56 protein-coding genes (1 of these 56 running past the window's edge) are annotated in these 55,919 nt (G+C 61.0%); 26 read left to right on the forward strand and 30 right to left on the reverse strand.

The annotated features are described in order from the left end of the window. The first annotated feature begins 202 nt into the window (after positions 1–202). Positions 203–568, forward strand: coding sequence for a DUF2155 domain-containing protein (locus AAFO90_RS05370; protein WP_065273488.1), 366 nt, complete (start codon positions 203–205; stop codon positions 566–568). Here AAFO90_RS05370 and aat read toward each other — a convergent pair. From aat to AAFO90_RS05390, 4 genes are all read right to left on the reverse strand, one after another. Continuing rightward, the gene (aat, locus tag AAFO90_RS05375) at positions 532–1,164 is read right to left on the reverse strand and encodes a leucyl/phenylalanyl-tRNA--protein transferase (protein WP_347508770.1); all 633 of its coding nucleotides are present in this window, start codon (positions 1,162–1,164) and stop codon (positions 532–534) included. The genes AAFO90_RS05370 and aat overlap by 37 nt on opposite strands. A gap of 122 nt (positions 1,165–1,286) precedes the next feature. Beyond that, positions 1,287–2,636 carry an acetyl-CoA carboxylase biotin carboxylase subunit gene (gene accC / locus AAFO90_RS05380; RefSeq protein WP_347508771.1) on the reverse strand — a complete coding sequence of 450 codons (1,350 nt, stop codon included), beginning with the start codon at positions 2,634–2,636 and terminating at the stop codon, positions 1,287–1,289. Between the two features lie 9 nt (positions 2,637–2,645). Continuing rightward, the gene (gene accB, locus AAFO90_RS05385) at positions 2,646–3,140 is read right to left on the reverse strand and encodes an acetyl-CoA carboxylase biotin carboxyl carrier protein (RefSeq protein ID WP_347508772.1); all 495 of its coding nucleotides are present in this window, start codon (positions 3,138–3,140) and stop codon (positions 2,646–2,648) included. 202 nt (positions 3,141–3,342) lie between these two features. Continuing rightward, positions 3,343–3,879, reverse strand: a complete 537-nt coding sequence (locus tag AAFO90_RS05390; RefSeq protein WP_347508773.1) for a LuxR C-terminal-related transcriptional regulator — start codon at positions 3,877–3,879, stop codon at positions 3,343–3,345. A gap of 99 nt (positions 3,880–3,978) precedes the next feature. Here AAFO90_RS05390 and AAFO90_RS05395 point away from each other — a divergent pair, with 99 nt between their 5' ends. Together AAFO90_RS05395 and AAFO90_RS05400 are read left to right on the forward strand one after the other, a co-directional pair. Then, positions 3,979–5,487 (forward strand): AMP-binding protein, encoded by a 1,509-nt coding sequence (locus tag AAFO90_RS05395; protein ID WP_347508774.1) that lies wholly within the window; start codon positions 3,979–3,981, stop codon positions 5,485–5,487. Then, complete coding sequence (locus AAFO90_RS05400) at positions 5,484–6,287, forward strand: 3-hydroxybutyrate dehydrogenase (protein ID WP_347508775.1); 804 nt, start codon at positions 5,484–5,486, stop codon at positions 6,285–6,287. Before AAFO90_RS05395 ends, AAFO90_RS05400 begins: the two co-directional genes overlap by 4 nt. Before the next feature lie 31 nt (positions 6,288–6,318). Here AAFO90_RS05400 and AAFO90_RS05405 read toward each other — a convergent pair whose 3' ends face one another. From AAFO90_RS05405 to AAFO90_RS05440, 8 genes are all read right to left on the reverse strand, one after another. Next, the gene (locus tag AAFO90_RS05405; RefSeq protein WP_274837208.1) at positions 6,319–6,855 is read right to left on the reverse strand and encodes a helix-turn-helix transcriptional regulator; all 537 of its coding nucleotides are present in this window, start codon (positions 6,853–6,855) and stop codon (positions 6,319–6,321) included. Further along, a complete protein-coding gene (locus AAFO90_RS05410) occupies positions 6,852–7,394 on the reverse strand; it encodes a cytochrome b/b6 domain-containing protein (RefSeq protein ID WP_065270549.1) in 543 nt (180 codons plus the stop codon). Before AAFO90_RS05410 ends, AAFO90_RS05405 begins: the two co-directional genes overlap by 4 nt. A 78-nt stretch (positions 7,395–7,472) precedes the next feature. Beyond that, entirely contained in the window at positions 7,473–7,733 is a 261-nt protein-coding gene (locus AAFO90_RS05415) for a PepSY domain-containing protein (RefSeq protein WP_065270548.1), read from the reverse strand. 258 nt (positions 7,734–7,991) lie between these two features. Further along, positions 7,992–8,747 carry an ABC transporter ATP-binding protein gene (locus AAFO90_RS05420; RefSeq protein WP_274837207.1) on the reverse strand — a complete coding sequence of 252 codons (756 nt, stop codon included), beginning with the start codon at positions 8,745–8,747 and terminating at the stop codon, positions 7,992–7,994. 12 nt (positions 8,748–8,759) lie between these two features. After that, complete coding sequence (locus AAFO90_RS05425; protein ID WP_347508776.1) at positions 8,760–9,515, reverse strand: ABC transporter ATP-binding protein; 756 nt, start codon at positions 9,513–9,515, stop codon at positions 8,760–8,762. A gap of 13 nt (positions 9,516–9,528) precedes the next feature. After that, complete coding sequence (locus AAFO90_RS05430) at positions 9,529–10,731, reverse strand: branched-chain amino acid ABC transporter permease (RefSeq protein ID WP_065270545.1); 1,203 nt, start codon at positions 10,729–10,731, stop codon at positions 9,529–9,531. A gap of 4 nt (positions 10,732–10,735) precedes the next feature. Then, the gene (locus AAFO90_RS05435) at positions 10,736–11,758 is read right to left on the reverse strand and encodes a branched-chain amino acid ABC transporter permease (RefSeq protein ID WP_065270544.1); all 1,023 of its coding nucleotides are present in this window, start codon (positions 11,756–11,758) and stop codon (positions 10,736–10,738) included. A gap of 159 nt (positions 11,759–11,917) precedes the next feature. Continuing rightward, the gene (locus AAFO90_RS05440; RefSeq protein WP_065270543.1) at positions 11,918–13,264 is read right to left on the reverse strand and encodes a substrate-binding protein; all 1,347 of its coding nucleotides are present in this window, start codon (positions 13,262–13,264) and stop codon (positions 11,918–11,920) included. A gap of 234 nt (positions 13,265–13,498) precedes the next feature. On the opposite strand from AAFO90_RS05440, the gene AAFO90_RS05445 reads away from it, so the two are divergent. From AAFO90_RS05445 to AAFO90_RS05465, 5 genes are all read left to right on the forward strand, one after another. Further along, positions 13,499–14,797: a short-chain fatty acyl-CoA regulator family protein gene (locus AAFO90_RS05445; protein WP_347508777.1), complete on the forward strand. Its 1,299-nt coding sequence runs from the start codon at positions 13,499–13,501 to the stop codon at positions 14,795–14,797. Between the two features lie 96 nt (positions 14,798–14,893). Beyond that, complete coding sequence (locus AAFO90_RS05450; RefSeq protein ID WP_065270541.1) at positions 14,894–15,274, forward strand: response regulator; 381 nt, start codon at positions 14,894–14,896, stop codon at positions 15,272–15,274. Positions 15,275–15,341: 67 nt separating this feature from the next. Then, positions 15,342–15,734 carry a hypothetical protein gene (locus AAFO90_RS05455; protein ID WP_347508778.1) on the forward strand — a complete coding sequence of 131 codons (393 nt, stop codon included), beginning with the start codon at positions 15,342–15,344 and terminating at the stop codon, positions 15,732–15,734. Further along, on the forward strand, positions 15,734–18,415 hold the full coding sequence (locus AAFO90_RS05460) for a sensor histidine kinase (RefSeq protein ID WP_347508779.1): 2,682 nt from the start codon (positions 15,734–15,736) through the stop codon (positions 18,413–18,415). The genes AAFO90_RS05455 and AAFO90_RS05460 overlap by 1 nt, the downstream gene beginning before the upstream one ends. 80 nt (positions 18,416–18,495) lie before the next feature. Beyond that, positions 18,496–19,821: a FliM/FliN family flagellar motor C-terminal domain-containing protein gene (locus tag AAFO90_RS05465; protein WP_347508780.1), complete on the forward strand. Its 1,326-nt coding sequence runs from the start codon at positions 18,496–18,498 to the stop codon at positions 19,819–19,821. Positions 19,822–20,105: 284 nt separating this feature from the next. On the opposite strand, the gene AAFO90_RS05470 is transcribed toward AAFO90_RS05465, so the two are convergent. From AAFO90_RS05470 to AAFO90_RS05485, 4 genes are all read right to left on the reverse strand, one after another. Then, complete coding sequence (locus AAFO90_RS05470; RefSeq protein ID WP_274833420.1) at positions 20,106–20,531, reverse strand: TIGR01244 family sulfur transferase; 426 nt, start codon at positions 20,529–20,531, stop codon at positions 20,106–20,108. Positions 20,532–20,541: 10 nt separating this feature from the next. Then, a complete protein-coding gene (locus tag AAFO90_RS05475; RefSeq protein WP_065270536.1) occupies positions 20,542–20,973 on the reverse strand; it encodes a DUF6691 family protein in 432 nt (143 codons plus the stop codon). Beyond that, a complete protein-coding gene (locus AAFO90_RS05480; protein ID WP_065270535.1) occupies positions 20,973–21,401 on the reverse strand; it encodes a YeeE/YedE thiosulfate transporter family protein in 429 nt (142 codons plus the stop codon). Before AAFO90_RS05480 ends, AAFO90_RS05475 begins: the two co-directional genes overlap by 1 nt. A 110-nt stretch (positions 21,402–21,511) precedes the next feature. Next, on the reverse strand, positions 21,512–22,375 hold the full coding sequence (locus AAFO90_RS05485) for an MBL fold metallo-hydrolase (protein ID WP_274833421.1): 864 nt from the start codon (positions 22,373–22,375) through the stop codon (positions 21,512–21,514). A gap of 327 nt (positions 22,376–22,702) precedes the next feature. Here AAFO90_RS05485 and AAFO90_RS05490 point away from each other — a divergent pair, with 327 nt between their 5' ends. Beyond that, entirely contained in the window at positions 22,703–22,918 is a 216-nt protein-coding gene (locus AAFO90_RS05490; RefSeq protein WP_274829045.1) for a hypothetical protein, read from the forward strand. Positions 22,919–23,059: 141 nt separating this feature from the next. Here AAFO90_RS05490 and AAFO90_RS05495 read toward each other — a convergent pair whose 3' ends face one another. Then, the gene (locus AAFO90_RS05495) at positions 23,060–23,278 is read right to left on the reverse strand and encodes a hypothetical protein (protein ID WP_065270532.1); all 219 of its coding nucleotides are present in this window, start codon (positions 23,276–23,278) and stop codon (positions 23,060–23,062) included. Between the two features lie 214 nt (positions 23,279–23,492). Here AAFO90_RS05495 and AAFO90_RS05500 point away from each other — a divergent pair, with 214 nt between their 5' ends. The 5 genes from AAFO90_RS05500 to preA all read left to right on the forward strand — a co-directional run bounded on the left by AAFO90_RS05500 (position 23,493) and on the right by preA (position 27,982). Beyond that, positions 23,493–23,756 carry a DUF2312 domain-containing protein gene (locus AAFO90_RS05500; RefSeq protein WP_065270531.1) on the forward strand — a complete coding sequence of 88 codons (264 nt, stop codon included), beginning with the start codon at positions 23,493–23,495 and terminating at the stop codon, positions 23,754–23,756. A 213-nt stretch (positions 23,757–23,969) separates the two neighbouring features. Then, entirely contained in the window at positions 23,970–24,368 is a 399-nt protein-coding gene (locus AAFO90_RS05505) for a RidA family protein (RefSeq protein WP_347508782.1), read from the forward strand. A gap of 120 nt (positions 24,369–24,488) precedes the next feature. Then, positions 24,489–25,133 (forward strand): cupin domain-containing protein, encoded by a 645-nt coding sequence (locus tag AAFO90_RS05510; protein ID WP_347508783.1) that lies wholly within the window; start codon positions 24,489–24,491, stop codon positions 25,131–25,133. 152 nt (positions 25,134–25,285) lie between these two features. Then, positions 25,286–26,620, forward strand: a complete 1,335-nt coding sequence (locus tag AAFO90_RS05515) for an NAD(P)-dependent oxidoreductase (protein ID WP_065270528.1) — start codon at positions 25,286–25,288, stop codon at positions 26,618–26,620. Between the two features lie 57 nt (positions 26,621–26,677). Continuing rightward, the gene (preA, locus tag AAFO90_RS05520; RefSeq protein ID WP_274829050.1) at positions 26,678–27,982 is read left to right on the forward strand and encodes an NAD-dependent dihydropyrimidine dehydrogenase subunit PreA; all 1,305 of its coding nucleotides are present in this window, start codon (positions 26,678–26,680) and stop codon (positions 27,980–27,982) included. Positions 27,983–28,069: 87 nt separating this feature from the next. Here the strand turns inward: preA and AAFO90_RS05525 are convergent, their stop codons facing one another. Beyond that, the gene (locus AAFO90_RS05525; RefSeq protein WP_347508784.1) at positions 28,070–28,684 is read right to left on the reverse strand and encodes a TetR family transcriptional regulator C-terminal domain-containing protein; all 615 of its coding nucleotides are present in this window, start codon (positions 28,682–28,684) and stop codon (positions 28,070–28,072) included. Between the two features lie 256 nt (positions 28,685–28,940). Here AAFO90_RS05525 and AAFO90_RS05530 point away from each other — a divergent pair, with 256 nt between their 5' ends. The 7 genes from AAFO90_RS05530 (at position 28,941) to AAFO90_RS05560 (ending at position 35,941) form a co-directional block, all read left to right on the forward strand. Then, positions 28,941–30,191, forward strand: a complete 1,251-nt coding sequence (locus AAFO90_RS05530) for a Zn-dependent hydrolase (protein ID WP_347508785.1) — start codon at positions 28,941–28,943, stop codon at positions 30,189–30,191. A gap of 57 nt (positions 30,192–30,248) precedes the next feature. Further along, the gene (locus tag AAFO90_RS05535) at positions 30,249–30,569 is read left to right on the forward strand and encodes a hypothetical protein (RefSeq protein ID WP_347508786.1); all 321 of its coding nucleotides are present in this window, start codon (positions 30,249–30,251) and stop codon (positions 30,567–30,569) included. 38 nt (positions 30,570–30,607) lie between these two features. Continuing rightward, complete coding sequence (hydA, locus tag AAFO90_RS05540) at positions 30,608–32,062, forward strand: dihydropyrimidinase (RefSeq protein WP_347508787.1); 1,455 nt, start codon at positions 30,608–30,610, stop codon at positions 32,060–32,062. A 68-nt stretch (positions 32,063–32,130) separates the two neighbouring features. Continuing rightward, on the forward strand, positions 32,131–32,943 hold the full coding sequence (locus tag AAFO90_RS05545) for an ABC transporter ATP-binding protein (RefSeq protein WP_347508788.1): 813 nt from the start codon (positions 32,131–32,133) through the stop codon (positions 32,941–32,943). Between the two features lie 33 nt (positions 32,944–32,976). Next, positions 32,977–33,894 carry an ABC transporter permease gene (locus tag AAFO90_RS05550; protein ID WP_347508789.1) on the forward strand — a complete coding sequence of 306 codons (918 nt, stop codon included), beginning with the start codon at positions 32,977–32,979 and terminating at the stop codon, positions 33,892–33,894. Beyond that, on the forward strand, positions 33,891–34,736 hold the full coding sequence (locus AAFO90_RS05555; protein WP_274829054.1) for an ABC transporter permease: 846 nt from the start codon (positions 33,891–33,893) through the stop codon (positions 34,734–34,736). The genes AAFO90_RS05550 and AAFO90_RS05555 overlap by 4 nt, the downstream gene beginning before the upstream one ends. A 218-nt stretch (positions 34,737–34,954) precedes the next feature. Further along, the gene (locus tag AAFO90_RS05560; protein ID WP_065270519.1) at positions 34,955–35,941 is read left to right on the forward strand and encodes an ABC transporter substrate-binding protein; all 987 of its coding nucleotides are present in this window, start codon (positions 34,955–34,957) and stop codon (positions 35,939–35,941) included. Positions 35,942–36,038: 97 nt separating this feature from the next. Here the strand turns inward: AAFO90_RS05560 and AAFO90_RS05565 are convergent, their stop codons facing one another. The 8 genes from AAFO90_RS05565 to acs all read right to left on the reverse strand — a co-directional run bounded on the left by AAFO90_RS05565 (position 36,039) and on the right by acs (position 45,437). Further along, positions 36,039–36,539: a flavin reductase family protein gene (locus AAFO90_RS05565; RefSeq protein ID WP_347508790.1), complete on the reverse strand. Its 501-nt coding sequence runs from the start codon at positions 36,537–36,539 to the stop codon at positions 36,039–36,041. Positions 36,540–36,554: 15 nt separating this feature from the next. Further along, positions 36,555–38,009, reverse strand: a complete 1,455-nt coding sequence (locus AAFO90_RS05570; protein WP_347508791.1) for a 3'-5' exonuclease — start codon at positions 38,007–38,009, stop codon at positions 36,555–36,557. Beyond that, positions 38,009–38,524 carry a hypothetical protein gene (locus tag AAFO90_RS05575; protein WP_347508792.1) on the reverse strand — a complete coding sequence of 172 codons (516 nt, stop codon included), beginning with the start codon at positions 38,522–38,524 and terminating at the stop codon, positions 38,009–38,011. Before AAFO90_RS05575 ends, AAFO90_RS05570 begins: the two co-directional genes overlap by 1 nt. A 25-nt stretch (positions 38,525–38,549) precedes the next feature. Beyond that, positions 38,550–40,373: a DUF294 nucleotidyltransferase-like domain-containing protein gene (locus tag AAFO90_RS05580; protein WP_347508793.1), complete on the reverse strand. Its 1,824-nt coding sequence runs from the start codon at positions 40,371–40,373 to the stop codon at positions 38,550–38,552. Between the two features lie 128 nt (positions 40,374–40,501). Further along, positions 40,502–42,283 carry a sodium:solute symporter family protein gene (locus AAFO90_RS05585; RefSeq protein WP_274839090.1) on the reverse strand — a complete coding sequence of 594 codons (1,782 nt, stop codon included), beginning with the start codon at positions 42,281–42,283 and terminating at the stop codon, positions 40,502–40,504. 2 nt (positions 42,284–42,285) lie between these two features. Then, positions 42,286–42,570, reverse strand: a complete 285-nt coding sequence (locus tag AAFO90_RS05590; protein WP_065270513.1) for a DUF4212 domain-containing protein — start codon at positions 42,568–42,570, stop codon at positions 42,286–42,288. 217 nt (positions 42,571–42,787) lie between these two features. Further along, a complete protein-coding gene (locus AAFO90_RS05595) occupies positions 42,788–43,471 on the reverse strand; it encodes an adenylate kinase (protein ID WP_347508794.1) in 684 nt (227 codons plus the stop codon). Positions 43,472–43,475: 4 nt separating this feature from the next. Next, on the reverse strand, positions 43,476–45,437 hold the full coding sequence (gene acs, locus AAFO90_RS05600; protein WP_274866348.1) for an acetate--CoA ligase: 1,962 nt from the start codon (positions 45,435–45,437) through the stop codon (positions 43,476–43,478). A gap of 501 nt (positions 45,438–45,938) precedes the next feature. Between acs and AAFO90_RS05605 the strand changes: the two genes are divergently transcribed. From AAFO90_RS05605 to AAFO90_RS05620, 4 genes are all read left to right on the forward strand, one after another. Beyond that, a complete protein-coding gene (locus tag AAFO90_RS05605) occupies positions 45,939–46,955 on the forward strand; it encodes a C4-dicarboxylate TRAP transporter substrate-binding protein (RefSeq protein WP_065270510.1) in 1,017 nt (338 codons plus the stop codon). Between the two features lie 81 nt (positions 46,956–47,036). After that, positions 47,037–47,708 (forward strand): TRAP transporter small permease, encoded by a 672-nt coding sequence (locus AAFO90_RS05610; RefSeq protein ID WP_274833432.1) that lies wholly within the window; start codon positions 47,037–47,039, stop codon positions 47,706–47,708. Positions 47,709–47,717: 9 nt separating this feature from the next. After that, positions 47,718–49,118, forward strand: coding sequence for a TRAP transporter large permease (locus AAFO90_RS05615; protein ID WP_065270508.1), 1,401 nt, complete (start codon positions 47,718–47,720; stop codon positions 49,116–49,118). Between the two features lie 412 nt (positions 49,119–49,530). Then, positions 49,531–51,024, forward strand: coding sequence for a globin-coupled sensor protein (locus AAFO90_RS05620; RefSeq protein ID WP_347508795.1), 1,494 nt, complete (start codon positions 49,531–49,533; stop codon positions 51,022–51,024). A gap of 126 nt (positions 51,025–51,150) precedes the next feature. On the opposite strand, the gene AAFO90_RS05625 is transcribed toward AAFO90_RS05620, so the two are convergent. Genes AAFO90_RS05625 through AAFO90_RS05640 form a run of 4 tightly spaced genes read right to left on the reverse strand, consistent with a single transcriptional unit; the run spans position 51,151 to position 55,563 of the window. Next, the gene (locus tag AAFO90_RS05625) at positions 51,151–52,530 is read right to left on the reverse strand and encodes an MFS transporter (RefSeq protein WP_347508796.1); all 1,380 of its coding nucleotides are present in this window, start codon (positions 52,528–52,530) and stop codon (positions 51,151–51,153) included. Continuing rightward, positions 52,527–53,672, reverse strand: coding sequence for an ABC transporter permease (locus tag AAFO90_RS05630; RefSeq protein ID WP_065270505.1), 1,146 nt, complete (start codon positions 53,670–53,672; stop codon positions 52,527–52,529). Before AAFO90_RS05630 ends, AAFO90_RS05625 begins: the two co-directional genes overlap by 4 nt. Then, a complete protein-coding gene (locus AAFO90_RS05635) occupies positions 53,669–54,607 on the reverse strand; it encodes an ABC transporter ATP-binding protein (RefSeq protein WP_347508797.1) in 939 nt (312 codons plus the stop codon). The genes AAFO90_RS05630 and AAFO90_RS05635 overlap by 4 nt, the downstream gene beginning before the upstream one ends. After that, positions 54,604–55,563: an HlyD family efflux transporter periplasmic adaptor subunit gene (locus tag AAFO90_RS05640; RefSeq protein ID WP_347508798.1), complete on the reverse strand. Its 960-nt coding sequence runs from the start codon at positions 55,561–55,563 to the stop codon at positions 54,604–54,606. Before AAFO90_RS05640 ends, AAFO90_RS05635 begins: the two co-directional genes overlap by 4 nt. A 218-nt stretch (positions 55,564–55,781) precedes the next feature. Here AAFO90_RS05640 and AAFO90_RS05645 point away from each other — a divergent pair, with 218 nt between their 5' ends. Further along, on the forward strand, positions 55,782–55,919 hold the beginning of the coding sequence (locus AAFO90_RS05645) for a universal stress protein (RefSeq protein WP_347508799.1). Its footprint extends 738 nt past the window's final position; 138 of the gene's 876 nt are visible here — the first part of the coding sequence; it begins with the start codon at positions 55,782–55,784; its stop codon lies off the right edge, out of view.

Genomic DNA, 55,919 nt, shown 5'->3' on the forward strand with positions numbered 1-55,919 from the left:
CGCCTGCGATGTCGTAGTCTTCTTCATGGTGTTGCTTTCCTTTCGGTTTGATCACCCCGAGCCTACGGCTCAGGGAAAGCAACGCCACCCTTCAGGCAAACTTCAACATCAACCGGGACATCCCCTCGCGGCCCGGCTGCGGACTGTCAGATCGGCGCTGCTTTGGGGCTGCGCGGTTTGTGCCGGGTTCGGCCTGACCGCGATGGACGCCGCGGCGCAGGCGGTGATTACGCAGGAGCTGTCAGAACAGGATCAGGCGGCACAAGAACAGGCCGCATCGGGCTCTGCTGCCGTTTTGCGCGGCCTTGATAAGGTCAACGGGCGCACGGTGGATGCCGAGATCCCCGTCGGTGGCAGCGCAGAAATCCTGGGCCTGATCGTGACTTTGGGCGAATGCCGTTATCCTGCTGACAACCCGACCGGCGATGCCTATGCCTTCCTCACCGTGCGCAGCCCGGCCAATGGCGAAGTCTTCTTTGAAGGCTGGATGATCGCCTCAAGCCCGGCGCTGAACGCACTGGATCACAACCGCTATGACGTCTGGGTCATCCGCTGCAAAAGCGAGTGAGGCGTCGGTGTCTGCGGGCGGGTGAAATCGCCACTCCCTTCCATGGCGTCGCGTAATTGCCGCCGATAGGCCGCACGGCTGATCTCGATCGCGCCGAGTGAGGCCAGATGATCGGTCAGGAACTGAGTGTCGCACAGAACAAATCCGCCTTGCCGCAGCCGGTCCACCAGGTATGCCAGCGCCACCTTTGATGCATCCCGTTGGCGCGAGAACATGCTTTCGCCAAAGAACGCCGCGCCGAGCGACACCCCATAGACGCCTCCAACCAGTTCATCGCCATGCCGCACCTCAAGGGAATGCGCATGGCCGATCCGGTGCAGATCCATGTAACGGTCGAAAATCTCGCCGTTGATCCAAGTATCCGGGCGGTCGGCGCAGCCCGCGACCACACCAGCGAAATCGCGGTTGATGGTGATCGAAAAGCCGCCGTTGCGGATGCGCTTGGCCAGCGAGCGGGAGATGTGAAACCCATCCAGAGGCAGGATACCGCGCCGTTTCGGATCAACCCAGAAGATCTCCGGATCGTCGCGGTGTTCTGACATGGGGAAGACGCCAACGGAATAGGCATGCAGCAAGAGTTCGGGCGTAAGGCTCATGCGGGTGCCCCCGGGGGCTTTGGTGGCTTCGGTCGTCTTGGTGGCCTTTTCCTTATTGGCAGGCCCTCAGGCGACAGGGCGGGCATTGACGCGCCCCGTCGCGATCATTTGCAGCCCGGCCCTTAGGCGGGCAGGTTTTCTTCCAGCCAGTGCTCCAGCCAGTGGATGTCATAATCCCCGGCCAGAACGTCACGCTCCTGCAGCAGGGCGTGGAACAGCGGAACGGTGGTGTCGATGCCATCGACGATCAGCTCACCCAGCGCGCGGCTGAGACGCGCCAGCGCCTCGGGCCGGTCGCGGCCGTGCACGATCAGTTTCCCGATCAGGCTGTCGTAATAGGGCGGGATCGAATAGCCGTCATAGAGCGCCGAATCCATCCGCACACCGAGACCACCGGGCGCGTGGAACGCGGTGATCTTGCCGGGGCAGGGGGTGAAGTTCGGCAGTTTCTCAGCGTTGATCCGCACTTCGATGGCATGGCCATTGATCTGCAGATCGTCCTGACCAAAGGACAACGGCTGACCCGAGGCAACGCGGATCTGTTCGCGCACCAGATCGACACCGAAAATACCTTCGGTCACCGGATGTTCCACCTGCAGGCGGGTGTTCATCTCGATGAAGTAGAACTCGCCGTCCTCGTAAAGGAATTCGACCGTACCAGCGCCGGAATAGCCCATCTTTCCGATGGCGTCGGCGCAGATCTTGCCGATGCGGGCGCGTTCTTCCGGGCTGATCGAGGGGCCGGGGGCCTCTTCGAAAACCTTCTGGTGGCGTCGCTGCAGCGAGCAGTCGCGCTCGGCCAGATGCAGGCCGGTGCCCTTGCCGTCGCCAAAGACCTGGACCTCGATATGACGCGGTTTCTGGAGGTATTTCTCCATGTAGACTTCGTCATTGCCAAAGGCCGCCTTGGCTTCGGAGCGGGCGGTGGAAAAGGCCATTTCCAGCTCGGCTTCGTTCTTGGCCACCTTCATGCCGCGACCACCGCCACCAGCGGTAGCTTTGATGATCACGGGATAGCCCATGTCGGCCGCAGCCGCCTTGGCCGTGGCCAGATCCGGCACGCCGCCCTCAGAGCCCGGCACCACGGGGATGCCCAACTCCTTGGCGGTTTCCTTGGCGGTGATCTTGTCGCCCATGATGCGGATATGCGCTGCCGAGGGGCCGATGAAGGTCAGCCCGTGATCCTCGACGATCTGCACGAAGTTGGCGTTTTCCGACAGGAAGCCATAACCGGGGTGAATCGCCTGGGCGCCGGTGATCTCACAGGCCGAGATGATCGCCGGGATCGACAGATAGCTTTGGTTGCCGGCGGGCGGGCCAATGCAAACCGACTCATCCGCCATGCGCACGTGCATCGCATCGGCATCGGCGGTGGAATGCACCGCGACGGACTGGATGCCCATCTCTCGGCAGGCCCGGATTACGCGCAGGGCGATCTCGCCGCGGTTGGCAATCAGGATCTTGTCAAACATGCTGGATCCTTACTCGACGATGACCAGGGGGGATCCGAACTCCACGGCGGCGCCGTCTTCGACCAGAATGCGCTTCACCGTGCCGGATTTCGGCGCGGGGATGTGGTTCATCGTCTTCATCGCTTCGACGATCAGCAGGGTGTCTCCTTCCTGGACGCTGTCACCGACCTTGATGAAGGAGGGCGCGCCGGGTTCGGGCTGCAGATAGACGGTGCCAACCATGGGCGAGGTCACCGCGCCGGGGTGGCTGGCGGGGTCTTCTGCGGCTTCCGGTGCCGGAGCTGCAGCAGCTGCCGGGGCGGGGGCCGGTGCCGCTGCGGGCGCGGCCGCGACGGCTTGCACCGGAGCAGGGGCGGCGACGGTTTGCCGCGAAACCCGCACGTTCAGGCTGTCATCTTCACCGTAGTCCCGTTTGACCTGCAGTTCGGTCAGGTCGTTTTCGCGCAGCAGTTCCGCCAGCGCCTTGATGAATGCCACGTCAGCTTCGTGAGATTTTTCTGTCATTTTGTCCTCAGCCGGTTCCGACAGGCCTGCGAAGATGTCGCAGGCTGGAAATTAGAGCGCTTATAGGCCAAGCTTTACCACAAGGAAAGCGCTGCCGATCATGCGCGGTCTATTAGCGCCAACATGGGGGCGTCGCGCGGGATTCGCAATTGCAGAGGGGCCTGTGATTGGCCAAAGGCAGCTGTCGCGGCCTCTTAAAGGCTCATAATGGCATCCCGGTCAGCTTGGCCACCAGTTCGGGCAGTTTGCGAGCGCCGAACTTTTCCAGAAGGTGCGCCCGGTGGGTTTCGATGGTGCGGTAGGACAGGTTCAGTTTGGCGCCAATTTCCTTGGCCGACAGGCCCTTGCAGGTCAGAATGGCAACTTCGCGCTCGCGCGGGGTCAGGCTGACCACCGGGCGGTCGTCCGAGATATCGGCAAAGGACCAGATACCGGTCTGAAACGGCGCCTCTGGCGAAACGGACCGCCCGCGCACCCGGCACCAGAAGAGTTCTCCTGATCGGCGGCGCATGATGCGTTCGTCGCTATAGCTGCCGGTGCGGTGCTCTTCCTCCTGCAGAAGGGCGCCGATGCGGCGGAATTCTTCCTGCGTGGGATAAAGATCCGCGATCAGCATGTCGTCATAGTCGGCTGGCTCCCCGCCAAAGGTCGCGGCGAACTGGAGATTGCAGCGTTTGATCACACGGCGTTCCAGCACGGCGAGGCCGACGGGCGCATGGCTAAAGGCGATATCTGTCATGACCTCTATTAACCGGGTATTTTTGCGGAATTGAAGAGGCCGGGGCCGCATGGAAATGTATTTCTGCCGCTCAACAGGGCGCGCTATGGGAGGATTAGCATGAATATCGGAATGTGGCTGGCCCGTCAGGCTGCGGCGGGCGGGGACCGTCCTGCCTTGTTTCTGGGGCGCGATCAGGTGGCGGATTACGGCAACTTTCACCAAAAGGCCGCGCAGGTTGCGGGCTGGCTGGTCTCGCAAGGGGTAGAGCCAGGGGACCGCGTTGCGATCTTCATGAAGAATTGCCCGGACTACCTGATCGCCCTTTTCGGGATCTGGTATGCTGGGGCCGCGGCGGTGCCGGTCAACGCAAAACTCCACGGGCGCGAGGCGGCCTATATCCTGGAAAACTCCGGCACCCGGCTGGTCTTTGCCTCGGCTGGTCTGGATACGGCCCTGCGCGAGGCCGGGTTGACGCTTGATATCGTGGATTTTTCCGGCGCAGACGGGGCCGCCGTGCTGGCTGCGGATCCTGTGACTGCGCCGGTCCGGCGGGCACCGCAGGATCTGGCCTGGCTGTTCTACACATCGGGGACCACCGGCAGGCCCAAGGGGGTGATGATCACCCACCGGATGCTGGTGACGGTCTCGCTGGCCTATCTCAACGATGTGGATGCGGCCAGCGCTGAGGATCAGATCCTCTATGCCGCCCCGATGAGCCACGGCGCAGGCCTTTATGCCATGCTGCACGTGCTGGTCGGCGCCGCGCACGTTTGCCCGCCGTCGGGGGGATTTGAACCGCATGAGATTTTCGATCTGGCCGAGCATTTTGGCCGCGTGCAGATGTTCGCGGCGCCTACCATGGTGACGCGCATGACCGCGCAGGCCAAGGCGGCAGGACGCAGCGGACGCGGCCTGCGCACGGTCGTCTACGCGGGCGGCCCGATGTATCTGGCGGATATCATCGAGGCGGTCGATCATTTCGGTCCGGTCTTTGTACAGATCTACGGACAGGGCGAATGCCCGATGGGGATCACCGCGCTCAGCCGTCATGACGTGATCGACCGCAGCCATCCCGAATGGCGCGCCCGGCTGGCTGGTGTGGGCCGCGCCCAAAGCCCGGTCGAGGTGCAAATTGGATCATCGGATGGCACACCGCTGTCGCCGGGAGAGGTCGGGGAAATCATGGTGCGTGGCGATGCGGTGATGCCGGGCTACTGGAACAATGAGACCGCCACCGCAGAAACGCTCAAAGACGGCTGGCTGATGACCGGGGACATGGGCGTCATGGATGCGGCGGGCTATCTGACGCTGCAGGACCGCTCCAAGGATATGATCATCACCGGCGGGTCGAACGTCTACCCGCGAGAGGTCGAAGAGGTGCTGCTGATGCACCCGGATGTGCAGGAGGTCTCGGTCGTGGGGCGCAGGCACGCGGACTGGGGCGAGGAGGTGGTGGCCTTTATCGTGGGGACAGCACCCGAGGCAGAGCTGGATGCGCTCTGCAACGACCAGATCGCCCGGTTCAAGCGGCCCAAGGCCTATATCCGCACGGCGGAGCTGCCCAAGAACAACTACGGCAAGGTCCTGAAGACCGAGCTGCGCAAAATGCTGGAGGAAAACGCATGACAGATCTGAGTGGAAAGACGGCGCTGGTAACGGGGTCGGTTCAGGGGATCGGCCTTGCCATCGCAAAGGAACTGGCGGGCGCGGGCGCCCGTATCGCGGTGCATGGCATCGCCGATGAAGCAACCGCGCAGGCGGCGACGGAGGCCCTGCAGGAGGCCGGGGCACCCGAGGCGCGATTCTTTGCTGGGGACCTGAGCCAGCCGGAAGAGATCGACGCGTTGATGAGCGCCGTTGCGGACTGGGGCGGCGCCGATATCGTGGTGAACAATGCCGGCATCCAGAAAACCGCGCCTTTGGCCGAGATGCCGCGCGAGACCTGGGATGCGATCCTAGCGGTCAACCTGTCCGCGGCGTTTCACATCATGCAGGCGGCGCTGCCGGGCATGGCGGCGCGCGGATTTGGCCGGGTGATCAATATCGCCTCGGTCCACGGGTTGGTCGCCAGCAAGGACAAGGCGCCTTATGTGGCTGCGAAATTCGGTCTTGTTGGTCTCAGCCGGGTGGCGGCGCTGGAATATGCCGATCAGGGCAGCCGGGACACCGGCGGTGTGACGGTGAATTGCATCTGTCCGGGCTGGACCGAAACCGCGATCATCGAACCGCAGGTGGCGGCGCGGGCAGCGCAGATGGGCGGTGATAGGGAGGCGGGGATTGCCGATCTTCTGTCCGAAAAACAGCCTAGCAAACGGCTGTCGGATCCATCGGAAATCGGTGCGCTGGCGCTGTGGCTCTGCGCTCCGGTGGCGCATAACGTCACCGGCACCGCCATTCCGGTTGATGGCGGCTGGACCGCGCAGTAGGCGCCAAAATGCACTGTCCCGGATGCGCCGGTCAGCCCGATTTGGCCAGCGGTTCCGGGGCGGTGTCCTTGCCGTGACCCATCAGCGTGTCGATCAGGAGGCTCATCAACTCGGCGCGGTTGCCGCTGCCGGATTTGCGGTAGATGGCATTGAGCTGCGCCTTGACGGTGCCTTCGGCGCTGCCGCGCATCTGGGCGATTTCGCCAGTGCTCAGCCCCTTGACCAGAAAGGTCGCCACATCCCGTTCTGCCGGGGTCAGGTTCCAGGTGGAAAACTCGGTATCGATGACTTCCTGAATGGCGCCCTGCGCGCTCTTCAGGCTTTGCTCCAGATGCGCCTTGCGCCGCAAGAGCCACATCAGGATACGGACTTCGACTACGATGGCGGCGATCAGGCCAAAGGTGGCAATCGCCTCGATCGCCGCGTGCCGCCCTTCGGTATTCATCGCGCCGGGCATCAGAAGATCGGCAATGATATCACCCAGAAAGATCGCCGCGCAGATGGACTGCACGACGATCAGGGCGATCAGAACGGAGGGTTGGGCCGGGTCAAATCTGCTGTTGGTCACTGTTGGGTCTCCGGGGGACTCGTCGGTAGGTCCTTGTACCCCGAGACCATGGAGCGCGCCAGATTGACCCTTGTGCGGCGGCTTTCATAGATCACCGCAGCGATATGCAGCACGACCGAGATTTCGGCCCAGGTGACCAGTGCTTCGTGCAGCTCTTCGGGCCATTCGATGCCCCAGAACATGTCGGTGGTCATCAGATAGCCGGTGAGACCGATGCCAAGGATCGTCAGCAGCAGGTTGTAGATCATCAGGGCGCCAAGCGGCGTATGGCCCCGGTGCGGACGCACCCGCCCAGTGGCAATATCCGTCAGCTGCCCGACAGCGCCCGAGAAACTGGGGGGGAAACTGGAAAACCGGGCATAACGGCTGCCAATCACCCCCCAGAGTATGCGCACCCCGATCAGGCCAACGATCACGTACCCCAATACCTCGTGAATCCTCTCGTCCGGATCGGTCAGCAGCGCATTAGCGGCGAACAGAATGACAAGTGACCAGTGAAACAGACGGATCAGCGGATCCCAGACATAGTGACGTTGCATGAGGGTCTCCCAATCGAATGGATGCGGCATTTGGTCGGGCGGAGCGGTACGTGCATCCCGGCTCCGCCCGGGCTGACTTTAGTCTTCCTTGACGCGGATGATTTCCATCTTGTCGTTCAGATAGATCTCCAGCTTTTTGCCGTCTTTCAGGGCGTAGGCCTCGTACATGCCGTCTTCGGATTCGATCTTGCGCACCTCATAGCCCTGTTCGGTCAGTGTGGCGCGGATCTGCGCTTCGACTTCAGCGCTGGGCTTGCCATCCGAGGCCAGCGCCGCGACGGGCAGCGACAGAGGCAGGACAAGGGCGAGGGCCAGGATGCGGGCAGAAGGTTTGAACATGATAAGTCTCCTTGATGTGACAGTCTGATGTGACTGCGGCACGCCATGCGGGCCGTGGTGGACATATCGGAGCGGGCAGGGCGGATCTGGAATAGATCGCGGGATGGATGCGGAGGCTAAACCGGGCGCGTATAACCCTGGTTTATGCAGGTTTTTGCGCTATTTCCCTGCTGCGAAAAAAAAAGACCGGCTCCGAGGGGAACCGGTCTTGAGGTAACCGCACCAGTCACAACACCAGTGCGACGGGGAGAATTGAGATCAGATCGCCAGATATTCGGCGCGCAGCTCGGCGTTTTCCAGAACCTCGGAGGCGGTGCCGTCAAAGACGATCCCGCCGGTGTCCAGAATGACCGCCCGGTCGGCAAGTTCCAGCGCGCGCACCGCGTTCTGTTCCACCAGAATCGTGGTCATGCCCTGCTCCTTGATGTGGATGAGAGTCTTTTCGATCTCGTCCACGATGACCGGCGCGAGGCCTTCATAGGGTTCATCTAGCAGCAGCACCTTGATGTCCCGGGCCAGTGCGCGGGCAATGGCGAGCATCTGCTGCTCACCCCCCGAAAGGGTCACGCCTTCCTGCTTGCGCCGTTCACCAAGGCGCGGGAACAGGTCGTAAAGGCGCTCGATGGACCAGCCGATGGGCGGTGCGATCTGTGCCAACTGCAGGTTTTCCTCGACCGTCAGGCCGGGGATGATGCGCCTGTCCTCGGGTACCAGACCCAGACCAGCAGCGGCCGCTTCATGGCTTTCCATCTTGTGCAGCGGCTGGTGGTCCAGCCAGATCTCGCCCTGGGTGACCAAGGGGCTGCCGGTGCGGGCGATCGACCGCAGGGTCGATGTCTTGCCCGCGCCGTTGCGGCCCAGCAGGGCAAGGATTTCGCCTTCGTGGACGTTAAAGTTGATGCCCTGCACGATGTAGCTTTCGCCGTAATAGGCGTGCATGTCCCAGACTGACAGGAAGGCCGGAGCCGTTGTCGCCTGATTGGCGTTCTTGGAGAAATCCGGTTTGACGTTCATCTCTGTTTCTCCTTATGCGCTTTCGCCCAAGTACGCTTCGCGCACCTTGGGGTTGCCACGGATGTTCTGCGGATCGTCTTCGACCAGCGGCGTGCCCTGCGCCAGAACCGTGATCCGGTTGGCCAGGCTGAACACCACATGCATGTCGTGTTCGATGATGGCGATGGTGATGTCGCGCTCGTCCGAGATCTGTTTCAAGAGATCGATGGTGTTGTTGGTGTCGGCCCGCGCCATGCCTGCGGTGGGTTCATCCAGCAGCAAGAGGCGGGGTTCCTGAGACAGGCACATGCCGATCTCAAGACGCCGTTTGTCGCCGCGCGACATGGCGGCGGCATGCATGTGCCGCTTGTCCGCCATGTTCATTTCCACCAGCATCTGCTCGGCCTTTTCCAGCACATCCTTCTGCTTGGCGACCGAGGCGATGGCGTTCAGTTCGAACGCCCCGTCCCGTTTGGCAAAGCAGGGGATCAGCATGTTTTCCAATACGGTGAGATCGCCAAAGATCTCGGGCGTCTGGAACACGCGGGAAATGCCCATCTGGTTGATCTCATATGGCGCCCGGCCCAGCACCGACTGACCGTCGAACATGACCGATCCGGTGTCTGGGATCAGCTTGCCCACCAGGCAGTTCAGCAGGGTGGATTTGCCCGCCCCGTTTGGGCCGATGATGGCGTGAACGGAGTTTTCCTTGACGCTGAGGTTCACATCCGACAGCGCCTGAAGGCCGCCGAACCGTTTGCCCACCTTTTTGACTTCGAGGATACCCATTGATCCTGTCTCCTTATTCCGCAGGTTCGGTTTTTTTGCTGGCCGAGCTGTCCTTGGACTTGCGCCCTTTGAACCAGCCTGCAATGCGCTGCCCGCCTTCGACGAGGCCACCCGGCAGGAAGATCACCACCAGCATGAACAGGATGCCCAGCGTCAGGTGCCAGCCTTTGCCGATGAAGGGGTGGACGATGAAGACCATGAAGTCCTCGATCCCGTCGGGCATAAAGCTGAACCAGCTGTGCAGAACGTTGTCGTTGATCTTCGAAAAGATGTTTTCGAAGTATTTGATGAAGCCCGCGCCCAGAACCGGACCGATCAGCGTGCCGGCACCCCCGAGGATGGTCATCAGAACCACCTCACCCGAGGCGGTCCACTGCATGCGCTCGGCGCCTGCCAGCGGGTCCATCGAAGCCATCAGGCCACCAGCAAGGCCGGCGTACATGCCCGAGATCACAAAGGCAGCCAGGGTGTAGGGGCGGGTGTTGAGGCCAGTGTAGTTCATCCGTTGCTGGTTCGATTTCACCGCCCGCAGCATCATGCCAAAGGGCGAGCGGAAGATGCGGATCGCCAGATAGAAGGAGGCCAGCATAACGAGCGCGCACAGGTAGTAGCCCGCGTTGAACTGGAAGGCCCAGGGACCCACCGCCATTTCAAAGGTCGAGCGCATCTCCATCCCGAAGAAGTTTGTCACGGGGATTGAGCCGTCCGCGGTGGCAGAGACACCCAGAACGCGCGGGTCTTCCAGCGTCAGCTGCAGGCCGGTTTCACCGTTGGTGATCGGCGTCAGCACCGAATAGGCCAGGTTGAACGACATCTGCGCAAAGGCCAGCGTCAGGATCGAGAAGTAGATGCCCGAGCGGCGCAGGGACACAAATCCGATCAGCAGCGCGAACAGCCCCGCTATGATCACCGACAGGATGATGGCCGGGACGACGTTCATGCTCAGGAGCTTGAACATCCAGACCGCCGAGTAGGAGCCCACCCCCAGAAAAGCCGCGTGGCCAAAGGAGAGGTAGCCGGTGAGGCCGAAGAGAATGTTGAACCCGATTGCGAAGATCCCAAAGATCACGAAACGCTGCATCAGGTCAGGATAGCCCGCGTTGAACTGCGCCATGGCGCTGTCTGCCGGGAAGGGGTTCAGGATGAATGGTGCGCACAGGGCCAGGATGGCGACCAGCAGCAGCATTCGAGTGTCTTTTTTGTCCAGTCCGAACATGTGCTTAGTCCTCCATCACGCCTTTGCGGCCCATCAGGCCCCGCGGGCGGGTGAGCAGAATGATGATCGCGACCACATAGATGATGATCTGGTCGATGCCGGGGAGAATGGATTTGATTTCATTCATCGAAGCAAAGCTTTCGAGAACCCCCAGAAGGAAGCCGGCCAGAACGGCGCCGGGCAGGGAGCCCATGCCGCCCACAACCACAACCACGAAGCTGAGAACCAGGAAGTCCATGCCCATGTGGTAGTTGGGAGAGTTGATCGGCGTGTACATCACACCGGCAAGTCCCGCGACCGCAGCGGCAATACCAAACATGATGGTAAAGCGGCGGTCGATGTTGATGCCCAGAAGGCCGACGGTTTCCCGGTCTGCCATCCCGGCGCGCACAACCATGCCGAAGGTGGTGAATTGAAGGAAGCTGAAGATGCCACCGATGATCACCACCGCAAAGAAGAAGTAGACCACGCGCCAGACCGGATAGACGATGTCCATGCCGATGACCGCGCCGAGATTCACAACGCCGTTCAGTGCCTCGGGGGCCGGGGTCTGGATCGGGTTCGCGCCATAGAAATACTTGACGATTTCCTGCAGCACGATGGCCAGGCCAAAGGTCACGAGGATCTGGTCCGCATGTTCGCGCTTGTAGAAATGCTTGATCAGCCCGCGTTCCATCACGTAGCCGACGAAGATCATGATCGGGATCGCAAACAGGATCGCCAGCGGCACCGCCCAGTCGATGATTGCACCGCCCACCTCGGGGCCGAACCAGGATTCAACATACGGCGTCTTGACCTTCAGCGGGTTGCCAAGGAAGTCTTTCTGGCTTTCGTCGACGGTCTCAAAGCTGAGGTTCAGAATGCGCTGCAGGGTCACGGCGCAGAAGGCGCCGATCATGAACAATGCGCCGTGGGCGAAGTTCACAACGCCCAGCGTGCCGAAAATGAGTGTCAAACCCAGCGCGATCAGCGCATAGGCCGAGCCTTTGTCCAGCCCGTTCAAGATTTGCAATAGGATTGCGTCCATAGTCCCCACCTTCGGGTTCTTCAGTATGGAAGTGATAGAGTCCGACCGTTCGCGGGACGAGCCCCGGGGTTCTGTGCGGAGGCGCTCCGCATGGCAGATGAATGGACGGACGTTTCTGAAAGGGGCCGGGCGCAAGACGCGCCCGGCTTTTCACTCGGATCAGGCGCCCGGGTTGCAGGTGCCAAGGGCACCGCCTGCAAACATCGGGTGATCCGGCGGATAGGTAACCTGAGCGGCCGGGGTGACCTCGACAACTTCCAAGAGGTCGAACTCGGAGGTCGGGTTCTCTTTCCCGCGCACAACCAGAACGTCTTTGAAGCACTGGTGATCTTCGGCGCGATACAGCGTCTTGCCGTTGCCCAGACCGTCAAATTCGAAGCCTTCCAGAGCCTCGGCCACGCCGCAGGGGTTGAAGGTGCCTGCGCGCTCGCATGCATCTGCATAAAGCAGGGTCTGGCAGTAAACGGTATGCGCCGCCTGGCTGGGCGGGAAGCCGTATTTGGTGCCGAAGGACTGCACGAAGGCTTTCGATGCATCGTCCTGCAGCGACCAGTGCCAGTTGGTGGAACCGTGAATGCCCTTCACGTTTTCGCCGGCGCCTTTCGCCATCAGGCGCGAGTAGAGCGGAACGACGATTTCGAACTGCTTGCCGTTGACGATCTTGTCGCGCAGGCCGAACTGAACCGCGTTGGTCAGCGAGTTCACCATGTTGCCGCCATAGTGGTTCAGAACCAGAACGTCGGCGCCGGAGTTCAGAACCGGGGCGATATAGGACGAGAAGTCGGTCGCGGCCAGCGGCGTGCGTACCTTGTTAACGGTGTTCCAGCCCAGGGCCTCGGTCGCGGCTGCGATCGATTCTTCCTGGGTCCAGCCCCAGGTGTAGTCGGCGGTCAGGTGATAGGCGTTACGGTCGGTGCCATAGAGGTTCTTCAGCACCGGCGCCAGCGCGGCACCCGACATGTAACCGTTAAAGAAGTGACGGAAGCCGTTGGCTTTCTTGTCTTTACCGGTGGTGTCGTTGGAGTGGGTCAGACCCGCCATGAAGATCACGCCGGCTTCCTGGCATAGGCCTTGAACCGCGATGGCCACGCCCGAGGACGAGCCGCCGGTGATCATCACTGCACCGTCTTTTTCGATCATCGACTTGGCCGATGCGCGGGCTGCGTCAGATTTGGTCTGGGTGTCGCCGGTGACGAATTTGACTTCCTTGCCCAGGATGCCGTTCCCTTTCAGCGCCTTCGAGCTGAAGGTGTTCATCATGCCGCCGTCGCCGCCACCGTTCAGGTGCTCGACTGCCAGCTGGTATGCGCGCAGCTCGTCTGCGCCCTCATCGGCGTAGGGGCCGGTCTGCGGCACGTTGAAGCCGAGCGTGACGGTGCTGCCGGTCGGCTCGTTGGTGTAAGCGGCTGCGGACGACGCAGTGAAGATCGTCGGAAGCGCAACGCCAGCGCCCATCATGGCACCGGACTTCAGTACCCCGCGACGCGAGACATCAGATTTGGACATGTAATCCTCCCTTAAGATTTTAACGCCTAGCAGCTCCTCACTTCCGCTCGGCGTCGGCACGGTTTTCGTGCAAAATCAGTATGAGGGCAGCTTGTAAAATCGCGCAATAAATCCCTTGTAAAGCAGACTTATTCTGTAAATAAATGAACAGTACTCCACGGCATTCTGTAAAGAAACTTATGCCGCGCCGCGGAAAGCCCTTGAAATAGCGGCCTTTTGGGAAAGACCTGTAAAATGGCACGTGACACTCTGACCGGCAGCAGAATCCGCGAACGGCGGCTCATCCTCGGGATGCGTCAGGCGGAACTTGCCCGCGCGGCCGGTATTTCGGCCTCATATCTCAATCTGATCGAACACAACAGGCGCAGAATCGGCGGCAAACTGCTGGTCGGGATCGCGCAGGTTCTGGGGGTTGAACCTTCGATGTTGAGCGAGGGCGCCGAAGCGGCGCTGATCGCCAGCCTGCGCGAAGCAGCAGCAGACAGCGGCGTGCCCGTGGCTGAGCTGGACCGGGCCGATGAATTCGCGGGTCGGTTCCCCGGCTGGGCCGAGGTGCTGGCGACAAGTCATCGCCGCATCGCCACGCTGGAGCGAACCGTGCAAACCCTGTCGGACCGGCTGACCCACGATCCGCATCTGGCGGCCTCGCTGCACGAGGTTCTGTCGACGGCTGCTGCGATCCGCTCGACCGCGTCGATCCTGGCGGAAACCGGCGAGCTGGAACCGGAATGGAGTGATCGGTTCCACAAGAACCTGAACGAGGATTCCCTGCGTCTGGCCGAAAGCAGCCGCGCCCTGGTGAGTTTCCTTGATGAAAGTAACACAAGCGCTGATCGGCGCGGGGTGCCGCATGAAGAGGCCGAGGCTTTCTTCCTCGCGCAGGGGTATCATTTCCCTGGGCTGGAAACCGGCACCGCCAGCCCGGAGGAGCTGGTGGCCCGGGCCCCTGAGCTGGTCAGCGATGCGGCAAGGCTGATCGCCCGCAGCGCACTGGAGCAATATCAGCGCGACGCGGTTGCACTGCCGCTGGACCCATTGCGGGCGGCGCTGGACAAGGGGGGCATTCGTCCCTCGGCCCTGGCCGCGCAGTTCGGCTGTGATCTGCCCACGGTGCTGCGCCGGGTTGGCCTGCTGCCGTTCGAAGTGCTGGGGCAGGAGGCTGGACTGGTGATCTGCGATGCCTCAGGCTCGATTCTGGTGCGCAAACCGGTGACCGGCTTTGCCTTGCCGCGCTTTGGCGCCTCTTGTCCGCTCTGGCCGATTTATACCGCGTTGGCGCGCCCGCACGTGCCGGTACGCCGCAACGTGGTGCAGCAGGGGCGCTCGGCGCTGGCGTTTAAATGTTTGGCGGTGGCATGGGATCATGTGACACCGGATTTCGACAGCGATCCACTCTATCACGCGGTGATGCTGATCCTGCCGCAAAGCGAAGTGCCGGAAGGCGCGCAACCTGTGGGCGCCAGCTGCCGGATCTGCCCGCGCCGGGGATGTCCGGCCCGCCGCGAGCCGTCGATCCTGAAGGAAGAGTTTTGACAGCTGCGGGGCTGCGCGGCTACTCTAACGTGAAACGGGCATGTGCGCCGGGACCGTTATGGGTCCGGGGAGCGGCGCTGGGAGGACCTTCTGCCAATGAGCAGACACGTAATTCTGATCGAGGATGAGCCGAATATCACTGAGGCGATCCGCTTTCTTCTGACGCGCGATGGCTGGCAGGTTGATGCCTACGCCGATGGGACCGGCGCTGTCGAGGTGATACGCGAGGCCCAGCCGGATCTGGTGATTCTGGACCTGATGCTACCGGGCAAAAGCGGGCTTGAGATCATCCGCGAGCTGCGTGAGGTCGACGGGTTTGCCTCCTTGCCGGTTCTGATGCTGACAGCCCGCGGCCAGATGAAGGACCGGGAAATGGCCGAACGCGCTGGCGTGACCCGGTTCATGACCAAGCCCTTTTCCAACTCCGAGGTTCTGACTGCGGTGCGGGACCTGCACGCTCAGGCCAGCCAGGGATGACCCCGAGCGGTCGGATTTGGCCCCCAACAGGAGGCAGCCTTGGCTGCCGCCCTGACCGGGGGCGATCATGATCCGGGGCGACGGGGCCGGGCGGCAGGATGAGATCTCTGCTCCCTTTGTCGAGCGGCGCACCTATCGCCGCCGCCGCCTGATGGATATTGCCCGGCTGTTGCCCATCCTGGGCGCCTTGCTGTTCCTGATGCCTTTGATGTGGCCCGACCCCGATCCCTATCCTGCGCCGGGCAGCCATGGGGGCATGGCGATGTCCTCTGCCATCATCTATATCTTTGTGGTCTGGGCGATCCTGATCGCGGTCAGCCTTGCCTTTGGAGAAGCGGTGCGCCGCTGGGCCGAACACTGGACCGCAGGCGGGCATTCCGAAGCTGAGCCCTATCAGGCACAGGGCGCGGCGGTTGGTTCTGGGACAGAGCAGGGCAGCGCAGAGGCTCCGCGCGACTGATGGCCTCTCTCAATGTTCTGGTCCTGGTCTGTTTTACCTATGTTGCGCTGCTATTTCTTGTGGCCTTTCTTGCGGACCGGATGGCCAGTCGGGGGCGCAGTGCCGCCTGGATGCGCTCGCCGCTGACCTATACGCTGTCACTGTCGATCTATTGCACCGCCTGGACCTTTTATGGCGCGGTGGGATACGCAGCGCGCTCGGGGCTGGAATTCATCACCATCTATCTGGGGCCGACGCTGGTCATGCTGGGCTGGTGGTGGGGGTTGCGCAAACTGGTGCGGGTCGGGCGCAGTCAGCGCGTCACCTCCATCGCGGACCTTTTGTCGGCGCGCTATGGCAAGTCCAATACGCTGGCCATCGGCGTGACCATCTTGGCCGTGATCGGGGTGACGCCATATATTTCACTGCAATTGCAGTCCATTACCCTGTCTTTTTCAATCTTCGCCGAGGCTGATCCCCTGCGCGGATATAACGAGACCAAGACGGTATTCTGGGTCTCGGCGGGCCTTGCCGTTTTTGCCATCCTGTTCGGTACCCGTAACCTCAATGCCAACGAGCGCCACCACGGGGTGGTGACGGCGATTGCGCTGGAGGCGGTGGTCAAGCTGGTCGCCCTGCTGGCAGTGGGGATCTTCGTGGTCTGGGGCATCGCTGGCGGGCTGCCAGAAACGTTTGCGCGGATTGATGCCTCGCGTATTGGCCAGTGGCAGGTGGACGGGGGCCGCTGGGCCACCATTACCTTCCTTGCCGCTGCCGCCTTTGTCTGCCTGCCGCGCATGTTTCAGGTCATGGTCGTCGAAAACGAGGACGAGCGTCATCTGCGCATAGCGGCCTGGGCATTTCCGACCTACCTGCTGCTCATGTCGATGTTCGTGGTGCCCATCGCCGCCATCGGGCTTGAGCTGCTGCCGACGGGGGCGAACCCGGATCTTTTCGTTCTGACGCTGCCGCTGCATCAGGGGCAGCAGAACCTTGCGATGCTGTCTTTCCTTGGCGGTTTTTCCTCGGCAACCTCAATGGTGATCGTCGCGGCTATGGCCCTGTCGACCATGGTGTCGAACCATATCGTGATGCCGATCTGGCTGCGGCTGCAGGGCGCGGCGGGGGCCTCGGTCTCGGGGGATGTGCGTGATGTGGTGCTGTTTACCCGCCGTGTGACCATCGCGGTGATCATGGCGCTGGGGTACTTCTATTACACGCTGTCCGGCGGCGGCGCGGCGTTGGCAGCGATCGGCCTGATTTCCTTTGCCGGGGTGGCGCAGATGCTGCCGGCGCTGGTGGGCGGCCTGTTCTGGCGCGGCGCCACCCGCAGCGGCGCCCTCGCAGGGCTGACCGTCGGCTTTGGCATCTGGGCCTATACCATACTGCTGCCGACCCTTGGCGGCGGTGTTCTGCCCGATGCGGTGCTGGCCGAAGGTCTGTTCGGCCTGTCCTGGCTGCGCCCGCACGCCCTTTTCGGGATCGAGGCGCTCGACCCCACGGTGCATGCCGTCCTTTGGTCCATTGGGCTCAATGCCGTGGTGTTCTGCATCGTGTCGCTGGCCAGTTTCCCGAGCCCGATGGAGCGGCTGCAGGGCGCGCAATTCGTCAATGTTTTCGATCACTCATCCGGCCCGCGCGGCTGGACCGGCTCGGTGGCGCAGAGCGAAGACCTGATGGTGATGTCGCAAAGGATCCTGGGCGCCACTGAGGCGCAGGCGTTCTTCCAGCGCGAACTGGCCCGGCAGGGCGGTCGGGGCAGCCTTCCAGAGCCGACGCCGGTGTTCCTTGAACGGCTGGAACGCGAGCTGAGCGCGTCGATCGGGGCCGCCGCAGCGCATGCTATGATCGGTCAGATCGTTGGGGGCTCTTCCGTTTCGGTTGAGGATCTTTTGGCGGTGGCGGATGAGACGGCGCAGATGCTGGAATATTCGAACCGTTTGGAAATGCAGTCTGCCGAATTGTCCAGGACGGCGCGCAAGCTGCGGGAAACCAACGAAAAACTGACGCAGATTTCACGCCAGAAGGATGCTTTCCTCAGCCAAGTCAGCCACGAATTGCGCACGCCGATGACCTCTATCCGGGCCTTTTCCGAAATCCTGCGGGACGATGATACCCTGGCGCAGGAGGGAAAGGCCCGATATGCGACCATCATCCATGACGAGGCGTTGCGGCTAACGCGCCTGCTGAACGACCTGCTGGATCTTAGCGTGCTGGAAAGCGGTCAGGTCAGCCTCAACATGACCCGCGGGACGCTGAAAGAGGTGCTGGACCATGCGGTTTCCACAGCTGTAGCGGGATTTGATACCCCGATGCAGGTGCTGCGGGATCCTGCAAGTGAAGATATTAAGATTTCATCGGATCTGGACCGGCTGGCGCAGGTCTTTATCAACCTGATCGCCAATGCCCAGAAATACTGCGATGCGGAACATCCGGAGCTGAGCATCCACGTGTCCCGCGAGGGCTCGCAGGTGCTGATCGATTTCATCGACAACGGCAGCGGCATTCCGCCCGAGTTCCAGCAGATGATTTTCGAGAAGTTTTCGAGGGTTAGCCCGGAGCGGGCTGGCGGAGCCGGGCTGGGGCTGGCGATCTGCCGCGAGATTGTGCAGCGGCTGGATGGCGATATTTCCTATCTTGCAGGCGCCTCTGGTGGCGCCTTCCGGGTAACCCTTTCCGGTATCCGTGAAAAAGCCGCATAAAGCCCAGAAATAAAGATCTTGGTAACCCTCCGTAGTCTAAAACAGAGACAACAGGCGCTAAGGGTTCAGGTTCACGACGTATGTCTGACACGACGACACAGGATTCGACAGGAAGCAAGCCAGGGGTTCTTGCCCGCAAGCTGGCGGCAACCAAAGAGGGGTCGGGAGCATTCAGCAGTTCGCTGACGCTCAAGGCGCTGAGGCGGTCGCTTGCGCGGGCAGCAGCCGAGCTGTGCGAACTGCCGCTTGCGGTTCTGGCCGCACGCCAGGTGAACCGTGCGTCTGACGAATTGCCCGAGATGCTGTCTGACAAGCATCTGTTGGTTGTTCTGGACGGCCCTGATGGCCGCCTTGGCGCTGCGACTATGGACGCCGCCCTCGTGACTGCTCTGATCCAGAAGCAGACCATCGGTCAGGTCATGGGGAAAACCCCTACAGAGCGGCATTACACACCGACCGATGCTGCGATGACGGCCGATTTCCTCGAAAGCGCCTTGAAAAAGGTGGTCGTGATGTTGGAAGGCCAATCCGACCAGGCCATCTTCTCTGGCTATCAGTTTGGCGCCCAAGTCGAGGACCTGCGCAGTCTGGCCCTGGGGCTTGAAGCCGACGATTATCGCGTTCTGACCCTGACTGTTGATCTGGCCATCGGCGCCATGCAGGGCGAATTGAACCTAATCCTGCCCGAACCCACGCCCGAGGAACTGGGCAAGGGGGGCGGCTCCGGTCCGTCGCTTGGGCGCAACCTTGGGGCCATGCGGGCCGAATTGTCCGCCGTTCTTTGCAAGATGCGGGTGCCGCTCAACGAATTTTCCGGACTTAAGACCGGCGATCTGCTGCCGCTGGATCAGGCATTCCTTTATGAAACAGATCTTCAGGCGGTGAGCGGTCAGTCGATCGCTCAAGGGCGCCTTGGGCAGTTGAATGGCGCGCGCGCGGTGCGCCTCAATCAGCCGCGCACCAAGCTGGTGAATGACATGGAAGCGGATCAAACCGGGTTTGCAGATGGTGTCGGGGCTGACGCCATGCCTGCCGCCGCTGACGAAATGCCCACGCTTGATCTTGGCATTGCAGCCGAGGATCTGCAGGACCCCCTGGACAGCGGCATGGGCGGCGGTGGTCTCGGTTCCGGTCTGGGTGGTGATTTCGATACCGGCGGTCTGGGCGATATGAACAACCTTGGTGGTGACCTCGGCTCCGATATGGGGGGAGATCTGGGTGCGGACCTGGAGAACGATTTTGCGGCGGCCCTTGGAGGAGGGGATCTTGGCGGCAACTTCGGCGGGGATCTGGGCGGTGGCCTCGGCGGCGATTTGCCCGCGTTGCCGGACACCGGCATGGATGAGTTCAACCCGGATGATGCTGCAGCGGAAATCTCCAAACTGGCTGGACTTGGCTCTGGCTGACAAGGCGATCACGGCAGGCGCAGTTGTACTGCGGTCTCCCGATCCGTTCGCAACAGGATGAGCAAAACACGAGCCCGGCATGTTTAGATGCCGGGTTTCGCTATTTGGGGCACTCCTCGCCACTGCTTGTAAATGCCAGGGGGGGGGGCATGATCCGCAGTTTGCCCGTCGATGCCAGAGCAATGAAAAAGACCCCAGCCGTAGGGCTGAGGTCTTTGAGTGTTGTGAGTGATGGTTTTAATAGTTGGGGGTGGGAAATATTCTTTGATCTGTCTCGCTTCGGCTCAGGACTTGCCCGCAGCCTCAAGCGCAGGACGCAAACCATCCAGCGCGTAGCCCGCTGCTGCGGTTTTGCCGAGGATCTCATCCGCCGACATCTCCTGCGCCTGACCCAGCGCCCAGACTACCGAAGAGCGGGTGCCCGATGCGCAATAGGCTAGCACCTGACCCTCGGCGCCTTCGTAGAGTTCACGCTGGCGCGCGACGTTTTCCGGCGTCATGGTCTGGTGGGTCAGCGGCAATTCTTCAAAGCGCAGCCCGGCAGCCTCGGCCGCAGCGCGGATTGCAGCGGCCTGATGGCTCGGCTGAACCTCGGAATCGGGGCGATTGCAGATCACCAGTTTGAAACCGGCTTCGGCGATTGCAGGAATGTCTTCGACCGAAATTTGCGGCGAGACGGCGTAGCGGGGCGTTATGTCACGAGCTTGCATGGGCAATCCTTTACGCCTTTGCGGCCATCCGGTCCAGTTGCACGCCGATCGGCGCCGAAGCCAGCATACCGGCCGACATGGCAGCAAGGAAAATCAGCCCACCCCAGCCGTTGTAGGTCAAAGACGCGAGTGCCGGCCCCGGGCACAGACCGGCCAAGCCCCAGCCCATGCCGAACAGGACCGAGCCGGTGATCAGCCGGTGATCCAGTTCCGGACGCGGAAGGGTCGGGAAATCGCCGCCCACCAGCGGTTTGCGGCCATGGGTCAGACGCCAGGCAAAGAACATCGGAATAACGGCGCCGCCCATCACGAAGGCCAGTGTCGGGTCCCAATTGCCAAAGACGTCCAGCCAGCCCTGCACCTTGGTGGTGTCGGTCATGCCGGAAATGAAAAGTCCGCCGCCAAACAGGCTGCCTGCGATAAGAGAAAGAAGAATACGCATCAGATCAGCCCCAGAACGTGACGGAAAATGGCCAGGGTCAGACCACCGGCCAGAATGTAGAAAACGGTGGCAACGATGCCGCGCAGGGACAGTCGGGAAATTCCGCATACCCCGTGGCCGGAGGTGCAGCCATTTGCGATACGGGTTCCGACGCCAACCAGAAGGCCGGCCGCAATGATCACACCAACATTGGTGGTCATATGGGTGTCGATCTCAACGTTATAGATCGGCCAGAGGATCAGCGGGGTGACGATCACGCCGACCAGAAAGGCCAGCCGTTCCCACAGGGTGTTCCAGCCGCTGCCATCGATGAGCCCGCCGAAAATACCGCTGGCGCCCATGATCCGGCCATTGCCCAAAAGGTAGACGGCACCGCCGAGGCCGATAATACCGCCTCCGACGAGGCCCCAGATCCAGTCTGTTTCCATTGTTCGCGTTTCCTTGGTGTTTGCGCTGCGGAAAATTCGTGCTCTCAGCGCCTGAATTGAAGATGCAGCGCCGGGCCAAAGGGCGGGGCGCTGCATCCGGGGTTCTGGTGTTAGATCTTGTTGACCGGGATTTTCAGGAAGACATCGCCCTGATCGTCCGGCTCGGGCATCTGGCCTGCGCGCATATTGACCTGCAGCGACGGCAGGATCAGCCGGGGCATGCCCAGCGTCGCGTCGCGGGCATCGCGCATCGACACGAAGTCTTCGATGCTTTTGCCCTGACCAATGTGAATATTCAGCGCTTTCTGCTCTCCGACCGTGGTTTCCCAGGCGTATTCGTCCCGGCCCGGCGCCTTGTAGTCGTGGCCGACGAAAATGCGGGTTTCATCGGGCAGGGCCAGGATCTTCTGGATCGAGTTGAACAGCGTTTCGGAAGAGCCGCCGGGGAAGTCGCAGCGTGCGGTGCCGAAATCGGGCATGAACAGCGTATCGCCGACAAAGGCGGCATCGCCGATAACATAGGTCAGGCAGGCCGGTGTGTGACCGGGGGTGTGCAGCACTTCGCCGCGCAGCTGGCCGATCATGAAGGTATCACCTTCCTTGAACAGCTGATCGAACTGGCTGCCGTCGCGCTGGAATTCGGTGCCTTCGTTGAAGACCTTGCCGAAGGTATCTTGGACGATGGTGATGTTCTCGCCGATACCGATCTTGCCGCCCAGGCGCTCTTGCAGATAGGGCGCGGCCGACAGGTGGTCGGCGTGCACGTGGCTTTCCAGGATCCACTCGGTTTTCAAACCTTCCGCAGTGATCCAGTCGATGATTTCATCCGCCGAGCTGGTGTCGGTCCGGCCTGCCGCATGATCGAAATCCAGAACCGAATCGATAATGGCACAGGCGCTGCCGTTGGGATCGCGGACAACATAGGAAACAGTATTGGTCGCTTCGTCGAAGAAGGCTTTGACGATAGGATTCATGATGGGGCTCTCCCTTGCGTTTCACTATACATATGTTGAAATCAGAATGTGTTTCAACCCTTCGCGTGTGGTTAACTTAGCTGTCCCGGCGGCAGGGCGGTGTTGATCTGGCTCAATCGCGTCTTGAACCGGGTCCTGTAGGGGCGCAAAACATCTATCCGGGACTGCTGTTTTTGCCGGTATTTTGGCCGATATTTTGCCTGTCTGCTGTGCAATTTGCCCGATATTGCGCCAACCTCCGCCGATGATGACTCAAATCAAGGAGTTTTGCTGTATTTCTGTTTCAAACCCCTGCCAGAATGTTCCGCACGACAGGGAGGATGAAACATGACAGACGCAGTTTTGCTGCAGAATGCGCAGCATCTTGAAAAACAGATTCGCACCGCGTCGGGTCCGACACGTGAACGGCTGGTGGATGAATTCTTCAGCGCGCTGACCCGGCTGCGCGCTTCGGGCTCGGCCATTCCAGGCACCCTGCGCCGGGTCAAGGCCAAGCTGGAAGAAGAAGCGGTGGAAGATCAGTTCGACAATATGCCGGTCTGAGCTGCCACCACGCGGAGCGGTCATTTCAAAACTTGTAAGCAACGAAAAAGCGGATCCTTGGTAGGGTCCGCTTCAGGCGTTTTGGAGGTTCTATTGCAGGGGGCCTTAGAGTGCGTGCAGGGAGTGCGCGCAGGGCAGGGGTCAGGACAGGAAAATTCCGACCATGACCAGCATCAGCCCGATCACCGACAGCAGCAAAGCGCCAAGGTTCAGCGGTAGCACGGATTGCACCACGGCGCGCAGCGCCTCGTCGTCCAGTTTCTGTCGCCGCGCCTTTGCGACGCGCAGGATGCACCAGACCAGCCCCAAGAGACCGCCCACGGACAGGGCCGCGCCCACCCAGACAAGGATTTCAAACATGCCAGTCTCCTGCGGTTTGCATGCTGCTGCGGGTAGCGGATTGGCCTTGTGGATGCAAGATGCTTGCAGGCAGAGGCGGGTATCAGGGCCCCGCGCAGCGCGCAAAACATCGCCCGAAGGCACGATGGCGGGCTTTCCCGGCTTGCGGTGATCAGGCCGGACCGCTATCCCCTTTTATCGACCGCAATGACATGCCTTGCTGACGGAGCCGCACATGGATCTGACCGAAGACGAAAAGAGTGAAAACTACCGGGTGACCGCCGGGGAACTGCGCCAGTTCATCGAACGTTTCGAACGTCTGGACGCAGAAAAGAAGGACATCGCCGAACAGCAAAAAGAGGTGATGGCCGAAGCCAAGGCGCGCGGCTATGACACCAAGGTCATGCGCAAAGTTATCGCCCTGCGCAAGCGGGACAAGGACGACATCGCCGAAGAAGAGGCGGTGCTGGACATGTATAAAGAAGCGCTTGGCATGTAACGGCCAGCCGCTTTGCAGATTGAGTTCTACCGCGCATCTCCTTTGGGTGCGCGGTTTTTCTTTGCTCCCTAGTATCAGCGCCGCAGGGCGCTGCACGGAAACCGCCTGTTATGCAAATCGCTTCAGGTATGAAATTTTAAGCTTGAAATACTTTGCGCGCTGGCGGATATTGCCAGCAGCACTGCAAACAGAACCGAATTGAGGAGACAGGCAATGCCCGCAATCAATGTGCACCCCGAAGGCTGGAAGCCGGCCAAGGGCTATGCCAATGGCATGGTCGCCGAGGGCAAACTGCTGTTCGTCGGTGGGCAGATCGGCTGGACCGCAGATCAGGTCTTTGAGGCCAAAGACTTTATCGGTCAGATGAGCCAGGCGCTGCGCAATATCCTCGATGTGGTCGAGACCGCAGGCGGCGCGGCCAGCGATATCACCCGGCTGACATGGTATGTCACCGACAAGGCGGAATATATGGCGCATCAGGCCGAAGTGGGCAAAGCCTACCGTGACGTGATGGGCTATCACTTCCCAGCCATGACGATGGTTGTGGTCTCGGCGCTGGTCGAGGATGAAGCCAAGGTCGAGATCGAAGCCACCGCGGTTCTTTCGGACTGATCCTTCGGCTGGGCCAGATGCCTTTGGTTTTTGGCCCGCCGACACACAATTTGGTGAATTCGGTTGGAAATTCCCCTAGGATACCCCAGATCTGTCCCCGACAGATGAGGGGAGTCACAGATGCGGATCAATGCCGATTTTTCACAGCGTGTCGCGGTTCACTTTGACGATATTCCCTGGGTGCAAAGCCCGGCTGCCGGGGTCGAGCGGAAGATGCTTGACCGGATCGGCGAGGAAGTCGCCCGCGCCACGACCATCGTGCGCTTTGCGCCGGGCTCATCCTTTTCCGCGCATACCCATGACGGCGGCGAGGAATACCTCGTGCTGGACGGCGTATTTCAGGACGAAACGGGGGACTTCCCGGTTGGTTCCTACGTGCGCAACCCGCCCACGTCCCGCCACGCGCCAGCGGCCGCAGATGGCGCGATGATCCTGGTGAAACTGCACCAGTTCGATCCCGAAGACCGCCAGACCGTTCATGTCGACACCACTGAGGCGCAGGATCCGCATCTGCCGCTTTACTCCGATCCGCACGAGGATGTGTGTCTGGTGAACTGGGCCCCCGGGCTGGAAGTCTCCTTCACGGCCGAGGGCGGCGCCGAGCTGTTTGTGCTGGAGGGAGCTTATCAGGATGGGGATGAAAACTTTGGCCGCTGGGACTGGCTGCGCCTGCCGCCGGGCGGGCAACTGGATGCCAAAGCGGGTCCAGATGGAGCGCGTGTCTGGATCAAATCGGGGCATCTGACCGAGATGGTGAAAAACTAAGCAAGCGTCTTTCATAATATAAATCAACAGCATGTCGGCCATTCCTCAGAACTGGCCGATATTTTTTGACCCGTCAAAAATTTTACCAGTTGATAAAAAAACAAACTGTGGCACTCTGACTTGCAGAAAAATAACAGTCAGGGAGACACCCAATGGCGAGTAGCCATCAGGCATCCGGGATCCAGGCGGGACGTTTGTCCGCCCCAGAGATCGCCGAGAATTTCGGGGATCTGCATGCCCCCTATGATCAGCACGAAGCCGCCGTTGCCGCGGATCGTTGCTATTTCTGCTATGACGCGCCCTGCATGACGGCCTGTCCGACCTCGATCGATATTCCGCAGTTCATTCGCGAAATTCAGGCTGGGCATCCGACGTCAGCGGCCAAGACCATTCTGGATCAGAACATCCTTGGCGGCATGTGCGCTCGCGTTTGCCCGACCGAGACCCTGTGCGAAGAGGTCTGCGTGCGCGAAACTGCCGAAGGTAAGCCGGTCGAGATCGGCCGCCTGCAGCGCTATGCCACCGATACGCTGATGGCCAAGGGGGAGCATCCCTTCACCCGTGCCGAGGCGACGGGCAAGCGCGTTGCGGTTGTCGGCGCTGGTCCTGCGGGCCTGTCGGCCGCGCACCGTCTGGCGATGCTCGGGCACGACGTCACCGTCTATGACAGCAAGGACAAGGCCGGCGGTCTGAACGAATTCGGTATTGCCGCCTACAAGTCCACCAATGATTTCGCCGCACGCGAAGTCGATTGGTTGCTGCAGATCGGCGGTATTTCAATGGAATACGGCAAGAAACTCGGGTCCGAACTGTCGCTTGAGGCGCTGAAGGGCGACTTTGACGCGGTGTTCCTGTCTATCGGTCTGGGCGGCGTCAACGCGCTGCGCAGCGAAGGCGAAGACAAGGATGGCGTGCGCGATGCAGTGGACTTCATCGCCGATCTGCGTCAGGCTGACGATCTGACCACGCTGCCCGTCGGGCGTAATGTCGTGGTCATCGGTGGCGGCATGACGGCGGTCGATGCCGCTGTGCAGTCGAAACTTCTGGGCGCCGAAAACGTCACCATCGCCTATCGCCGTGGCCGCGATGCCATGGGCGCAAGCCGGTTCGAACAGGATCTGGCCGCCTCCAAGGGCGTCAAGCTGATGTTCAACGTGATGCCAAAGGCGATCCATGGCAACGGTGCCGCTGCCGAGATTGAGCTGGAATACACAGAGGTCAAGGATGGCCGCGTAACCGGCACTGGCGAGACCCTGCGCCTGGCAGCGGATCAGGTCTACAAGGCGATCGGTCAGACCCTTGAGGGACAGCCTGACGGGCTGGAAATCGACGGTGGCAAGATCAAGGTCTCGGAAACCGGGCGGACCTCGGTTGCAGGTGTCTGGGCTGGGGGCGACTGTGCCTCGGGTGGCGAAGACCTGACCGTGACCGCCGTGGCCGAGGGCCGCGATGCCGCAATGGACATTCATTCCAGCCTGATGGGCTAAGCCAGCCCGCTGTCCCTGAAACAGGGACGGCAGGCGAGCATGAAAAGGAACAGATAAATGGCTGATCTGACAACTGAATTTCTGGGGATCAAATCTCCGAACCCGTTCTGGCTGGCCTCGGCGCCGCCGACCGACAAGGAATACAACGTCCGCCGCGCCTTTGAGGCTGGCTGGGGCGGTGTGGTCTGGAAAACCCTCGGCTCCGAAGGCCCGCCGGTGGTCAACGTCAACGGGCCGCGCTATGGCGCGATCTGGGGCGCGGACCGGCGTCTGCTGGGTCTCAACAATATCGAGCTGATCACCGACCGCAGCCTTGAGACCAACCTTGAGGAAATCACCCGCGTCAAGAAGGACTACCCGGACCGCGCGGTGATCGTCTCCATCATGGTGCCTTGCGAGGAAGAAGCCTGGAAGGCGATCCTGCCCAAGGTCGAAGCCACGGGTGCCGACGGGATCGAGCTGAACTTTGGCTGCCCGCACGGTATGGCCGAACGTGGCATGGGCTCTGCCGTGGGGCAGGTGCCGGAATACATCCAGATGGTCACGGAATGGTGCAAGAAATACTATTCCAAGCCGGTGATCGTGAAGCTGACGCCGAACATCACCGATGTGCGCTTCCCGGCCCGCGCGGCCAAGGCAGGCGGCGGCGATGCGGTGAGTCTGATCAACACCATCAACTCCATCGTCTCGGTTGACCTCGACAATATGGCGCCCGAGCCGACCATCGGCGGCAAGGGTACCCACGGTGGCTATTGCGGCCCGGCGGTAAAGCCGATTGCCATGAACATGGTTGCGGAAATCGCCCGTGATCCGCAGACACATGGCCTGCCAATCTCGGCCATCGGTGGCGTCACCACCTGGAAAGATGCGGCTGAATTCATGGCGCTTGGCGCGGGCAACGTTCAGGTCTGCACCGCGGCGATGACCTATGGCTTCAACGTGGTGAAAGAGATGATCTCGGGCCTGTCCACCTGGATGGACGAAAAGGGCTACACCTCGACCCAGGACTTCATCGGCATGGCGGTTCCGAACGTGACCGACTGGCAGTATCTGGATCTGAACTATGTCGCCAAGGCGAAGATCAGCCAGGATGACTGCATCAAATGCGGTCGCTGCTTTGCCGCCTGCGAAGACACCTCGCACCAGGCCATCGAGATGAGCGAAGACCGCACATTCACGGTGAAAGATGACGAATGCGTCGCCTGTAACCTGTGTGTCAACGTCTGCCCGGTCGAAGGCTGCATCACCATGGAAGAGGTGCCCGCCGGTCAGGTCGATCTGCGCACGGGCAAGGTGGTGTCGGATCAATACGCCAACTGGACGACGCATCCGAACAACCCCTCGGCCACGGCTGCTGAGTGAGCTTTCGCCCTTAACATTCTGATAACAAATAAAGAGGGGCGCCCGGTGCGGGCGCCCCTTTTTCTGTTTCGGGTGGTGCGACGTGGTTTAACCCGTTGGCGTCAGCATGCGTCGATAGAAGGTATCCAGAAACGCAGGTGCTGCCTCGAACGGATCTTCTTCTCCCATCAGGGTGCGGACCTGAACGTCGAAATCCGCATAGTGCTGGGTCAGCGACCAGATCGAAAAAATCAGATGTTTGGGGTGGCTGGGCTGCAGTTTCCCTTCGTCCATCCAGCCTTGGATCACAGCGGCTTTTTCCTCGACCAGCTGTTTCAGATCGGTCGAAAGCGCCTCCAGCATACGCGGCGCGCCTTGTACGATTTCATTGGCAAACAGGCGGCTTTCGCGGGGGAAGTCCTGGCTCATCTGCAATTTGCGCTGCACATAGGCCAGCATTTCCTCCAGCGGCTCACCCTCGGGATCCAGTTCCCGCAAGGGATCCAGCCAGGTATCCAGAAGTTCCGAGAGCAGCGCGGTAAAAATCGCCTCTTTCGACGGGAAATAGTACAGCAGATTTGGCTTCGACAGCCCGGCCTCACCCGCGATCTGATCCACGGTGGCGCCGCGGAAACCATGGGTGGAAAACACCTCAAGCGCGGCGTCCAGGATGGCGGCGCGATTCTTTTTCTGAATGCGGGTTGGGGATCTGTCCTTGGGCATTGGCGGGTTTTCTGTCCTTGGGTGTCCGGGCGTCGGAAGAACGCCTCTATTTCACACATTTCACCTGTAAACCAAGTGTTTTCCCAGTCCTTGTGACGCAATTTCTTGACTGACTGCGCCCTCATGGTAGCTTGAGTTTGACCAGTTGGTCAAATCCGGTCCGAAAAGACTTTGACCAACGCTTCAAAGCCACCAAAATGGCGCCAAGCCAAAAATAGCCCGCAAAACAGACGGGACCAACAGGAAGGAAGCTGCGATGACGTCGCTTGGACAGAATCTGAAGATCAATGGCGATCGGCTGTGGGACAGTCTGATGGAGATGGCCAAGATCGGCCCCGGCGTTGCGGGCGGCAACAACCGTCAGACCCTGACCGATGAAGATGCCGAAGGGCGCGCCTTGTTCCAGAAATGGTGCGAGGATGCCGGATGCACCATGGGGCTCGATCAGATGGGCAATATGTTTGCCCGCCGCGAAGGCACCGATCCCGATGCGCTGCCGGTCTATGTGGGTTCGCACCTTGATACCCAGCCGACGGGCGGCAAATACGACGGTGTGCTTGGTGTTCTGGGCGGCCTCGAATTAATCCGTTCGCTCAACGATATGAATATCAAGACAAAACACCCCATTGTGGTGACCAATTTCACCAATGAGGAAGGCACCCGTTACGCTCCGGCGATGCTGTCGTCCGGGGTTTTTGCGGGGATCCATACGCAGGACTGGGCTTATGACCGCGAAGACGCGGAAGGCAAGAAATTTGGCGATGAGCTGAAGCGGATCGGCTGGCGCGGCGACGAAGAAGTTGGTGCCCGCAAGATGCACGCCTTCTTTGAACTGCATATCGAACAGGGCCCGATCCTTGAGGCCGAAGGCAAGGATATTGGCGTTGTCACCCATGGGCAGGGGCTGAGCTGGACGCAGGTGACGATCACCGGCAAGGATGCGCACACCGGGTCGACCCCGATGCCGATGCGCCGCAATGCCGGCCTTGCCATGGCGCGGGTGCTGGATGCGGTGGACGAAATCGCATGGTCCCATGCGCCGCATGCGGTTGGCGCGGCTGGTCATATCGATGTCTTCCCCAATTCGCGCAACGTGATCCCCGGCAAAGTGGTTTTCACTGTCGATTTCCGCAGCCCCGAGCTTGAGGTGATCGAGGATATGGAACTGCGCCTGCGCGAGCAGGGACAGGAAATCGCCGATGCCATGGGCGTGCAGATCGAATTCGAAAAAGTCGGCGGCTTTGATCCGGTGAAATTCGATGATGCCTGCGTGACGGCAGTGCGCAGCGCCGCCGAGCGGCTGGGCTATTCCCACCTCGACATTATCTCGGGCGCCGGCCATGATGCCTGCTGGATCAACCGCGTGGCACCGACCGCAATGGTCATGTGCCCCTGTGTCGACGGGCTAAGCCACAATGAAGCCGAAGAGATCAGCAAGGACTGGGCCGAAGCAGGGGCAAACGTCCTGTTCCACGCCGTGGTCGAAACTGCTGAGCTCGTGGAATAATCCGGTGACCTTCAAGCCCATGTTCCGGACCCTGCTGTTGCGGCGGATGGTCCTACGGTGATCAGCGCCGACCTCTCCATCCCCGATCGGATCAAACATCTGATCGAGACGGAGGTCGCCGAATTCCCGATCACCAGTAACGTGGGCTTTGAAACCCTTGCCGCCTTTCGCAGCGCGCTGTGCGAGCCGGAAGTGGTCACCGTCAATTTTTCCGGCGGCCTGACGCAGGACTGTTGGGCCGTCACCCAGCCGAATGGCGACTACCGGGTGATATATCTGCCGCTGGCGGGCTACTTCTCGCTTTGCGTTGAATCTGTTTTCGGCCCGCTCGACATCGGCGTACACGGACATGCAATCGGTTGTTTCAGTTCAGTCTGAAACGGATCGAACATATAAATAACAGGGAGTTAGAAACCATGAGTAAAGTCATCAAGAACGGGACCATCGTCACGGCTGACCTCACCTACAAGGCCGACGTTTTTATCGAAAACGGTGTGATCACCGAAATCGGCCCCGATCTGAAGGGGGACGAGCAGTTGGACGCGACCGGCTGTTACGTGATGCCGGGCGGGATCGACCCGCACACCCATCTGGAAATGCCTTTCATGGGGACCTATTCCTCGGATGATTTCGAAAGCGGCACCCGCGCAGGGCTGGCGGGCGGCACCACCATGGTTGTCGACTTTGCCCTGCCGAACCCGGGCGAAAGCCTGCTGGATGCGCTGAAACGCTGGGACAACAAATCGACCCGCGCCAACTGCGACTATTCCTTCCACATGGCCGTGACATGGTGGGGCGAGCAGGTCTTTGACGAGATGAAGACCGTGATCGAAACCCGCGGCATCAACACCTTCAAGCATTTCATGGCCTATAAAGGCGCGCTGATGGTGAACGATGATGAGCTGTACTCCTCGTTCCAGCGCTTGTCGGAACTGGGCGGTATCGCCATGGTGCACGCTGAAAACGGCGATGTGGTGGCCGAGCTGAGTGCCAAACTGCTGGCCGAGGGCAACAACGGCCCCGAGGGGCACGCTTATTCCCGCCCGCCGCAAGTTGAGGGCGAGGCCACCAACCGTGCCATCATGATCGCCGATATGGCCGGTGTGCCGCTTTACGTGGTGCATACCTCCTGCGAGGACAGCCACGAGGCCATCCGCCGCGCCCGCATGCAGGGCAAACGCGTCTGGGGTGAGCCGCTGATCCAGCACCTGACGCTGGATGAAAGCGAGTATTTCAACCAGGACTGGGATCACGCCGCCCGCCGGGTGATGTCGCCGCCGTTCCGCAACAAAAAGCATCAGGACAGCCTCTGGGCGGGCCTTCAGTCCGGCTCGCTGTCGGTCGTGGCCACCGACCACTGCGCCTTCTCGACCGAGCAGAAACGCTATGGCGTTGGCGATTTCACCAAGATCCCGAATGGCACCGGCGGCCTTGAAGACCGTATGCCGATGCTGTGGACCCACGGTGTTGAAACCGGCCGCCTGACGCCGAATGAATTCGTGGCCGTCACCTCGACCAACATCGCCAAGATCCTGAATTGCTATCCGAAAAAAGGTGCGGTTCTGGTGGGCGCCGATGCCGATCTGGTGGTTCTGGACCCGAACAAGACCAAGACCATCAGCGCCGAGACACAGCAGTCCTCCATCGACTACAACGTCTTTGAAGGCAAAGAGGTCAAAGGCCTGCCGCGCTTTACCCTGACGCGCGGCCATGTCGCCGTCTACGACGGGGAGATCCGCACGCAGGAAGGCCACGGCAAATTCGTCGAACGTGAGGCCAACACCACCGTCAACAAGGCGCTGTCGACCTGGAAAGAGCTGTCCGCGCCGCGTCCGGTGGAACGGTCCGGTATTCCGGCGACCGGCGTGTAATTGGTATCAAACAGGAGACGGGCCTCCGCACATGGTGGCCCGGCCTCCCGTCCTATTAAGGCAACGACATGAACAACGAAACGACTACCCAGGCCGGATCCCCCCAGGCCGTCGTCGAAGCGCGCAACCTGGACCTGGTGTTTGAAACCAACGACGGGCCGGTGCAGGCGCTGAAGGATGTAAACCTCACCATCAACAAGGGCGATTTCGTCAGCTTCATCGGCCCCTCGGGCTGCGGCAAGACCACCTTTTTGCGGGTGATGGCGGCGCTGGAACACCCGACCGGCGGCAGCATCACCGTCAACGGCATGACCCCGGATGAGGCGCGCCAGAAACGCGCCTATGGCTATGTGTTTCAGGCGGCGGGTCTTTATCCCTGGCGCACCATCGCCAAGAACATCAAGCTGCCGCTTGAGATCATGGGATACTCCAGGGAAGAGCGGGACAAGCGCGTCGCGCAGGTTCTTGAATTGGTGGAACTTTCCGGTTTTGGCGGCAAATACCCCTGGCAATTGTCCGGCGGGATGCAGCAGCGGGCCAGTATCGCCCGCGCGTTGGCCTTTGATGCCGATATCCTGTTGATGGACGAACCCTTTGGCGCGCTGGATGAGATCGTGCGCGATCACCTCAACGAACAGCTGCTGAAGCTTTGGGCGCGTACGGACAAGACCATCGGATTTGTCACCCACTCGATCCCCGAGGCGGTGTACCTCAGCACCAAGATCGTGGTGATGTCGCCGCGTCCGGGCCGGATCACCGATGTGATCGAAAGCACCCTGCCAAAGGAACGGCCGCTCGATATTCGTGACAGTCAGGAATTTATCGACATCGCGCACCGGGTGCGCGAGGGTCTGCGCGCGGGGCATTCCGATGACGCATAACCCCACGTTGAACCCTAATGGGGAGGGCAGGGCATGAAAAGCTTTTTTGCCGTTCTCACCGTTGTCGCCGCTATCATTGCCTTCTGGTATGCAGCTTGCGTTCCGATGAACATCAAGGGCGTTCTGGATCAGGCAGAACGGGCAGGGGCCGAAATCACCCCGGCGACTGCCAAGGAACGCCGTGACATGGGCACCTTTGGGCTGGTGGCGAAGAACACTTTTGCCATTGGTGACACCTGGGCGCAGGACCGCCCGCGTCTGCCCGCGCCGCATCAGGTCGCGGCAGAGCTGTGGAAAACCACGGTGCAGAAAAAGGTCACCTCGAAACGCAGCCTGATCTACCACGGGCAGGTGACGCTCTCCGCGACGCTGCTTGGTTTTGCCATCGGCACGGGGCTCGGGATTCTGTTGGCGGTCGGTATCGTGCATTCCAGAGTGATGGATATGTCGGTGATGCCTTGGGCCATTGTCAGCCAGACCATTCCGATCATCGCTCTGGCACCAATGATCATCGTGGTGCTTTATTCCATAGGCGTGCAGGGAATCCTGCCAAAAGCGATCATCTCGGCCTATCTCAGTTTCTTCCCGGTCGTTGTTGGCATGGTAAAGGGCTTGCGCAGCCCCGATAGCATGCAACTCGACCTGTTGAAGACCTACAGTGCGAGCACATCGCAGGGCTTCTGGAAGCTCCGCTTGCCGTCCTCGCTGCCGTATCTCTTTGCTTCGCTCAAGATCGGCATCGCTGCCTCGCTGGTGGGTGCCATCGTCGGGGAACTGCCGACTGGCGCGGTTGCGGGCCTTGGCGCGCGGCTTCTGGCGGGCAGCTACTATGGGCAGACGGTGCAGATCTGGTCGGCGCTGTTCGCAGCGGCCATTCTTGCGGCGCTTCTGGTGGCGCTTCTGGGGCTGATCGAACGGGTTGTTCTTAAACGCATGGGGATGAGCGCATGATCGAAGTTGTTTTTGCTGCTCTGGTCTGGATTGCGGGCTGGTGGATCAACAGCCGTTTGGCCAATAGTCCCGCGGCCAAGACGCAAGCTGTGAAACTGGCCGTTCCGCTGATCTTTGGCGTGACCGTGCTGATCGTCTGGGAACTGCTTGTGCGGGGGCTTGAGGTCTCCATGGTGATCCTGCCTGCGCCTTCGCTGATCGCGGCGCGTTTTGCGACCTCGATCCCGATCCTTTGGCAGGATTTCTCCCAGACCTTCATCAAGGGCGCCTTGTCCGGCTACATCATGGGCTGCGTGGCAGCGCTGCTGATGGCGGTGGCTGTGGATCGCAGCGACTTCCTGCGCCGGGGGCTGCTGCCCGTGGGCAACTTTGTCGCGGCCCTGCCGATTGTTGGTACCGCGCCCATTCTGGTGATGTGGTTCGGCTTTGACTGGCAGTCCAAGGCGGCAGTTGTGGTGGTTATGGTCTTTTTCCCGATGCTGGTGAACACGGTTGCCGGTCTTCGGGAAACCTCGGCCATGCAGCGCGACCTGATGCAGACCTACGCGGCGAGCTATTGGCAGAGCTTTTTCAAGCTGCGCCTGCCGGCCGCGCTGCCCTTCATCTTCAACGGTCTGAAGATTTCCACGACGCTGGCGCTGGTTGGCGCAATCGTTGCGGAGTTCTTCGGCTCACCCACCGTGGGCATGGGCTTCCGGATTTCCACCAGTGTCGGCCAACTGGCGCTGGATATGGTCTGGGCCGAAATCCTGGTGGCCGCGCTGGCCGGGTCCGCCTTTTACGGCGTGATCGCACTGGTCGAGAAAACACTGACCTTCTGGCACCCTTCGCAGCGGGGCTGAAGATCCATCCACCACCCGGAATACCTCTTCGGGTGGTGGCAAGAACGGCGCTGCGGCCCATGGTTGAACGGTAAAAATGCCGCGCATAACATGGGCGCAGCGCGCTGCTTAATCCTTGCGCGCGGGCAGCGATGCCCAAGTTTGATATAGTAAAAAAACTTTGAACAAATGGTCAAATTCGCGCAAGCTCTATCCATAACAACAGGGAGAACCTACCAATGAAACACATTCTGACAGCCGCCGCGCTGGCGCTTGGCGCAGCCGGAGCCGCGCAGGCAGCCGACGACGTTAAGCTGCAGTTGAAATGGGTGACACAGGCACAGTTCGCTGGCTATTACGTGGCGCTCGACAAAGGGTTTTACGAAGAAGAAGACCTGAACGTCACCATCCTGCCCGGCGGCCCGGACATCGCTCCGACGCAGGTGATCGCAGGTGGCGGCGCTGACGTGACCGTCGAATGGATGCCTGCCGCGCTTGCCGCCCGCGAAAAGGGCCTGCCGCTGGTCAATATCGCACAGCCGTTCAAATCCTCGGGCATGATGCTGACCTGCTGGAAAGACACCGGCATTTCCGAGCCTGCGGACCTGGCCAACCGGACCCTGGGCGTGTGGTTCTTCGGCAATGAGTTCCCCTTCATGAGCTGGATGAGCAAGCTGGGCATCTCCACCGAAGGCAAGGGTGAGATGGGCGTCGAAGTGCTGAAGCAGGGTTTCAACGTGGACCCGCTGCTGCAGCGTCAGGCCGACTGCATCTCGACCATGACTTATAACGAATACTGGCAGGTCATCGACGCAGGCGTCTCCCCGGATGAGCTGGTGACCTTCAAGTACGAAGATCAGGGTGTCGCGACGCTGGAAGACGGTCTTTATGTGCTTGAGGAAAACCTCAGCGACGAAGCCTTCACCGACAAGATGGAGCGTTTCGTACGCGCCTCGATGAAAGGCTGGAAATACGCCGAGTCGAACCCGGATGAAGCGGCTGAGATCGTTCTGGACAACGACGCCTCGGGCGCACAGACCGAAATGCACCAGAAGCGCATGATGAGCGAAGTTGCCAAGCTGACCGCAGGCAGCAACGGCGCGCTGGATGTGGCCGACTATGAGCGTACGGTTGAAACCCTGCTGACAGGCGGTTCTGCCCCTGTGATCACCAAGACGCCCGAAGGCGCCTGGACCCATGCCATCACCGATGCAGCCCTGAAATAAGGCTTTTCGGGCACGGCCCGGATTAAAATGACCCGCCGCTGCGCTCTGCAGTGGCGGGTTTTTTCATGCCTGTGTGGGTGAAGCCTGGGCTGGCGCCTCAGGATTGTTCCAGGAACCCGCCGTAAAGCCCCTGTTTGAAAACCAGCCCTTTGCCCGCCTGCCTGGTGAAGCCGGTCACCTGGCCGAGGATGATCGTGTGATCGCCCGCGTGATGGGCGCTGTGGGCGGCGCAGTCAAACCGGGCAATCACTCCATTAAGGTGTGGTGTCCCATCCTCGGCGGCCTGCCAATCGACCGGGGCGAAATCATCGCCGCTGCGCGCGAAATGGATCGCCAGATCCAGTTGGTCCCGCGCCATCACATGAATGGAAAATCGCTGCGCCGAAACAAAGGCATCGTGCCGCAGGGAACTGCGCGCCGGGCACCAGAGCAGAAGGGGCGGATCCATCGACACCGAGGTGAAACTGTTGGCGGTGATCGCCAGCGGCCCGTTTTCCGTCAAGGTGGTGATCACGGTGACGCCAGTCGCGAAACATCCCAGTGCGTCGCGATAGGCCCGGAGGGTCTCCGGGCCGGGGGTGATTGTGGTTTCCGGCATGTCGCGCGCCTTCTGTCAGGTCTTGCTCCCGACCTGCCATGCGTCGCCCTGTTTGTCCACAGGGTTCAGGTCCTGCAAAAGACGACCGTGCTGGCGTGTCTGCGCGATCACATCCCCCAACGTGGTAAACCCGCGCGCCTCCAGCATCGGCAGCATCCGGCACAGGACCTCGGCCGTGGCGCGGGCATCGCCAAGCGCGGTATGCCGGAGCGCCACCGGGATGCTCACATCCAGCCTCTCACAGAGTGCATCCAGCGTATGCGGTACCGAGGCGCCGAACAGGACCGCGCTCAGCAGCACCGTATCCAGCACCGGGTGATCCCATGTCAGGCCACTTTTTTTGGCGGCGCGGCGCAGGAATGCCATGTCAAAGGGCGCATTATGCGCGACGATTACCGCGTCCGTCGCGAAATGATGGAAGGTGGCAGAAACGCTTGTGATGTCGGGGGCGTCTTTCACCATGGCATCGGTGACACCGTGCACCCGGGTGGAGGCCGCCGGGATCGGCGCACCGGGATTGACCAGAAGGTCCAGAGTTTCACCTTCGACGATGCGGCCGCGCAGAACCCGCAGCGCACCCAACTGCACAACGTGGTCCTTATGCGGCAGCAGACCAGTGGTTTCGGTGTCAAACACGGCAAAGGACAGATCGGACAGGGGCCTGTCCTCGATCCTCCGCGCCTCAGGGTTGAGCAGGGCAAAATCATAGATCAGCGGGCGGGCGGCCTCGGGTGGGATTTCCGCCTCGGCGCTGTCAAAGATCACCACATAGCCATGCGAATCCCCGAGCGGTTTCAGCTGCACGCCATAGGTCTGGCGCCCATCGGTGCCGGTGATACGGGCGCTGACCTCCTTGCCGGTGCGGATCATCTTCTTATGGGCGGCCTCCAGCGGGCCGCGTTCGAGGTAGTCACCGAGCGAGGCGCCTAGGCGGGCAGGGGCAATCTGCGACAGAACCGCCGCGGCCTGCGCGTCATAAAGAACGATCCGGTGGTCGGGCGCCGCCATGACGGTGGCGACGGGCACCTCTGAAAGCAGCGTTGTCAGCCGGGCCTTTTCCGCCTCCAGCCGCGCGGTCTCACGGGCGATGGCCTCGGCGGTGGAGAGGGTCGCGGCGCCCAGCTGTCCGGCCAGATCCGAGGCGGCCGGGGCCAGATCGCCAAGATAGCGCGCCGTGTTCTGATCCAGTGCGGAAGTGACGCCACCATGGGCCCGTGCGCGCAGATGCGCGGCCAGCCGTTCGATCGGCTTGGCGACGTTTTCATCAAACAGAAGCCAGATCCCGGCGCAAATCCCAAGGATGGCAAAGAGGCTGAGCGCGCCGGAAAACACGAAGGCATCCAAAAGCTCTGGCGCGGCGGCCCGGGTATAACCGATCCACAGGGCGACCACGACGGCGGCGATTGCGGCAAGCGCGATCAGGCAGAAAAACAGGAAAATCCGCAGTCTGAGGCTCAGCCGTGTCAGCATCAGACCGCTCCGCAGAATGTGGTCAGAAGGCCGTCGTCTTCGGGCGGGGTGATCCAGTCAACCGTCGCATCATTCGTCCCAAAGGCGCCGCCCGAGGCCACCACGGCGCGGCGCCAGCCGGTGCAGTCCAGCCGCGCGGTCAGGGTGCTGACAGGGGACCAGCGGCCAAAGAAATAGACCTCTGCCAGATATTGCCCGGGCAGCTCGGCATGGCTTTTCGCGCTGGCCACATCAACCGCGGCGAACCGCTCGGTATAGGGCACAAGATAGGTCCAGGGCCGGTAAAGGCTGCGGTTCTGACCGGTTTCAGCCACCACGACCCCATCGGGCAGGGAAGCGCGGGTGCGATCGTACCAGCCGTATTCCGAAGCAATCGTAACGCCGATCATTGCCAGGGCGGCGGCCACAGGCGCCAGCCATTTTGGCAGCCGTCCGCCGCTGATCCGTCCCGCCAGCATGACGACGCCTGCCACGGCAATACCGGCAAAAATCACCGCGATCAGTTCCAGAAACATCCGTGTTCCTCCCTCGTTGCGGGCCTCAGCCCAGCATTCCCTTGCCGTGTCCCAGCGCCGATTGCATGGTCTTTACCACAACAAAGGCGTCGCGCAGGTGACTTCGCTCAAAATCTGACAGATCGGAGGGCGCCAGGAAGTTGTCGGGTGCTGTACCGCTGCGAATCTGGTCTGCCTGATGGGTCAGCCGGGTTTCGGCAATCAGGTCATAGGCATCCAGCAGATCCCGCGCGCCGGAAGGGCTCAGAGCCGAGGTCAGCGCCGCCGCCTCCAGCCGGGCACGGGTGTTGACCGGGGTGAGCCGCGCCTGCAAGGCATAGATCCGCCCCAGATCGACCACTGGCACCACGCCATTGTGTTTCAGATCCAGCGTATTGCGATGCTCACCCGAGCGGATAGTGGCAATCCCGCGCAAGAGACCAAGCGGCGGCGTGTGTTTCAGCGAATTCGAAATCATATGGGCGGTAAAGATGGAGTTGGCACTGGCCGCCTGCAGCACTTCCTCTTGCAATCCGTTGAACAGATCACGGTTGCCGCCGATGGGGCGCAGGTCAAACATCACCGAAGCCAGCATCTGCGCCATGGGATCGGGGGTCTTGATCCAGCCATCAAAATACTGCCGCCATATGCGCAGGGGCTGACGCCAGCGCGGGGTAGTCGCCATCATGTCGCCGGGGCAATAGACATAGCCGCAGGTATTGAGCCCGTCGCAGACAAATTGCGCCAGCGCCTCGAAATAGGGGGCGTCATCCTCTTGCATGGCATCATCGATCATCAGGCAGTTGTCCTGATCCGAAACCCCCGTCTGTTCCTGCCGCCCCTGCGACCCGCAGGCCAGCCACAGGTAAGGCACGGGCGGCGGGCCAAGGCGCTCTTCGGCCAGTTTCAGCAGGCGCCGGGTGGCGGCATCGGCGATATCGGTGATCAGGCGGGTGACCACCTCGTGCCGGTTGCCACCTGCCACCAGCTGCATCAGCAGGGCCGGAATGCGGGCGGTGACGCGGGCCATGGTAGCGGCATCCGTGGCGCTGGCGATTTCGGCAATCATATCGGCCGAGCTCATCGCCTGAAGGCGCGTCAGGTCGGTCTGGGTGACAATCCCCGACAGCTTGCCCGCATCCACCACGGGAACATGGCCGATCCGATGCTCCATCATCGCGTGCAGCACATCGGATGCGATGGCTGAGGAAGGCAGCGTCAGCGGATCGCGCGTCATCATCCGCGCAACGGGGGTGGAGATGGGCAGGCCCTCTGCCAGCACCTTTTCGGTCAGGTCGCGGTTGGTGAGAATGCCTTCCAGCGTGTCTCCATCGGTCACGCAAACCGAGGAGATATGATGCTCCCGCATCAATTGCGCGGCGCTTTGACAGGTGAGGCCGCTGGAGCAGGTGATCGGCTGAGTGGCCATGAAATCAGCAACCCGGCGGGTGGCAAGGCTGCTTTGCGCAGGTCCGCCCGGGCGGCGGCGGTCGAAAAAGCGCGCGACCTTGGGTTCGGCCTGCATCAGCGCATCGAAATCGGCGCGCGGCAGGAGCAAAAGCGCGCTCTCGTTGCTGGCAGAGGCGGTGGTAACAGCGATGCCGTCCCGGGTGAGACCACGCTCGCCAAAGGAATTGCGTGGCCCAAGGATGGAGACGGCCATACCATTCTCGTCAAAGACTTCCACCTCGCCGTGATGCACGAGGTAGAGACCCTGCATTGGCGCACCAAGGGCATAGATCTCTTCGCCCGCATTGGCGTGGATCACTTCGAACTTCGGCGCAAGCTGCGCAAGGCGCGCGGCATCTAGGCTGTCATAGGGGTGCACCGTCTTCAGGAACTGGATCAGACCGTCTGGGGAAAGGGGCATGGGAGAAGCCTGTGTCGTAAGCCGGGATAAAAGTCATCCTGCCCGAGTGTGCCCGGACAGGATGGTGAGGAAAAGAGGGCGGGCCATAATACCGAGGGAGGCGGCCCGCCCGGGGAGGAAACCCTCGATCAGTGGTCCTGGGCAGCCCCTGCACCGCGCGGGATGCGGACGCTTTCCACCAGCTCTTCGATCTCGGCCGGGATGGCGTCGGTTGATTTGGACACGAAATAGGCCACCGCAAAGTTCACCATCGCGCCAACCGCACCAAAGGAGGTGGATTTGATGGTGCCCAGCAGCGGATCTGCATCCGTGAAGCTGTTGGTGCCAGGGATGAAGAACCAGCCCTTATGCAGGAAGATATAGATCAGCGTGACCAGCAGACCTGCGATCATGCCTGCAACCGCGCCCTTGTTGTTCACCTTGGTGAAGATGCCCATCATCAGCGCCGGGAAGATCGAGGCCGCCGCCAGACCAAAGGCCAGCGCCACGGTCTGCGCTGCAAAGCCCGGAGGGTTGAGGCCCAGATAGGTGGCCACCGCGATGGCAACCGCCATGGCAACACGGGCCGAAAGAAGCTCGCCTTTTTCCGAGATGTTCGGATTGATCGAGCCCTTGATCAGGTCGTGCGACACCGCCGAAGAGATCGCCAGCAGCAGACCCGCCGCAGTAGACAGCGCCGCCGCCAGACCGCCTGCGGCCACCAGACCGATCACCCAAGAGGGCAGGTTGGCGATTTCGGGGTTGGCCAGCACGAGGATATCACGGTTGAACTTGGTCAGCTCATTGCCCTGCCAGCCGTTCTCGGTCGCTTTGGCCTGCATCTCGGCGTTCTTGTCGTTGTAATACTGGATCTTGCCGTCGCCGTTCTTGTCTTCCCAGTCCAGCAGGCCGGTTTTCTGCCAGGTGGCCATCCAGTCATAGCGGGCGTCATTCTCGATCTGCTCGACCGAGACCGCTTCGCTGTTTGTGCCATTGGGCCACATCATGTCGGTGATGTTGAGACGGGCCATGGCGCCAACAGCCGGGGCAGTCAGATACAGCAGCGCGATGAAGACCAGCGCCCAGCCTGCGGACCAGCGTGCATCGGACACCTTGGGAACGGTGAAGAAGCGCATGATCACGTGCGGCAGACCGGCTGTACCGATCATCAGCGACAGGGTGAAGAGCACCATGTTCAGCGTATCGGCGTGGTGGGCGGTATATTCATTGAAACCCAGCTCGCGCACGATGGCGTCCAGCTTCGCCAGCAGCGGCTCCCCCGAGGCAACGTGATCGCCAAAGAGACCCAGCGCCGGGATCGGGTTGCCGGTCAGCTGCAGCGAGATGAAGATGGCCGGAATTGTATAGGCCATGATCAGCACGACATATTGCGCGACCTGCGTATAGGTCACGCCCTTCATGCCACCGAAGACCGCATAGGCGAACACGACACAGGCACCGATCAGCAGACCGGCGGTGTTGGAGACCTCAAGGAAACGACCAAAGGCGACGCCCACGCCAGTCATCTGGCCGATCACGTAGGTGGTGGAGGCAACGATCAGGCAGATAACCGCCACGATACGCGCGGTGGGGCTGTAGAAGCGGTCGCCGATGAATTCCGACACGGTAAATTTGCCGAACTTGCGCAGGTAAGGCGCCAGCAGCAGAGCCAGCAGCACGTAGCCACCGGTCCAGCCCATCAGGAAGGAGGAGTTGTCATAGCCGGTAAAGGCGATGAGACCCGCCATCGAGATGAAGGAGGCTGCCGACATCCAGTCCGCTGCCGTGGCCATGCCGTTGGTGACGGGATGCACACCCCGGCCGGCCGCGTAGAATTCAGATGTGGAGCCAGCACGGGCCCAGATCGCGATGCCGATGTAGAGCGCAAAGGACGCGCCCACGAACAGCAGGTTGATGGTAAACTGATCCATGATCACTCCTCCTCGACGCCGAATTCACGGTCGAGACGGTTCATCCGCCAGGCGTAGAAAAAGATCAGGCCCAGGAAGACCAGGATCGATCCCTGCTGGGCAAACCAGAAGCCCAGGTCGGTGCCGCCGACGGCGATGCCCGAGAGCATCGGGCGCAGCAGAATGCCGAAACCGAATGAAACGACAGCCCAGATCACCAGGCTGATGAGAATGATGCGCACATTGGCCTGCCAATAGCCCTTGTCGGCCTCGGCTGCCTTTGCGGCATTGGTTGTGTGGTCCGCCATGGCGGCTCCTCCTTGCTACGGGTTCTGCCTGCTTTGCGCCGGGCGCTGGGCAAGCCTTCTCTGTTTGCCTGCGTTGCTCGCGTTGAAACGGGCAGCCATCAGGCATTAGTCCTTTGGTCGCCAAAGCGGGCTTTGGCGGGTCCATCGGGTATTTCAGGGTTTGGGATGGCCCCCCGGCGGCCGCAGAGCCGACCGGGGATCCGGGTCTTGGCCGGGCCTAGGGCGCGGCGGTCTTTACAATCTTTGCCAGCCCTTCGGCGACTGCATCGATCTGGCCCATGGCGTCGATCTTCTGCAGCACGCCCTTGCCGTCGTAATAGGCGATCAGCGGGGCTGTCTGTTCGTGATAAGCCGCAAGACGGCTTGCCACGGTTTCGGCGTTGTCATCGGCGCGGCGCTTCATCTCGGTGCCGCCGCATTTGTCGCAGGTGCCAGCCACTTTCGGCTGTTTGAAGGTGTCGTGATAGCCTTCGCCGCAGCCGCCGCAGGTGTAACGCCCGGCGACGCGGGTCACCATGGCATCGTCGTCGACCTCAAGGCTGATGGCGGCGTTGATCTTCTGGCCGGTTTCGGACAGCAGCGCATCCAGAGCCTCGGCCTGAACGGCGGTGCGGGGGAAACCATCAAGGATCACGCCCTTGGCGCAGTCGGGTTCACCCAGACGGTCGCGCAGGATGGCGATCACGATCTCATCGGAGACCAGACCGCCGGATTCCATCACCGATTTCGCAGCCTTGCCGGCCTCGGTGCCTGCAGCCACGGCGGCGCGCAGCAGGTCACCGGTCGACAGCTGCACCAGGCCAAAGTTTTCCTCCAGCATGCGGGCCTGTGTGCCCTTCCCGGCGCCCGGAGGGCCGAGAAGGATCAGGACTGCAGGGCGCGTCATAACATTGGTCGGCATGCGGTTACCCCTTGTTCGCGCGGTTGGCGATCAGATCGTCCACCACCGACGGATCGGCGAGGGTCGAGGTATCGCCCAGCGAGGCAAAGTCGTTTTCGGCGATCTTGCGCAGGATGCGGCGCATGATCTTGCCCGAGCGGGTTTTCGGCAGGCCGGGTGCCCATTGGATCACGTCCGGGCTGGCAATCGGGCCGATCTCGGTCCGAACCCAGGAGCGCAACTCCTTCAGCAGCTCGTCCGAAGGCTCGCGGTCGTTCATCAGGGTGACATAGCAATAGATGCCCTGTCCCTTGATCTCATGCGGGTAGCCCACCACGGCGGCCTCGGCCACTGCAGCATGCGCCACCAGCGCACTTTCGACTTCAGCGGTGCCCATGCGGTGACCGGAGACGTTGATCACATCATCGACGCGGCCGGTGATCCAGTAATCGCCATCTGCGTCGCGGCGGCAGCCGTCACCGGTGAAGTAATACCCCTTGTAGTCGGCGAAATAGGTCTTCTCGAACCGTTCGTGATCGCCCCAGACGGTGCGCATCTGACCGGGCCAGCTGTCCTTGATGCACAGGACACCTTCGACACCGTTGCCTTCGATCTCTTCGCCGGATTGCGGGTCCAGAACCACCGGTTTGACGCCAAAGAAGGGCTTCATCGCTGCGCCGGGTTTCAGCGCATGGGCGCCGGGCAGGGGGGTCATCAGGTGACCGCCGGTTTCGGTCTGCCACCAGGTGTCGACGATGGGGCATTTGCCCTTGCCAACGACATCATTGTACCAGTTCCAGGCTTCCGGGTTGATCGGCTCACCCACTGTGCCCAGCAGGCGCAGCGAGGACAGATCGCATTTCTCGACCCATTCGTTGCCTTGGCCCATCAGCGCGCGCAAAGCGGTGGGGGCGGTGTAGAACTGGTTGACCTTGTGCTTTTCGCAGACCTGCCAGAAGCGGCTGGCGTCGGGGTAGGTCGGCACGCCTTCGAACATCAGCGTGGTGGCGCCATTGGCCAGCGGACCATAGACGATATAGCTGTGGCCGGTGACCCAGCCCACATCGGCGGTACACCAGTAGATATCGCCATCGTGGTAATCAAAGGTAATCTCATGCGTCATCGCCGCATAGACGAGATAGCCGCCGGTGGTGTGCACCACGCCCTTGGGCTGACCGGTCGAGCCGGAGGTATAGAGGATGAACAGCGGATCCTCAGCGTTCATCTCGGCGGGCTTGCAGTAGTCGTTCGCCTCGATCGCCATCTCGTTGTAATCGTAATCGCGCCCGTCAATCCAGGTGGTCTGGCCGCCGGTGCGTTTCACAACCAGGCATTTCACCGTGTCCTTGCAATGCAGCAGCGCCGCATCGGCATTGGATTTCAGCGGCGTCTTGCGGCCACCACGGGGGGCTTCGTCGGCGGTGATGACAACCTTGGCGTCCGACCCGTTGATCCGTGCCGCCAGCGCATCGGGGCTGAAGCCGGCAAAGACGATGGAGTGGATGGCGCCGATCCGGGCGCAGGCCAGCATGGCATAGGCGGCCTCGGGGATCATCGGCATATAGATCACGACCCGGTCGCCTTTGCGCACACCCATGGTTTCCAGGATGTTGGCCATCCGGCAGGTGCGGCGATGCAGTTCCTTGTAGGTGATGTGCTGAGCGGCCTCGTTCGGGTCGTCCGGCTCGAAAATGATGGCGGTCTGGTCGCCGCGGGTCTCCAGATGGCGGTCGATGCAGTTGGCCGCCACGTTGAGCGTGCCATCGGCATACCAGTTGATCGACACGTTGCCGAAGTTGTAGTTCACATCCTTCACCGAGGTGAAAGGCTTGATCCAGTCGATCCGTTTGCCCTGTTCACTCCAGAACCCTTCGGGATCTGCGATCGAGGCCGCATACATCTCTTCGTATTTGGCGGCGTCCACATGGGCGCGCGCAACAACGTCGTCCGACGGCGGATACACTTTGCCTTCAGGCTGCGTGGTCATCTGGTGTCCTCCCTGACTTCCCTTCAGTTTGTCACCGGACAGCCACGGGGGCCGGGTGTCAAACCGTTTCCTTCCTCGATGGCCATAATAGGGAAAGTTGAAAATTTGTGAATAAGGGGCCGGAAAGTAACGATTTGTTTGTGAATGAATTTCCTGTGTGCCTTACACTTGTAAATTTTCAGGGCGAAATCCGTGCAAAACCCAATTTTTACGGGTGATTGAGAGTCAACGATACCGGCACTCTGCCTGGGCGGGTATGGGGCTTTTGTGCAAGATTTCCGAAGGGAGGGGGTGGTTGCTGTCGATACGGACATGCGGCAAATCGCGCGCGGATCCGCACGCCGTACCTTTTGCCGGGTTCTGAGGTGGGCTCACGGAGCTGTCAGCAAAACGTCCGGGCCGGGGCTTGGCAGTGCGCCGCCTTACAGGTAGCTTACTGCGCAAGCGTTCCAAAGGACAATGTCCACGACTGCAAGGAACGCAGAATGGGAGAGATACAACATGAATAAACTTCTGACTGCCGCCGTGGCGGCTGCCGCGGGATTTGCGATTGCCGGTGAGGCTGCCGCGACCGAATGGAACGTGTCGGTCTGGGGCAAACGCCGCGCCTTCACTGAGCATGTCGAGAAACTGGCCGAACTGGTCAGCGAAAAGACCGATGGCGCCTTTACCATGAACGTCAGCTATGGCGGCCTGTCGAAACCGCGTGAGAACCTGGACGGGATCTCGATCGGTGCCTTCGAAATGGCACAGTTCTGCGCCGGCTATCACCGCGACAAGAACCCGTCGATCACCGTGCTGGAGCTGCCGTTCCTGGGCGTGAACAACCTGGCCGAAGAAGTTGCCGTCAGCCACGCTGTCTATGCGCATCCCGCCGCTGCCAAGGATCTGGCGCGCTGGAATGCCAAGCTGCTGATGACTTCGCCCATGCCCCAGTACAACCTGGTCGGCACCGGCGAGCCACGCGACGAACTGGCTGAATTCGACGGCATGCGTGTGCGCGCAACCGGTGGTCTGGGCAAGGCCTTCGAAGCCGTGGGCGGGGTCCCGACCTCGGTGCCTGCGACCGAAGCCTATAACGCGATGGAATCGGGCGTTGTTGATACGGTTGCCTTTGCGCAGCACGCGCATCTGTCCTTTGGCACCATCAACAAGGCAGACTGGTGGACCGCGAACCTGAACCCCGGCACCGTGAACTGCCCGGTTGTGGTCAACACCGACGCCTACGACATGCTGAGCGATGCCGAGCGTGAGGCCCTGGACAGCTCGGTTGACGAGGCGATTGCGCATTACCTCGACAACTACGGCAAGCTGCTGACCAAATGGGACAGCGTGCTGGAAGAAAAAGGCGTTGAGAAAGTCATGATTTCGGAAGAACAGCTGGCCGCGTTCCGCGCCAAGGCTGCCGACCCGATCCGTGAACAGTGGATCAAGGACATGACCGCTCAGGGCATTCCGGGCCAGGAACTCTATGACCTGGTGATGAAAACTCTGGAAGACACACGCGCGGGCAACTAAATCCCGCGTTGCAGGAGCAGGCCGGGACCACTCTCCCGGCCTGTTTTTGTTTCCGTTCTCTTGAAATGAAAGGTGGGGGCCATGGCGGGAAACGCCGCGGTATTGGAAGACGACAGTCTTGTCAGTCGTCTTGACAGACGTTTGTTGCAGGTCGAACAGGTGCTGGCGCTGATCAGCGGTCTGGCGGTCTTTTCTCTTATGGTGCTGGCAGTGGTTTCTGTGGGCGGGCGCAATGCCTTTAACGCCCCGCTGCCGGGGTATGTCGACTGGATCGAACAGGCGATGCCGCTGATCGCCTTCATGGGCATTGCCTATGTGCAGCGCGAAGGTGGTCATATCCGTATGGATATCGTGATCGGCGCCCTGCGCGGCCGGGCCCTGTGGCTGTTCGAACTGTTCTCGGTGCTGTTGATCCTTGCGTTGATGATCTGCCTCGTCTGGGGCAGCTGGGCGCATTTTGCGCGTTCGTTCGATTTCGCCGCGCCCCTGTGGAGCCGTGACAGCTCGATCGACATCGGTATTCCGCTCTGGCCGGCCAAATTGCTGGCGCCGGTGGCCTTCTCGGTTCTGTGCTTGCGTCTTGTGCTGCAGGTTTGGGCCTATGGGCGGGCGCTGGTTCTGGGGCTGGACGCTCCGGCAGCTGTGCCGCTGATTCAGGATGCCGCCGCGCAGGCCGCCCATGAGGCAGAGATGCTGACCGGCCATGACGACGCGCCCGGCGACAGCGCCGACAGCCGAAACTCTCAAGGATAGGAAAAGCACATGGAACCGATTGAAATCGGCCTGTGGGTCACGGGTTTTCTGCTGATCCTGGTCGTCACCGGCATGCGCGTTGCCTTTGCCGCAGCTCTGGCCGGTCTGGTGGGGCTGACATGGATCTTCTGGGCCAAGTTTGGCTATGATCCCTCCCGCTTTACAAAGGCGCTGACCATTGCCGTTAAAACCGCCGGACAGGTGCCGCATTCCAAGGTCTCAAGCCAGGCATTGTCGCTGATCCCGACCTTCATCCTGATCGGCTATCTGGCCTATTACGCAGGTCTGACCAAGGCGCTGTTTGAGGCAGCCAAACGCTGGATCGCTTGGTTGCCGGGCGGACTTGCGGTTTCGACCGTTTTTGCGACTGCCGGCTTCGCCGCCGTGTCTGGCGCCTCTGTTGCGACCTCGGCGGTGTTCGCGCGGATCGCGATCCCGGAAATGCTGGCCATCGGATATAACAAGCAGTTCGCGGCTGGCGTTGTGGCAGCAGGGGGCACGCTGGCCTCGCTAATCCCGCCCTCGGCGATCTTGGTGATCTACGCCATTATCGTTGAACAGGACGTGGGCAAGCTGTTGCTCGCGGGCTTTATCCCCGGCGCCTTCTCCGCGGTGATCTACGGGCTGCTGATCGTCGGCATCGCGATGATCTTCAAAACCGTCGGCCCACCGGTCAAAGGCTTTACCTGGAAGCAGCGGTTTGCGGCCCTGCCGGGCGCGCTGCCGATCATGTTCGTGGTCGTGATCATCATCTTCTTTGTCTACAATCCCTTTGGCGAAGCCTGGGGCACCCCGACAGAAGGGGGCGCACTCGGCGCCTTTGTGGTCTTCCTGATGGCGCTGTGGCGCGGCATGAAATGGGCCGAGCTCAAGTCGGCGCTGCTGGAAACCGCGAAACTGGCGGTGATGATCTTCTCGATCATCTGGGGCGTTCTGATCTACGTGCGCTTCCTCGGTTTTGCCGATCTGCCGGGCGCGTTTTCGGACTGGATCACCTCACTTGAGATGTCGCCGATGCTGATCCTGATCTGCATCCTCTTGGCCTATGCGGTGCTGGGGATGTTCATGGACGCCATCGGGATGCTGCTGCTGACCTTGCCGGTTGTCTATCCGGCGGTGATGGCGCTGAACGGCGGCGAAGCCGTGTCGGCTGCGGATAGTGCATTCGGCATGAACGGCACCATGTGTGCGATCTGGTTCGGCATTCTGGTAGTGAAGATGGCTGAGTTCTGCCTGATTACACCGCCAATCGGGCTCAACTGCTTTGTTGTGGCCGGGGTACGGGATGACCTGACGGTGCAGGACGTGTTCAAGGGCGTGACACCCTTCTTCATCGCCGATGCCATCACCATCGCGCTGTTGGTCGCCTTCCCGGGGATTGTGCTCTACCTGCCATCGCTGGCTGGATAAACGCAAACCGCAGAACAAAGAAAGCATTCCGTCCCTCATTCTGTGAGGGGCGGTTTTTTGTTTGAAAGCCGGAAAATGGGTAGCGGGTATGCCTTGGGGTACTGGCTTTTCCTGATTCGAAACGCCGGTGCGATCGTTAAATGTACGATAAATGAAACTGCGGTCGCAATGCGATCACTTTGCTGCCTGCTCATTTTTTGAGCGTTATCCTTTTGAAAAGTAAGTAGACATCCCAATCCACATGCGAAAGCGCGCTTGATTACGCCTTTTGGATGTTACAGCCACGCATCTGCACTTTTGATCGGAGAAACACAATTGTCTAAATCTTAAATATTGAAGGCGCTAATTCCGCAAATTCATCGTGAAAAATTGTATCACGATGAGATCTTGTAAATTGTAGTGAGGACAAACAATGGTGCGTGACACTCAGGATACCCTTGCAAAGTTTGCTTTGACGGGGAACGACCACGAACAATTGGTTCGGGCTGGCAAGATGGTCATGCCGATCCTTGATGATGCCCTCGAACATTTTTATTCGTTCGCGGTCGCAGATCCCGAGATCGCGCAATTCTTTCCGGACGACAGCGTGATGGCCCACGCCCGGTCCGCGCAAAAAAAGCACTGGCAGCGGCTTCTGTCCGGTACCTTTGACGAGGCCTACTTCGCCTCAGCCGAACGTGTCGGCACGGTGCATTTCAAGATCCAGTTGCCCTTTTCGATGTACCTCTCCGGCTATTCGCGGGCCAATGCATATATTCAGCATCGCTTGCTGGAACGCTCTGGGGCGCTTTTGGGTAAATTCGCCAAGCGCAAACATGGGGAAATCCTTGGCACATTGACCCGTGCCTTTGCCTTTGACACCTATCAGGTAATTGAGGCCTATTTCGCGGCGCAGAAGGCAGAACAGGACACGGCGTTTAAGTATCTTAGTGACGGAATTAAGCGGATGTCGGAACGGGATCTGTCGCAGAGCATCCCCGGCCCCGATGAAAGCGACTACCCCGCACGCTACGATCAGGTGCGCCAGTCGTTCAACGAGTTGATGGGCTCTATGCGGGATATCATCGTTACCATTCAGGATTCGACCGGCAATCTGAACCGCGTGGCCAGCGAGGTGAGCCAGTCTGCTGGGGATCTGTCCCGCCGGACCGAAACCCAGGCGGCGACGCTGGAAGAAACCGCCGCGGCGGTGGAAGAGATCAACAACAGCATGCGTTCCTCAACGGAATCGACGTCAAAGACGGAAGAGGTGGTTCTCGTCACCCGGAACAACGCCGCAACAGGAAATGAGGTCGCCGAACAGGCGGTCCTGAAAATGCGCGAGATTTCGGAGTCATCGGTGCAGATTTCCCAGATCATCAGCGTCATCGACGATATCGCCTTCCAGACCAACCTGCTGGCGCTGAATGCCGGGGTCGAGGCGGCCCGTGCAGGCGATGCCGGTCGTGGCTTTGCCGTGGTAGCCTCCGAGGTGCGGGGACTGGCGCAGCGTGCCGCCAATTCCGCAAAAGAGATCAAAAGCCTCGTGACGTCCAGCACGCAGCATGTCGATGCAGGCGTCGCGATGGTGGATCAGGCGGGTGCCGCGCTTACCAGTATTGTTCAGGAGATTGAGACGGTTTCGGGGCTGACGGCAAATATCGTCAACTCGGCGCGGGCTCAATCGACTGGTCTGTCTGAGATTTCGGTTGGCGTGTCGCAGCTTGATACCGTGACGCAGCAGAATGCGGCCATGGTCGAGGAAACGGCTGCCGCCATCATGTCCCTGCAGCAGGATACACAGGTGCTGTCGGACCTGGTCGGAACCTTCCGGGTGTCAGGGAACGCACCAGTGCCTATCGGAGTCACCAGGGCGGGCCTGTCGGAGGCTCCGTTGGAGTTCATGCCGCGCGCCGTCGGGTACTGAGGCTCATGCCCGGCCTGTAGACCGTGGGGGCGGAGAAAAGCCCGGAAGAGGGCGCCCGATAACCCAAAGCGACGCGTGATCGGCGCGAACTCTGCGGACAAGCCTCGCAGGTTGACGGTGCTTGCCTCAGCGCAACGCGGCACGGCTGCGGTCCGGAACGAAGGCCAGGCAGACCACTGCGAGTGCGCAGGCCAGCATCATGTAAAGCCCGGGGGCGGTTGCGATCCCGGTGCTGGCGATCAAGCTGGTTGCGATCATCGGCGTGAGGCCCCCGAACACGCCGACCCCCAGGTTGAACGCAACCGAATATCCAGACAGGCGATCCTCTTCGGGGAACATCTCTACGAACAACGCCGGGCCAGAGCCAAGCGGAACCGAAAGCAGGGCAAAGGCAAGCAGATGGAACAGCACGACCGGCAGCATCGCGCCACCAGATTGCAGCATCCAAAGGTGCATTGGCCAGCTCAAGAGGCCCAGCCCCAATAGTGCCACGGCGATCCACGTGCGCCGGGCGAGGAACCTGTCCCCGACGATGGCGCCAAGCGGCATCAGGGGGATGACTAGAATCGTCATGGCGGTGTTGATGGTTAAGGCTGTGCTGCGCTCCACCAAGTTCTGACGTGACAGCCATTCCGGCAGGTAGACGAAGGTGATGTAAAAGCACGTCCCATAGCTGGCAGCAAAACCCAGCGCGAGGAGGGTTTCTTTCAGGTTGGTGGTGAAGGCCTGCAAGAGGGGAGAGGTATCCTCGCGTGCGGCGTCATGTTGGCCGAAACGTTCGGACCCATGCAGGTTGCGCCGCATCAGGATGGCGGTAACGCCAAGCAATGCTCCGCCCAGAAACGGAAGGCGCCAGGCGCTGTCCTGCATGGTTTGCGCATCAAACAGGGTAGTGGCCAGCGCGGCCGCGCCGACACCCAGGAGCGATCCAGTCATGGAGCCGATATTCGCCCAGCTGCCGGTTAGACCGCGCCGTCCCGTCGGTGCGGTTTCAACCAGATAGGTCGCAGAGGAGGAAAACTCGCCTCCGACAGAAATGCCCTGCAGGATCCGCACCAGAACCAGCAGCACCGGTGCCAGAACGCCGACCTGCGCATAGGTTGGCAGCAAGCCGAGCAACAGGGTCGGAAGCGCCATCATAGCTACCGAGATCTGCATGGTGCGTGCGCGCCCATAGCGATCTCCGAACCAGCCAAAGACCGCCGCCCCGAGTGGCCGCATCAGAAAACCGGCCGCGAAGATACCGTAGGTGGCGATCAGGCCTGCGGTCGGGTCTTGGGATGGAAAGAACACCGGCGCGATAATGCCCGCCAGATAGCCATAAAGCGCAAAGTCGTACCATTCCACGACATTGCCGATAAAGCCCGCCATAATGCGGTGCCTGAGTTCGGGGTCTTGAATTGCGCCGGTCTGTTGCTGCACGATCATCGGCCTTGATCCGCTCCTTTGGCGTGTTTCGACATCGCCCTTCTCTGCGGTGTCATGTTTCCAAGCATCTGCATTCAATCAAGCCTTTTCCTGAACCGCAGCGATGCAATGGTCATTCCCAGCACCGCAAAGCCGATCAACCAGGCAGCGTCGGGCAGAACGTCGGCCAATCCGGCATCGCGTAGAAAGACGCCGCGGATGATCCGCAGAAAATGCGTAACCGGCAGCAGATCGGCCAAGCGCTGCGCGCCTTCCGGCATGCCCTCGTAGGGAAACATGAACCCCGACAAAAGGATCGAGGGCAGCAGCACGAAAATCGTCATTTGCATCGCCTGCAGCTGGTTCTTGGCAATCGTGGAGATGACCAGCCCAAGCGACAGACTCGCGATGATGAAAAGCAGGGTCACCACCAGCAAGGTCCAGACCGACGCGGTGGTGGTGACCGAAAACAAGGCCCATCCAAGCCCGAGGATGATGGTAACCTGTATCAGGCCGATCCCGACGAAGGGCACGATCTTCCCGATCATCAGCTCCAGCGGACGGATGGGGGTCGCGATGAGCATCTCCATATTGCCCCGTTCGGATTCGCGTACGATTGCCGCGGCGGTGAACATGATCATCGTCATCGTCAGGATGATCCCGACCAGACCGGGCACGATATTGACCACGGTTCGTTGCTCGGGGTTGTAAAACAAGGCGACTTCAAAGGTGGGGGTGGGACGGGTCGATGGTTGGCGCAGCAGCGCCTCAAGCGGCATGGTGCGCAGGGACCGGATCGCGCCGGCCACCAGCGTGTCCGACCCATCCGCGATCCATTGGGCGACGGGGCGCGCGGTGGTGTCCGTTGCGCCCTGGGAAAACCGTGCGCCCACCGCCGGATTGCGGACAAGGCGCTGGCTGACGTCCTTTGGAATGATGAAGGCCGCTCGGACTTCGGCCCGCATGATCGCGCCTTCGGCCTCGGCCACCGTGGCGAACCGGCTTTCAAAGCGGACCACCTGCGTGGCCTCTACCATCTGCACCAGCGCGCGGCTGACGTCCGTATTGCTCTGATCGACGATGGCGGCGGGGATGTGGCGCACCTCCGTGTTGATCGCATAGCCGAACAGGACCAGCTGGATCAGCGGGATCATCACAATCATTCCAAAGGTCAGCCGGTCCCGACGCAGTTGCAGCAACTCCTTGCGGATGATGGCGAGGATATGCCGGTAGGAGATCACGCCGCCCTCTCCGCGGCTCTTTCCCCTGTGGCCAGCACGAACACGTCCTCAAGGTTGGGGCGCGTGGGCTGCGTTTGGGTCTCTGCAAACTCCGCAACGGCCGCCGCCACCGTCGCTTGCGGATCATCGGTTTCCGGGGCGACAAGCACACGCAGCCGCGATCCGACCTGCGCCACCGACAAAATACCTGTGGTGGTCGAAAGATGGCGGCGGACGGGCCTCAGGTCCGGACCCGAGACTTCGATGACGCGCCCCTGCACGCGCGCCATCAGATCACGTGGCGCACCTTCTGCCCGTTTTCGCCCCTGATCCAGGATCGCGATCTGGTGGCAGCGTTCGGCTTCATCCATCAGGTGGGTGGAAACGATGATCGTGGTTCCGCCCTCGACCAGATCAAACAGCTGTTCCCAGAAACTGCGCCGTGTTTCCGGATCGACCGCGGCAGTGGGCTCATCCAGAAACAACAACTCGGGCCGATGCAGAACCGTCGCGGCCAGCGCAAGACGCTGGCGCTGCCCCCCGCTCATCTCACCGGCAAATTTATCGGCCTGCGCGGCCAGATCGTAGGTATCCAGCAGCTCTTTGATCCGGGCGCGTTTTCGGTGGCCGCCGAAATCGTGGATATCGGCGATGAAGCCGAGGTTCTCCAGAACGGTCAGGTCGCGGTAATGCGTGAAACCCTGCGTCATATATCCGATGTGGCGTTTGAGCGGTTCTGCATTGCCCGGAAGCCGCGTACCCAGAACCAGAGCCTCACCGGCGGTGGGTTTCAGCAAACCAAGCAGCATGCGCATGGCGGTCGTTTTGCCCGATCCGTTTGGGCCCAGCAGGCCGTAGACCGTACCTTTGGTGATCTTCAAATCAACCTTGTCGACCGCCGTCTTGGTCCCGAACATGCGGGTCAGCCCATGGGTTTCCACCACAACTCCGCTCATGGCAGATAGGCCGTCACGGGCAATCCGACCGGAAGATCACCGGCCTGCGGTGGCATGTCCACTTCGGCCATATAGACAAGGTGGCTGCGCTGTTCCTTGTTCAAGGCGTAATAGGGTGTGAAGGCAGGCTCGGACTTGATCCAGCGGACGGTGCCGGAAAAGCGGCCCTCGATCCCATCGACCTCAACCTGCACTCCTGCGCCGATCTTGAGGCCTGCCCGGGCGGGTTCCGGAACATAGATCCGGGCAAAGGGTCGATCATCCGTCAACAGGATTGCCACCGGGCTGCCCATCGGCACGCGCTCTCCGAGGCTCCAGGGCAGGTTGTCGAGAATGCCATCACGGGATGCGACGATTGTGAGGTTCTGCAGCCGGATCCGCTCGGCAGCGACCTGCGCATCGGCGGCTCTCAGCTTGGCCTCGGCAATGCGAATGTCCTCTTCGCGCGCGCCGGTTTCGATTTCCAGCAAGGCCTGTTCGGCGCTTCGCAGTTCCGCCAGGGCGGCATTGCGCCGCGCGATGTCCTGATCAAGGCTGGCCTGCGTGATCGTTCCGCGTTTCAGCAACTGGCTGTTGCGCTCGACCGTACTCTGCGCCTCGTGATAGACGGCCCGGGTTCCATCGACCCGGGATTTTGCAATCGCGATTTCTTCCTCGCGCGCGCCGGTTTGCAGCCGCTCCAGATCGGCCTGCGCCTGCGCCCGGTTTGCCAGCGTCACATCAAGGTTGGCTTGCGCCAGCCTGTCATCAAGTTGGACTAGAACCGTCCCCGCCGTCACGCTCTGACCTTCGGCGACGGGCAATTCGGTTATGATCTCGTTGGCGGTCGCGGTGAGAGCAACGCGTTCGCGCGCAAGCACGCCCAGCGCCACATGCGTATCGGGTCCCTGACAAGACGGAATTAGAAGAGGCAGGGCGAAGAGCGCCCGTGTCGCCTGCACCATGAAACTCATCATTGCGATGCCGGTCTCCCCGTCATGACAGCCTCAGCCAGTCTGCACATGTTTTGAACGTCAGGTACATAGGCGCGACCATAGGAACGGCGGCAGCTGCGATCCCTGATTTATGTCAAAGCGTAGGCGCAGGACCGCTTTATCGTCGGTCGGGAATTGGAGGCGATCCCAGTTTTTTGGTGGTCTCCTGGGATAAGGCCGCGTCGGTAAAGGGACAAAACATGGCAATGCGGAACATCGTGATGCCGATTGCACCGGGGCGCTATGACCCGTCAAGCCTGAGCCGGGCCATCACCCTGGCCAAGCGTCTGCCCTGCCATCTGGACGTGGTCTTTCTGCTTCCGGACCCGAAAGAGACA

This window comes from Phaeobacter sp. CAU 1743 (assembly GCF_039839315.1).
GTDB classification, from domain to species: domain Bacteria; phylum Pseudomonadota; class Alphaproteobacteria; order Rhodobacterales; family Rhodobacteraceae; genus Phycobacter; species Phycobacter gallaeciensis_A.

Coding starts and splice junctions, on each gene's coding strand:
- accC (WP_347508771.1), bottom strand. CDS start 2,636: ATGTTTGACAAGATCCTGATTGCCAACCGCGGCGAGATCGCCCTGCGC.
- AAFO90_RS05550 (WP_347508789.1), top strand. CDS start 32,977: ATGAAAAGCTTTTTTGCCGTTCTCACCGTTGTCGCCGCTATCATTGCC.
- aat (WP_347508770.1), bottom strand. CDS start 1,164: ATGAGCCTTACGCCCGAACTCTTGCTGCATGCCTATTCCGTTGGCGTC.
- accB (WP_347508772.1), bottom strand. CDS start 3,140: ATGACAGAAAAATCTCACGAAGCTGACGTGGCATTCATCAAGGCGCTG.
- AAFO90_RS05420 (WP_274837207.1), bottom strand. CDS start 8,747: ATGAACGTCAAACCGGATTTCTCCAAGAACGCCAATCAGGCGACAACG.
- AAFO90_RS05475 (WP_065270536.1), bottom strand. CDS start 20,973: ATGCGTATTCTTCTTTCTCTTATCGCAGGCAGCCTGTTTGGCGGCGGA.
- AAFO90_RS05455 (WP_347508778.1), top strand. CDS start 15,342: ATGATCCGGGGCGACGGGGCCGGGCGGCAGGATGAGATCTCTGCTCCC.
- AAFO90_RS05430 (WP_065270545.1), bottom strand. CDS start 10,731: ATGTTCGGACTGGACAAAAAAGACACTCGAATGCTGCTGCTGGTCGCC.
- AAFO90_RS05590 (WP_065270513.1), bottom strand. CDS start 42,570: ATGGCGGACCACACAACCAATGCCGCAAAGGCAGCCGAGGCCGACAAG.
- AAFO90_RS05425 (WP_347508776.1), bottom strand. CDS start 9,515: ATGGGTATCCTCGAAGTCAAAAAGGTGGGCAAACGGTTCGGCGGCCTT.
- AAFO90_RS05525 (WP_347508784.1), bottom strand. CDS start 28,684: ATGCCCAAGGACAGATCCCCAACCCGCATTCAGAAAAAGAATCGCGCC.
- AAFO90_RS05595 (WP_347508794.1), bottom strand. CDS start 43,471: ATGCCGACCAATGTTATGACGCGCCCTGCAGTCCTGATCCTTCTCGGC.
- AAFO90_RS05565 (WP_347508790.1), bottom strand. CDS start 36,539: ATGCCGGAAACCACAATCACCCCCGGCCCGGAGACCCTCCGGGCCTAT.
- AAFO90_RS05440 (WP_065270543.1), bottom strand. CDS start 13,264: ATGTCCAAATCTGATGTCTCGCGTCGCGGGGTACTGAAGTCCGGTGCC.
- AAFO90_RS05370 (WP_065273488.1), top strand. CDS start 203: ATGGACGCCGCGGCGCAGGCGGTGATTACGCAGGAGCTGTCAGAACAG.
- AAFO90_RS05490 (WP_274829045.1), top strand. CDS start 22,703: ATGACAGACGCAGTTTTGCTGCAGAATGCGCAGCATCTTGAAAAACAG.
- AAFO90_RS05610 (WP_274833432.1), top strand. CDS start 47,037: ATGGCGGGAAACGCCGCGGTATTGGAAGACGACAGTCTTGTCAGTCGT.
- AAFO90_RS05555 (WP_274829054.1), top strand. CDS start 33,891: ATGATCGAAGTTGTTTTTGCTGCTCTGGTCTGGATTGCGGGCTGGTGG.
- acs (WP_274866348.1), bottom strand. CDS start 45,437: ATGACCACGCAGCCTGAAGGCAAAGTGTATCCGCCGTCGGACGACGTT.
- AAFO90_RS05510 (WP_347508783.1), top strand. CDS start 24,489: ATGCGGATCAATGCCGATTTTTCACAGCGTGTCGCGGTTCACTTTGAC.
- AAFO90_RS05400 (WP_347508775.1), top strand. CDS start 5,484: ATGACAGATCTGAGTGGAAAGACGGCGCTGGTAACGGGGTCGGTTCAG.
- AAFO90_RS05410 (WP_065270549.1), bottom strand. CDS start 7,394: ATGCAACGTCACTATGTCTGGGATCCGCTGATCCGTCTGTTTCACTGG.
- AAFO90_RS05570 (WP_347508791.1), bottom strand. CDS start 38,009: ATGCTGACACGGCTGAGCCTCAGACTGCGGATTTTCCTGTTTTTCTGC.
- AAFO90_RS05450 (WP_065270541.1), top strand. CDS start 14,894: ATGAGCAGACACGTAATTCTGATCGAGGATGAGCCGAATATCACTGAG.
- AAFO90_RS05395 (WP_347508774.1), top strand. CDS start 3,979: ATGAATATCGGAATGTGGCTGGCCCGTCAGGCTGCGGCGGGCGGGGAC.
- AAFO90_RS05580 (WP_347508793.1), bottom strand. CDS start 40,373: ATGCCCCTTTCCCCAGACGGTCTGATCCAGTTCCTGAAGACGGTGCAC.
- AAFO90_RS05635 (WP_347508797.1), bottom strand. CDS start 54,607: ATGAGCGGAGTTGTGGTGGAAACCCATGGGCTGACCCGCATGTTCGGG.
- AAFO90_RS05470 (WP_274833420.1), bottom strand. CDS start 20,531: ATGCAAGCTCGTGACATAACGCCCCGCTACGCCGTCTCGCCGCAAATT.
- AAFO90_RS05615 (WP_065270508.1), top strand. CDS start 47,718: ATGGAACCGATTGAAATCGGCCTGTGGGTCACGGGTTTTCTGCTGATC.
- AAFO90_RS05560 (WP_065270519.1), top strand. CDS start 34,955: ATGAAACACATTCTGACAGCCGCCGCGCTGGCGCTTGGCGCAGCCGGA.
- AAFO90_RS05495 (WP_065270532.1), bottom strand. CDS start 23,278: ATGTTTGAAATCCTTGTCTGGGTGGGCGCGGCCCTGTCCGTGGGCGGT.
- AAFO90_RS05435 (WP_065270544.1), bottom strand. CDS start 11,758: ATGGACGCAATCCTATTGCAAATCTTGAACGGGCTGGACAAAGGCTCG.
- AAFO90_RS05585 (WP_274839090.1), bottom strand. CDS start 42,283: ATGGATCAGTTTACCATCAACCTGCTGTTCGTGGGCGCGTCCTTTGCG.
- hydA (WP_347508787.1), top strand. CDS start 30,608: ATGAGTAAAGTCATCAAGAACGGGACCATCGTCACGGCTGACCTCACC.
- AAFO90_RS05465 (WP_347508780.1), top strand. CDS start 18,496: ATGTCTGACACGACGACACAGGATTCGACAGGAAGCAAGCCAGGGGTT.
- AAFO90_RS05415 (WP_065270548.1), bottom strand. CDS start 7,733: ATGTTCAAACCTTCTGCCCGCATCCTGGCCCTCGCCCTTGTCCTGCCT.
- AAFO90_RS05515 (WP_065270528.1), top strand. CDS start 25,286: ATGGCGAGTAGCCATCAGGCATCCGGGATCCAGGCGGGACGTTTGTCC.
- preA (WP_274829050.1), top strand. CDS start 26,678: ATGGCTGATCTGACAACTGAATTTCTGGGGATCAAATCTCCGAACCCG.
- AAFO90_RS05530 (WP_347508785.1), top strand. CDS start 28,941: ATGACGTCGCTTGGACAGAATCTGAAGATCAATGGCGATCGGCTGTGG.
- AAFO90_RS05575 (WP_347508792.1), bottom strand. CDS start 38,524: ATGTTTCTGGAACTGATCGCGGTGATTTTTGCCGGTATTGCCGTGGCA.
- AAFO90_RS05480 (WP_065270535.1), bottom strand. CDS start 21,401: ATGGAAACAGACTGGATCTGGGGCCTCGTCGGAGGCGGTATTATCGGC.
- AAFO90_RS05545 (WP_347508788.1), top strand. CDS start 32,131: ATGAACAACGAAACGACTACCCAGGCCGGATCCCCCCAGGCCGTCGTC.
- AAFO90_RS05460 (WP_347508779.1), top strand. CDS start 15,734: ATGGCCTCTCTCAATGTTCTGGTCCTGGTCTGTTTTACCTATGTTGCG.
- AAFO90_RS05500 (WP_065270531.1), top strand. CDS start 23,493: ATGGATCTGACCGAAGACGAAAAGAGTGAAAACTACCGGGTGACCGCC.
- AAFO90_RS05445 (WP_347508777.1), top strand. CDS start 13,499: ATGGCACGTGACACTCTGACCGGCAGCAGAATCCGCGAACGGCGGCTC.
- AAFO90_RS05605 (WP_065270510.1), top strand. CDS start 45,939: ATGAATAAACTTCTGACTGCCGCCGTGGCGGCTGCCGCGGGATTTGCG.
- AAFO90_RS05505 (WP_347508782.1), top strand. CDS start 23,970: ATGCCCGCAATCAATGTGCACCCCGAAGGCTGGAAGCCGGCCAAGGGC.
- AAFO90_RS05640 (WP_347508798.1), bottom strand. CDS start 55,563: ATGATGAGTTTCATGGTGCAGGCGACACGGGCGCTCTTCGCCCTGCCT.
- AAFO90_RS05620 (WP_347508795.1), top strand. CDS start 49,531: ATGGTGCGTGACACTCAGGATACCCTTGCAAAGTTTGCTTTGACGGGG.
- AAFO90_RS05390 (WP_347508773.1), bottom strand. CDS start 3,879: ATGACAGATATCGCCTTTAGCCATGCGCCCGTCGGCCTCGCCGTGCTG.
- AAFO90_RS05485 (WP_274833421.1), bottom strand. CDS start 22,375: ATGAATCCTATCGTCAAAGCCTTCTTCGACGAAGCGACCAATACTGTT.